This is a genomic window from Corynebacterium sp. ACRPJ, from assembly GCF_022347345.1.
Taxonomy (GTDB): domain Bacteria; phylum Actinomycetota; class Actinomycetes; order Mycobacteriales; family Mycobacteriaceae; genus Corynebacterium; species Corynebacterium tuberculostearicum_D.
Genome location: NZ_JAKRNC010000009.1, coordinates 1 through 57671, shown reverse-complemented (window position 1 = coordinate 57671; position 57671 = coordinate 1). Strand labels below are relative to the sequence as shown.

At 55.7% G+C, this 57671-nt stretch carries 49 protein-coding genes, 3 tRNA genes and 3 pseudogenes (1 of these 55 running past the window's edge); 35 read left to right on the top strand and 20 right to left on the bottom strand.

Annotated features, from left to right (window positions below; all coding sequences use genetic code 11):
- Positions 1-1435 carry the 3' portion of a DNA primase gene (dnaG, locus tag MHY08_RS07515; RefSeq protein ID WP_239236157.1) on the top strand. 488 nt of this gene lie to the left of the window's left edge, so the window shows 1435 of its 1923 coding nt (coding positions 489-1923); the start codon falls outside the window, past its left edge; the stop codon is at positions 1433-1435.
- Between the two features lie 66 nt (positions 1436-1501).
- Here the strand turns inward: dnaG and MHY08_RS07510 are convergent, their stop codons facing one another.
- A complete protein-coding gene (locus tag MHY08_RS07510) occupies positions 1502-1783 on the bottom strand; it encodes a hypothetical protein (RefSeq protein WP_005324241.1) in 282 nt (93 codons plus the stop codon).
- 156 nt (positions 1784-1939) lie between these two features.
- Here MHY08_RS07510 and MHY08_RS07505 point away from each other — a divergent pair, with 156 nt between their 5' ends.
- The 4 genes from MHY08_RS07505 (at position 1940) to MHY08_RS07490 (ending at position 5468) form a co-directional block, all read left to right on the top strand.
- Positions 1940-2089 carry a hypothetical protein gene (locus MHY08_RS07505; RefSeq protein ID WP_239236155.1) on the top strand — a complete coding sequence of 50 codons (150 nt, stop codon included), beginning with the start codon at positions 1940-1942 and terminating at the stop codon, positions 2087-2089.
- Between the two features lie 126 nt (positions 2090-2215).
- Positions 2216-3496 (top strand): phosphatase PAP2 family protein, encoded by a 1281-nt coding sequence (locus tag MHY08_RS07500; RefSeq protein WP_239236153.1) that lies wholly within the window; start codon positions 2216-2218, stop codon positions 3494-3496.
- An 86-nt stretch (positions 3497-3582) separates the two neighbouring features.
- Entirely contained in the window at positions 3583-4764 is a 1182-nt protein-coding gene (wecB, locus tag MHY08_RS07495) for a non-hydrolyzing UDP-N-acetylglucosamine 2-epimerase (protein WP_204611277.1), read from the top strand.
- A 38-nt stretch (positions 4765-4802) separates the two neighbouring features.
- Positions 4803-5468 carry a DUF1707 domain-containing protein gene (locus MHY08_RS07490; RefSeq protein ID WP_239236151.1) on the top strand — a complete coding sequence of 222 codons (666 nt, stop codon included), beginning with the start codon at positions 4803-4805 and terminating at the stop codon, positions 5466-5468.
- Positions 5469-6087: 619 nt separating this feature from the next.
- Here MHY08_RS07490 and MHY08_RS07485 read toward each other — a convergent pair.
- Positions 6088-6160 (bottom strand) — tRNA-Asn (locus tag MHY08_RS07485).
- 216 nt (positions 6161-6376) lie between these two features.
- On the opposite strand from MHY08_RS07485, the gene MHY08_RS11795 reads away from it, so the two are divergent.
- From MHY08_RS11795 to MHY08_RS07445, 8 genes are all read left to right on the top strand, one after another.
- Positions 6377-7690 carry a glycosyltransferase family 4 protein gene (locus tag MHY08_RS11795; RefSeq protein WP_204611279.1) on the top strand — a complete coding sequence of 438 codons (1314 nt, stop codon included), beginning with the start codon at positions 6377-6379 and terminating at the stop codon, positions 7688-7690.
- Positions 7683-9233, top strand: coding sequence for a glycosyltransferase family 4 protein (locus tag MHY08_RS07475; RefSeq protein WP_204611280.1), 1551 nt, complete (start codon positions 7683-7685; stop codon positions 9231-9233). Before MHY08_RS11795 ends, MHY08_RS07475 begins: the two co-directional genes overlap by 8 nt.
- A gap of 268 nt (positions 9234-9501) precedes the next feature.
- Positions 9502-10341, top strand: a complete 840-nt coding sequence (locus MHY08_RS07470) for an ABC transporter permease (protein ID WP_204611282.1) — start codon at positions 9502-9504, stop codon at positions 10339-10341.
- Positions 10331-11227: an ABC transporter ATP-binding protein gene (locus MHY08_RS07465; protein WP_204611284.1), complete on the top strand. Its 897-nt coding sequence runs from the start codon at positions 10331-10333 to the stop codon at positions 11225-11227. Before MHY08_RS07470 ends, MHY08_RS07465 begins: the two co-directional genes overlap by 11 nt.
- The gene (locus tag MHY08_RS07460; protein ID WP_204611286.1) at positions 11227-12390 is read left to right on the top strand and encodes a glycosyltransferase family 4 protein; all 1164 of its coding nucleotides are present in this window, start codon (positions 11227-11229) and stop codon (positions 12388-12390) included. Before MHY08_RS07465 ends, MHY08_RS07460 begins: the two co-directional genes overlap by 1 nt.
- The gene (locus MHY08_RS07455) at positions 12377-12736 is read left to right on the top strand and encodes a hypothetical protein (RefSeq protein WP_204611288.1); all 360 of its coding nucleotides are present in this window, start codon (positions 12377-12379) and stop codon (positions 12734-12736) included. The genes MHY08_RS07460 and MHY08_RS07455 overlap by 14 nt, the downstream gene beginning before the upstream one ends.
- Positions 12737-12794: 58 nt before the next feature.
- Complete coding sequence (locus MHY08_RS07450; RefSeq protein ID WP_239236149.1) at positions 12795-14360, top strand: hypothetical protein; 1566 nt, start codon at positions 12795-12797, stop codon at positions 14358-14360.
- 212 nt (positions 14361-14572) lie between these two features.
- On the top strand, positions 14573-14845 hold the full coding sequence (locus tag MHY08_RS07445) for a transposase (protein WP_204611292.1): 273 nt from the start codon (positions 14573-14575) through the stop codon (positions 14843-14845).
- Positions 14846-14895: 50 nt separating this feature from the next.
- Here MHY08_RS07445 and MHY08_RS07440 read toward each other — a convergent pair.
- A pseudogene (locus tag MHY08_RS07440) lies at positions 14896-16138 on the bottom strand (IS256 family transposase).
- Between the two features lie 409 nt (positions 16139-16547).
- On the opposite strand from MHY08_RS07440, the pseudogene MHY08_RS11790 reads away from it, so the two are divergent.
- Positions 16548-16676, top strand: a pseudogene (locus tag MHY08_RS11790) (IS3 family transposase); the annotation flags it as partial.
- Positions 16656-17042, top strand: a complete 387-nt coding sequence (locus tag MHY08_RS11785) for a DDE-type integrase/transposase/recombinase (protein WP_204611294.1) — start codon at positions 16656-16658, stop codon at positions 17040-17042. The pseudogene MHY08_RS11790 and the gene MHY08_RS11785, both read left to right, overlap by 21 nt.
- 782 nt (positions 17043-17824) lie before the next feature.
- Here MHY08_RS11785 and MHY08_RS07435 read toward each other — a convergent pair.
- Positions 17825-18727 carry a hypothetical protein gene (locus MHY08_RS07435; RefSeq protein ID WP_204611295.1) on the bottom strand — a complete coding sequence of 301 codons (903 nt, stop codon included), beginning with the start codon at positions 18725-18727 and terminating at the stop codon, positions 17825-17827.
- A gap of 308 nt (positions 18728-19035) precedes the next feature.
- On the opposite strand from MHY08_RS07435, the pseudogene MHY08_RS07430 reads away from it, so the two are divergent.
- The 3 genes and pseudogenes from MHY08_RS07430 (at position 19036) to MHY08_RS07420 (ending at position 23696) form a co-directional block, all read left to right on the top strand.
- Positions 19036-20182 (top strand): annotated as a pseudogene (locus MHY08_RS07430) (IS3 family transposase).
- Positions 20183-20610: 428 nt separating this feature from the next.
- The gene (locus tag MHY08_RS07425; protein WP_204611297.1) at positions 20611-21528 is read left to right on the top strand and encodes a hypothetical protein; all 918 of its coding nucleotides are present in this window, start codon (positions 20611-20613) and stop codon (positions 21526-21528) included.
- Between the two features lie 8 nt (positions 21529-21536).
- Positions 21537-23696 carry a glycosyltransferase gene (locus MHY08_RS07420; RefSeq protein WP_204611300.1) on the top strand — a complete coding sequence of 720 codons (2160 nt, stop codon included), beginning with the start codon at positions 21537-21539 and terminating at the stop codon, positions 23694-23696.
- Between the two features lie 492 nt (positions 23697-24188).
- Here the strand turns inward: MHY08_RS07420 and wecC are convergent, their stop codons facing one another.
- A complete protein-coding gene (gene wecC / locus MHY08_RS07415; RefSeq protein WP_204611301.1) occupies positions 24189-25442 on the bottom strand; it encodes a UDP-N-acetyl-D-mannosamine dehydrogenase in 1254 nt (417 codons plus the stop codon).
- Positions 25443-25694: 252 nt separating this feature from the next.
- On the opposite strand from wecC, the gene MHY08_RS07410 reads away from it, so the two are divergent.
- The 8 genes from MHY08_RS07410 (at position 25695) to MHY08_RS07375 (ending at position 31922) form a co-directional block, all read left to right on the top strand.
- Positions 25695-25768: transfer RNA gene (locus tag MHY08_RS07410), tRNA-Ile, on the top strand.
- A gap of 61 nt (positions 25769-25829) precedes the next feature.
- Complete coding sequence (locus MHY08_RS07405) at positions 25830-26783, top strand: UTP--glucose-1-phosphate uridylyltransferase (protein WP_239236147.1); 954 nt, start codon at positions 25830-25832, stop codon at positions 26781-26783.
- 988 nt (positions 26784-27771) lie between these two features.
- Positions 27772-28197, top strand: coding sequence for a hypothetical protein (locus MHY08_RS07400; RefSeq protein ID WP_204611302.1), 426 nt, complete (start codon positions 27772-27774; stop codon positions 28195-28197).
- Positions 28198-28554: 357 nt separating this feature from the next.
- Complete coding sequence (locus tag MHY08_RS07395; protein ID WP_239236144.1) at positions 28555-28899, top strand: hypothetical protein; 345 nt, start codon at positions 28555-28557, stop codon at positions 28897-28899.
- A 717-nt stretch (positions 28900-29616) separates the two neighbouring features.
- Entirely contained in the window at positions 29617-30042 is a 426-nt protein-coding gene (locus MHY08_RS07390; RefSeq protein ID WP_239236141.1) for a hypothetical protein, read from the top strand.
- Positions 30043-30408: 366 nt separating this feature from the next.
- Positions 30409-30564, top strand: a complete 156-nt coding sequence (locus tag MHY08_RS07385) for a hypothetical protein (protein ID WP_239236138.1) — start codon at positions 30409-30411, stop codon at positions 30562-30564.
- Positions 30565-30993: 429 nt separating this feature from the next.
- The gene (locus tag MHY08_RS07380) at positions 30994-31482 is read left to right on the top strand and encodes a hypothetical protein (protein WP_239236135.1); all 489 of its coding nucleotides are present in this window, start codon (positions 30994-30996) and stop codon (positions 31480-31482) included.
- Positions 31479-31922, top strand: coding sequence for a hypothetical protein (locus tag MHY08_RS07375; RefSeq protein WP_239236133.1), 444 nt, complete (start codon positions 31479-31481; stop codon positions 31920-31922). Before MHY08_RS07380 ends, MHY08_RS07375 begins: the two co-directional genes overlap by 4 nt.
- Positions 31923-32312: 390 nt before the next feature.
- On the opposite strand, the gene MHY08_RS07370 is transcribed toward MHY08_RS07375, so the two are convergent.
- The 6 genes from MHY08_RS07370 to MHY08_RS07345 all read right to left on the bottom strand — a co-directional run bounded on the left by MHY08_RS07370 (position 32313) and on the right by MHY08_RS07345 (position 40106).
- Complete coding sequence (locus MHY08_RS07370) at positions 32313-33065, bottom strand: ImmA/IrrE family metallo-endopeptidase (protein ID WP_239236130.1); 753 nt, start codon at positions 33063-33065, stop codon at positions 32313-32315.
- Positions 33058-33390 (bottom strand): helix-turn-helix domain-containing protein, encoded by a 333-nt coding sequence (locus tag MHY08_RS07365; RefSeq protein ID WP_204611306.1) that lies wholly within the window; start codon positions 33388-33390, stop codon positions 33058-33060. Before MHY08_RS07365 ends, MHY08_RS07370 begins: the two co-directional genes overlap by 8 nt.
- A gap of 106 nt (positions 33391-33496) precedes the next feature.
- Complete coding sequence (locus MHY08_RS07360; RefSeq protein ID WP_204611308.1) at positions 33497-34639, bottom strand: DUF3322 domain-containing protein; 1143 nt, start codon at positions 34637-34639, stop codon at positions 33497-33499.
- Complete coding sequence (locus MHY08_RS07355) at positions 34626-37994, bottom strand: ATP-binding protein (RefSeq protein WP_239236127.1); 3369 nt, start codon at positions 37992-37994, stop codon at positions 34626-34628. The genes MHY08_RS07360 and MHY08_RS07355 overlap by 14 nt, the downstream gene beginning before the upstream one ends.
- Positions 37987-38637, bottom strand: coding sequence for a DUF4194 domain-containing protein (locus tag MHY08_RS07350; RefSeq protein WP_239236125.1), 651 nt, complete (start codon positions 38635-38637; stop codon positions 37987-37989). Before MHY08_RS07350 ends, MHY08_RS07355 begins: the two co-directional genes overlap by 8 nt.
- Positions 38634-40106, bottom strand: a complete 1473-nt coding sequence (locus tag MHY08_RS07345) for a DUF3375 domain-containing protein (RefSeq protein WP_239236124.1) — start codon at positions 40104-40106, stop codon at positions 38634-38636. The genes MHY08_RS07350 and MHY08_RS07345 overlap by 4 nt, the downstream gene beginning before the upstream one ends.
- Before the next feature lie 270 nt (positions 40107-40376).
- Here MHY08_RS07345 and MHY08_RS11780 point away from each other — a divergent pair, with 270 nt between their 5' ends.
- Entirely contained in the window at positions 40377-40715 is a 339-nt protein-coding gene (locus tag MHY08_RS11780) for a sugar phosphate nucleotidyltransferase (RefSeq protein ID WP_370658793.1), read from the top strand.
- A gap of 643 nt (positions 40716-41358) precedes the next feature.
- On the opposite strand, the gene MHY08_RS07335 is transcribed toward MHY08_RS11780, so the two are convergent.
- Positions 41359-41778, bottom strand: coding sequence for an organic hydroperoxide resistance protein (locus MHY08_RS07335; protein ID WP_239236123.1), 420 nt, complete (start codon positions 41776-41778; stop codon positions 41359-41361).
- 220 nt (positions 41779-41998) lie between these two features.
- Between MHY08_RS07335 and MHY08_RS11700 the strand changes: the two genes are divergently transcribed.
- From MHY08_RS11700 to MHY08_RS07320, 3 genes are all read left to right on the top strand, one after another.
- Entirely contained in the window at positions 41999-42229 is a 231-nt protein-coding gene (locus MHY08_RS11700; protein WP_275431224.1) for a hypothetical protein, read from the top strand.
- A 165-nt stretch (positions 42230-42394) separates the two neighbouring features.
- Entirely contained in the window at positions 42395-42964 is a 570-nt protein-coding gene (locus tag MHY08_RS07325) for a Panacea domain-containing protein (RefSeq protein WP_239236122.1), read from the top strand.
- Between the two features lie 228 nt (positions 42965-43192).
- Complete coding sequence (locus tag MHY08_RS07320; protein ID WP_239236121.1) at positions 43193-43339, top strand: hypothetical protein; 147 nt, start codon at positions 43193-43195, stop codon at positions 43337-43339.
- Positions 43340-43368: 29 nt separating this feature from the next.
- On the opposite strand, the gene MHY08_RS07315 is transcribed toward MHY08_RS07320, so the two are convergent.
- The 4 genes from MHY08_RS07315 to MHY08_RS07300 all read right to left on the bottom strand — a co-directional run bounded on the left by MHY08_RS07315 (position 43369) and on the right by MHY08_RS07300 (position 47784).
- Positions 43369-43980 carry a hypothetical protein gene (locus MHY08_RS07315; protein WP_239236120.1) on the bottom strand — a complete coding sequence of 204 codons (612 nt, stop codon included), beginning with the start codon at positions 43978-43980 and terminating at the stop codon, positions 43369-43371.
- A gap of 38 nt (positions 43981-44018) precedes the next feature.
- Positions 44019-45593 (bottom strand): PTS ascorbate transporter subunit IIC, encoded by a 1575-nt coding sequence (locus MHY08_RS07310; RefSeq protein ID WP_239236119.1) that lies wholly within the window; start codon positions 45591-45593, stop codon positions 44019-44021.
- An 11-nt stretch (positions 45594-45604) separates the two neighbouring features.
- Positions 45605-46420, bottom strand: a complete 816-nt coding sequence (locus MHY08_RS07305; protein WP_239236117.1) for a PTS sugar transporter subunit IIA — start codon at positions 46418-46420, stop codon at positions 45605-45607.
- A gap of 458 nt (positions 46421-46878) precedes the next feature.
- Positions 46879-47784, bottom strand: a complete 906-nt coding sequence (locus tag MHY08_RS07300; RefSeq protein WP_239236114.1) for a DUF5067 domain-containing protein — start codon at positions 47782-47784, stop codon at positions 46879-46881.
- A 132-nt stretch (positions 47785-47916) separates the two neighbouring features.
- Here MHY08_RS07300 and MHY08_RS07295 point away from each other — a divergent pair.
- Positions 47917-47990: transfer RNA gene (locus MHY08_RS07295), tRNA-Ile, on the top strand.
- A gap of 209 nt (positions 47991-48199) precedes the next feature.
- Here MHY08_RS07295 and MHY08_RS07290 read toward each other — a convergent pair.
- Positions 48200-48520 (bottom strand): hypothetical protein, encoded by a 321-nt coding sequence (locus MHY08_RS07290; protein WP_239236112.1) that lies wholly within the window; start codon positions 48518-48520, stop codon positions 48200-48202.
- Between the two features lie 99 nt (positions 48521-48619).
- Between MHY08_RS07290 and MHY08_RS07285 the strand changes: the two genes are divergently transcribed.
- Both MHY08_RS07285 and MHY08_RS07280 read left to right on the top strand, forming a co-directional pair.
- Positions 48620-49675, top strand: coding sequence for a trimeric intracellular cation channel family protein (locus MHY08_RS07285; protein WP_204611325.1), 1056 nt, complete (start codon positions 48620-48622; stop codon positions 49673-49675).
- Between the two features lie 96 nt (positions 49676-49771).
- Positions 49772-51376, top strand: coding sequence for a mechanosensitive ion channel family protein (locus tag MHY08_RS07280; RefSeq protein ID WP_204611326.1), 1605 nt, complete (start codon positions 49772-49774; stop codon positions 51374-51376).
- Here the strand turns inward: MHY08_RS07280 and MHY08_RS07275 are convergent.
- On the bottom strand, positions 51373-51978 hold the full coding sequence (locus tag MHY08_RS07275) for a hypothetical protein (RefSeq protein WP_204611327.1): 606 nt from the start codon (positions 51976-51978) through the stop codon (positions 51373-51375). The two genes, MHY08_RS07280 and MHY08_RS07275, sit on opposite strands and share 4 nt — an antisense overlap.
- 131 nt (positions 51979-52109) lie before the next feature.
- Between MHY08_RS07275 and MHY08_RS07270 the strand changes: the two genes are divergently transcribed.
- Entirely contained in the window at positions 52110-53198 is a 1089-nt protein-coding gene (locus tag MHY08_RS07270; protein WP_239236110.1) for an alkene reductase, read from the top strand.
- 149 nt (positions 53199-53347) lie between these two features.
- Here the strand turns inward: MHY08_RS07270 and MHY08_RS07265 are convergent, their stop codons facing one another.
- Complete coding sequence (locus MHY08_RS07265) at positions 53348-55018, bottom strand: alkaline phosphatase (protein WP_239236109.1); 1671 nt, start codon at positions 55016-55018, stop codon at positions 53348-53350.
- Positions 55019-55419: 401 nt separating this feature from the next.
- On the opposite strand from MHY08_RS07265, the gene MHY08_RS07260 reads away from it, so the two are divergent.
- Entirely contained in the window at positions 55420-56214 is a 795-nt protein-coding gene (locus tag MHY08_RS07260; RefSeq protein WP_239236107.1) for a serine hydrolase, read from the top strand.
- Between the two features lie 181 nt (positions 56215-56395).
- On the opposite strand, the gene MHY08_RS07255 is transcribed toward MHY08_RS07260, so the two are convergent.
- The gene (locus MHY08_RS07255) at positions 56396-57631 is read right to left on the bottom strand and encodes an IS110 family transposase (RefSeq protein ID WP_239236175.1); all 1236 of its coding nucleotides are present in this window, start codon (positions 57629-57631) and stop codon (positions 56396-56398) included.
- Positions 57632-57671: the final 40 nt, after the last annotated feature.

The following is a 57671-nucleotide window of genomic DNA, read 5'->3' as shown; positions in this document are numbered from 1 at the left end:
TGCGCCGGAGGGGTGGGATACCGCCACCAAGCACCTGTTGCGCTTGGGCTTTTCCTTCGAGGAACTGGAGGCGGCCGGCATTTCCAAGATGGGCAAGCGTGGTCCCATTGACCGCTTCCACCGCCGCCTGCTGTGGCCCATCAAGGACCTATCCGGCAACGTGATTGGCTTTGGTGCCCGCAAGCTTTTCGACGACGACAAGCTCGGCAAGTACATGAACACCTCCGAGACCATGCTCTATCACAAGTCTAAGGTGCTCTTCGGCCTCGATCTGGCCAAGCGCAATATTGCCGATAACCACCAGGCCGTGGTGGTGGAGGGCTATACGGACGTCATGGCCATGTACGCCGCCGGCGTGAAAACCGCAGTGGCATCGTGTGGCACCGCCTTTGGTGGCGAGCACCTCCAGGTGCTGCGCCGGCTGATGCTGGATGATTCCTACTTCAACGGCGAGCTCATCTATACCTTCGACGGTGATGAGGCAGGGCAGAAGGCCGCCATGCGCGCCTTCGATGGGGAGCAGAAATTCACCGGCCAGTCCTTTGTCTCCGTGGCGCCAGACGGCATGGACCCGTGCGATCTGCGCCTGCAGAAAGGCGATGCCGCCGTGCGCGAGCTCATCGCGGACCGCATCCCCATGTTCGAGTTCGTCATCCAATCCGTCATCGCGGAGTACCGCATCGATACCGCGGAGGGGCGTCTGCAAGCATTGCGCCGCGCGGTCCCCGTGGTAGCGCAGATCCGTGACCAGCCCCTGCAGCGCGAGTATGCCCGCCGCCTTGCCGGTTGGGTGGGCTGGGCCAACCCAGAGGAGGTCCTCCAGCAGGTCCGCGCGGAGGCGCGCAAGCCCAAGAAGGCCGAAAAACCCACCATTCGCCGCTTCGACAACGCGAAGCAGCAACCGGCGCAGCAGGACGTGCCGATGATCCATCCGCCGAGCCCCAAGGAAACCCACCTGTGGCCACAGCGCGAGGCCCTCAAATTGGCCTTGCAGATGCCGCAGGTAGCAGGCTCGTACTTCGATGGCATTACTGCCGACGCCTATACTAACGACGCCTACCGCCTCGTCCGCCAGGCAATTTCTACCGCCGGCGGCGCCGCCCAAGGCGCGTCCATGCCCGCCGTGGAATGGATTGCCGCGGTAGCCGGCGAGATGCAGGATCTCACCGGCCGCAATTTCGTCTCCGAGCTCGCCGTAGAAGCAATCTTGCCTACCGACGTCGGCCCCGAAAAATACGCCGATTCCGTTCTTTCCCGCCTGCAAGAAACCGTGGTGGGCGATCAAATCGCCCAACTGAAGGCCCGCCTGGGCCGCATGCGTCCCTCCGATGATGAGGCTAGCTATAACTCGCTTTTTGCTGACCTCGTCGCTTTAGAGCAAGCTCGCCGCGAGCTCAATGACCGCGCCTTCCGCGGCACGCCTCCCCAAGGCTAAAAATATCCCCTTGCGATGCCACCGATGCAGGTGCGCAGCAAGGGGAGGGAAGAGGCTTAAACTAAGCTAGTCCTCATCAGGCTCATAAATGCGGTCCGCATTGTCTACCTGGGAACCACGTAACCGGCCTTTGCCTTTGCGCTTGGAAGATAGATCGCGAACCTCGCGCATGCGCGGTTCCGGGTCCAAGCGATTGGCTACTGCCTTGCGTGCAGAAGTGACGGCGGACTTGGTCACGGGGGAGTTGACGGCCTTCTCGTAGGCGCCCTTGATCTGGTGGTAGCGCTTGCGGCCTGCTTTGGTGCCAAAAACGTATCCTGCTGCGGCGCCGAAGACGAATTGGATCATTATCTAGCGTGTCCCCTTATTCCAGTACGAGTAAAAGTTCCCCACTAGCTTACCGCGAAGGCCTGTCGTTCGCTGCTAGCTACCGTTAAGGGGTACAGCTCGTCTTGCTGTAGAACAGCTCTTTTCATTACCGGGAATACGCGCTAGTTTAAAGAGGTGGCAATAAATACGCGTAGGGACTCGGCCGCGACCTCAGCAGTAGCGCTGGCCGCGCTATTTACCGCGAGCATTTCCGCGGAATCGAGTAGCCAGCATGTGGAGGCCGCAACTGCGCATGACGCCTCGGCCTGGTTCGAGGATTGCTAGATGAACCGGGAAAGGTTTACTCACTGCCCCGGCTTTATGCACGCGGGTTTAGCGTGACGTTCACCTAGTTGTAACTTTAGCTAGATATTATGCGTGGGAATTTGTCACTAGTTAAAGGTTTCCACGTTGAACTATCGGAATAATCTCCGCCCGGCGGTTCGCGCCTTCGCTTTGTGTGCGGCCACCGGACTGACCATAACGCTGGCACCGGCTGCCAGCGCCGCCCTCCCCGTCGCTGTGCCGCAGCTCCGCGAGCCTGTTACCCAGCAGACCACCGGCGCCTTACCGGTACAGCATCCCGGAGCACCAGTTCCGGAGCCATTTAGCACGGATCATATTGCGGGGTTTGAATCCGATGTTTCCTCTTATCAATTCGGCAACTACTGGCAGGTAGTCCAGCTCTTTGACCACATTAAGGCCCAGCCGGAAATCCGCCAGGAAAATATGGATAAGGCCGTGGCCATAAATAACGCTGCGGCAGGGGACCAAGCCCTTATTCAGCGAGCGCAGTCCGACGCCAAGGCCAGCTCCACCAGCGTGCTCAACGCGGTGTCTGATGCCATGGGCAAAAATCTTGGCGACGCTTTCCGTGCTTCTCTAGCCGAGCACCGCTTGCCCAAAACCGAGTACCTCCTAGGCAATGGGTACGCCGCTCGTGCAGGTGGGCTAGCTAATTCCACCATGTCAGAGAAGTACTACTTCAACTATCAGCGCCCGTACCAGTGCGCGCCGCAAGCGATTAAGCGCTTTGACGATGGCTCCAAGGATCTTTATCCCACCTCGCCAGCCTTCCCTTCGGGCCATACCAATCAGGCAACCTGGATTACCACGCTGATGTCCTTCATGCTGCCGGAGGTAGGCCCACAGCTCATGCTGCGCGGCGCTGAAGCCGGCAACCACCGGGTGGTCCTCGGTGTGCATTACCCGCTGGATGTCATCGGTGGGCGTATGACCGGCCAGGCTGCTGCGGCAGACCGCCTCAACGATAAGCGCATGCGCCATGCCCTATGGGAAGCCTCGATGGAAGTGCGCCAAGAAATCAAGTGGCGCACCGGCAAGACGGTGGAAGAACTGGTGGCCCAAGATAGGGAAGAGGGTACCCACTATCGGTCCACGGAGGATGCAGTAGAACAGTATTCCAAGTTCATGGACTATGACTTTGCCCCGCGCTACCGCACCGACGCCCCGATGGTCGTCCCGCAGGCCGCTCCAGTGCTGCTAGCAGCGTCCCACCCAGAACTGACCTGGGAGCAGCGCGCCGAGGTGCTCCGCCAGACCGCCCGCCCAGCCGGCAATCCATTGGATTGGCAAGCAGAGGGAGGCTCGTGGCAACGCCTCGATCTAGCCCGCGCCATGGCGGCCAAGGCGACCATAGCCCCAGACGGCGGCGTGAGCGTTAGCGGATAGCAGGTTCTCAAACCTGAGCGGGGGTACAGGTCTCCCGCACATGGTTCAATGAAGAAGTATCTCCATCACTCTAAAGGAAGAGAATAATGACTAAGCCCAAGATCATGACCATTTACGGCACCCGACCGGAAGCTATCAAGGTGGCACCGGTCATCAAGGCGCTGGATAAAGATGAGCGCTTTGAATCCATCCCGGTCTCTACCGGTCAGCACAAAGAGATGCTGGAGCAGGTCAACACCATGTTTGGCATTCAGCCGAAGCACGATCTGGGGCTTATGAAACAGGGACAGGGGCTTAACGAACTTGTCTCCCGCGCCATTGCTGGTTTGGACTCCATCATTGAAGAAGAAAAGCCGGACGTCATCATCTCCCAAGGCGATACCTCTACCGCTATGGCTGCAGCGCTTGCCGGTTTCCATCGCGGGGTAAAAATCGTTCACCTCGAAGCCGGTTTGCGTACCGGCGATATTCATTCGCCGTTCCCTGAAGAGGCGAACCGTAAACTCATTGGCCAGGTTGCCGAGCTGCACCTGGCTCCAACCGAAGGCTCGATGGAGAACCTGCGCCGCGAGAACGTGCGCTCCAAGGACATAGTGGTCACCGGTAATACCGTCATCGACGCTCTTCTGGAAGCGGCATCCTGGGACACCAAGTTTGAGGACCCTGCTCTGCAGGAGGCCGCAGAGTCTGATAAGCGGCTTGTCGTAGTCACCACCCACCGCCGCGAGAACCTTGAGGCTATGAAGGAAATTGGTGGTGCAGTTAAGGACTTGGCAGAAGCCTATCCGGAGATTAACTTCGCGCTGCCGCTGCACCTCAACCCCAAGGTGCGTGAGGCAGTTCTCCCAGAGGTTGAGCACCTACCGAATATCATCATTACCGATCCACTGCCTTATGACCAGTTCACCCAGCTGCAAAACCGCGCGACCATCATCCTTACTGATTCCGGCGGAGTCCAGGAAGAGGCTCCCGCTCTGGGCAAGCCGGTTCTGGTTATGCGCCAAAACACCGAGCGCCCCGAGGCCGTTGTCGCCGGCACCGTGAAGCTGGTGGGTACCAACCGTGAGCTCATCGTGGCCGAGGCTAAGCTTTTGCTTTCCGACGACGCCGCTTTCCAAGCCATGGCCAACGCCGTTAACCCTTATGGCGATGGCAAGGGCGCGCAGCGCGCCGTTGCCGCCATCGCGGAGCTGACTGGAGTAGGCGAGCGCGTAGACGACTTCCTGCCCGAGGTTGATTCCTCCAAGGCCGCCCGGAATAAGAAATAACCTGCGCATGGGGTAGATATAGCGGATATAATAGTGGTATGAAACCGCTGGATATCCGCTGTAACCACCAAGACCGCATGAAGGCCGCCGACATCCTAGGAGATGCGCTGTCGGCCGGTCAGATTGACCTCGACGAGTTTGAAAAGCGTTCGGCAGCATGCGTGGACGCAACCACCCGTGCCGAGCTCATCGAGCCACTGGCTGACCTTGTAGAAGACCCAGAGGTTCTCCTTTTTGGACAGGAACGAAAAATCGCGAAGGCCTATGCGGGCCAGCAAGAATCCAAAGCCATCGCCAAGGTGGAGCAGGCCATTCGCCAGGTGCAGCCGAGCGTGCAGGAGACCCGCTCCCTTGCGGTGGGGATCTTCGGCGGGTCTACTGTCAGCGGTGGGGCAGTAGCTCGTTCCCTGACAGCCCTGGGCTTTTTCGGCGGAGTGGACATCGATCTTACGGGCGCCGCCCTGCACAGTCGTACTACCACCATCAACGCGGCGGGCGTCTTTGGTGGCGTCGATGTTTATATTCCCGAAGGCTTCCGCGTCCACGTCAGCGGCGTAGGCCTTTTTGGCGGGCATGACCTCAAGGTAGAAAACGGCGCCATCCATCCGAATGACCTGCCAGTGGACGCGCCAGAAATCAACGTCAATTGCTACAGTCTCTTCGGCGGCGTAGACGTTCACGTGGGGCGCCGATACAGCGATTGAGGAGGCTGAGGAGTTAGAGGGCGTATCTGGAATTAGGGCTTGGTCTCAGACACGCTCACAGCACTCTTCCAGCCCCCTCGAGCTGGCTTTGGAAGACCCACGTCAGTCTTCGGCCTACAAGGAGCATTTAAATTGCTCAGGGCGCACTGCACATCTAGAAGCCGGTCTAGCGCGGTGGGCAATGGTACAACCACTCGGGCCGGTGTTTGCCGCACGGGACCGCTGCCTCCTGCAGGGCGGCAGGGCGTATCTAGGCACATGGGCTTCCGGCTTCAACTGGGAAAGGCGTGAAGCCGAGATCTACAGGGCATTCTGTAAGCCTGGTTAACAACTCATGAACTTGGCAGGGCAGTATCGTCAGACAATATCGCGCAGACCATCGAAGTTGCCGGCCAGGTGGAGACACGAAAATCCACGACAAACCAATCCAGGATTCTCCTCAACACTGCCGTCCGGTGGCTTCAAGGATTCCAGTTTGGTTCTCTTACTTAGCTGTCTTCGGGCTTAATACGCCTGTGAATAAGCAGTACTTCCACCGCAGCGCTTAAAGATTGAATCCCTGAAGAAATATAGACAAAACGCAAATAATCCCGCTTAGCAAGACTAAGCGGGAGCTTTGCTCCTCCAACTGGGCTCGAACCAGTGACCCTTCGATTAACAGTCGAATGCTCTGCCAACTGAGCTATGGAGGAATATGTCGTTTGGGGTGTTTCCCTTTCGACGTAGAGTAACTCTATATTAGACCGGCTATAATTTACAAATTGCCAGCTCATCAGGCGTTTCTGCGGTAAGGTTAGCTTGTGCGTTGTGAACAATGATCGATGGTGTCGCTGGGCTGTAAACTTTGGGAGCCTATAGAGAATTCGATAACATTTAAGCGTGATTGTTGTCGGTGAAGGGGTCGTTGCGTGCAAATATTAGTTGTTTCACAGTACTGGGAGCCTGAGAATGGCGTACCTCAGCGGCGATGGGCTTGGCTTAGCCAGCTCCTTCAGGAGTCAGGGCATTCTGTTACTGTGATTGCTCCGCCTCCTCACTACGACAGAAAATTGAGTCTTAAGGAATGGTGGGTAACAAGAAAATATCGTTCAGCTATTGAGTCTTCAGCTCTACAACCGAATATACGCGTAGTTCGCTCTGGGTTTATTCCGTCAGGAAATTCGATATCTGGAAAGGTTGTCAATCAACTTGCTGTTGCATTCGGGGCAATTTGGCTTATATTGCGATTGCCTGGCCGTCTAAAAGGATATAGGCCCGACTTGGTAGTGGGAACAGTTCCAGCGCTGCCGACAGCATTAGTAGCAAGAATCGCTTCATTTCGATTCCGTAGGCCTTATATGATCGACTTGCGCGACGCGTGGCCAGACTTGTTGAGTGAGTCCAGAAAGTGGAATGCCGGGCTTGGCTCGAAGTCATGGAGAGAAAAAGTCTTTGGAACGTGGGTACTTGATTTTTCTTTAAAGATAGTCGAGAGGGTCTTAAATTCGATCTTGCAAAAGGCCTCGGCGCTCACCGTGACTTCCGCTAGGTTACAAGAGTCGCTCTTACGACGCACAGACGTCTTGGGCAGCAAAAATGAGGATACTATCTTGGTAGTTCGCAACGTATTTGAACCGAAAACTATTGCAGATTTTTTGGGGAATCGATGCAGGGATCGTCCGTTTCTAAACGTCTTATATGCGGGTACACTTGGGCGCGCTCAGAACCTCTCAAATGCGGTCAAAGCGATTAAAGTTGCGCAAGACCGAGGATACGAGATTCAGCTTCGTTTCATCGGTGCAGGGGCAGCCAAGAAAGAACTTATTCACTTGGCTCGTGAACTTGATGTCGACGTCTCATTCGAAGCCAAAGTCCAAGCAACACAGCTTGCAGATGCCTATCACTGGGCGGATACGGCATTGGTTCATTTAACTGATTGGCCGGCACTTGAGCGCACGGTGCCGAGCAAATTGTATGAACTGATGTCGGTGGGGATGCATGTAACAGGGGTGGTTTCGGGAGAAACGGCCGAGCTTATTAAAAGATTAAACGCAGGTGTTGTAGTGCAAACCGAAAGTCCTGAGGCATTAGCGGAGACCTGGATCGAATTAATTAAGCATCCTGAAAAGCGCTTCGTAACGGATCAAGGCTTTCGCTGGGTTGAGCTTAATCGTCAAGTGGAATCGCCGACAAACTTCTTGAGAGCGATCAACAATGCACTGGGGAGCAGTACACGTGGATAAATTTAAAAGGGGCTTGAAGGTGTTCGTGACACTTTGTACGTCCTTGACGCCTATGATGCTGGTCGCGCCTCAAAGCACTCTGCTCAAAATATTTCAACGACTTGGGATCAGCAATAAACTTCCAAATGCTAGTCGCTTCTTAGAGAATCACTTTGGTTCGACTCATGGGAAGAATAGGGTCTCCCATGAGTTTATTGGTTGTGGTAAGTCAATTGGGATTGCGCAGTCGTCGTCGTTCGCTGGTGTGCCGGGGGAAGGGCCCTTTACAGTTGACCGGCCACGTCTTAGCAATGAATTGCATGATTGGGTGCCGGACGAGAAGGAAGGGGCAAGTCATCGTTCATCAACTGTTTTGTATTATTTAACGAATGCGAAGCCGTTTACCAACTCTGGTTATACGGAACGTACTCAACATATGCTGGAAGCGCTTCACACGGCAGGGGAGTCAGTCAAAGCAGTAACTCGGCTCGGCTACCCTGCAATCGTTGGTATTCTTCGTTTCCCTGTCAAATATAATGTGAAGAGTGTTGAGTACTCTACGTTGGTTCCTTCATATATGCCTATAATGCGCAAGAAGCGTGAGCAGAAAGCCGTTGAGTTGCTTTCTCGAACGGTCGTGAAGGAAAATCCCCGGATTTTACATACAACGACTGATTATATTAATGCAGTGGTAGTTTCCAATGTGGCGCGACAATTCGGGCTTCCCTGGATTTACGAAGTCAGAGGTGAACCTCATAACACTTGGTTGTCAAAACAACCACCTGATTTTGTTGAGGCTGCGAAACGATCCAACTTTTATCGAAACAGTGCGCAGCAGGAGATAAACGCCGCTATGTCGGCTGATCGGGTGATATGCCTTAGCGAGGTATCAAAAGCTAGGCTTCGAAACTCCGGAGTACCAGCCGCTAAGCTCGTCGTTATTCCGAACGCTGTCGATGAAAATCTGATAGGTAGGCAATACTCGAAGTTAGCGTTACGGGAAAAGCATAAAATCGCCAATCGAATTACCGTTGGTACAGTTTCGTCTTTGGTGAATTACGAGGGAATCGACGACTTACTAAGAGCGCTGACTCACTTGGAAGACGTTAATTGCCTAATCGTGGGTGATGGCGAAAGCCGAGAAAAGCTACAAACGCTCGCGGTCGAATTAGGGGTGTCGGAGCGAGTTACTTTCGTGGGCAAGAAGCCTTCACCAAATATTTGGGAATGGTATGCCGTAATGGATGTTTTTGTTATGCCTCGAAATGATGCGGAAGTTAGCCGATCAGTAACGCCAATCAAAGGGATGATTGCACAGGCGCTAGGGATCCCTACTGTCGCTTCTGATCTTCCTGCGTTGCGCGAGGTTACTGGCGGCAATGCTGAATATTGTGAGGCTGGGAATCCAATCTCTATTGCATCCTCAATCCGTACGTTGATAGCGGAGCCAGAATCTAGCCGGCAGCGTCGGCAAGTTAGCTCGATTCAATTTGCCGCATCACGAACTTGGCGAAGTAATGCTGAGCAACTGCGCAAAGTGTATGACGAACTTGCAGCGCGATAGTGCTGGCGCGATGACATTAGCTGTGGCTAGCGATGACTGTGACTAGTGAGGAATGAGAAACGACGCGATCCGGTTCGAAGCGTCAGCAGAGCCTAGGACAGAGAGTCAGAACGTGGAGTTAGGTAACTACGCGTTGCATAATTATTCCAAATAAAGCCTAAATACAGTCGGGCTTCGGACGGCTAAGGCACAGGAAAGTTAGAATGGAACAATGGCGGATCAAAGTAGATCACAGAAACCCCAGAGACGAGGGACTTCAAGCCTCAGAATGGTTGATCGTTCTGGTTTATTTAGTCTAAGAGCTCGACCATCCTTTATTGACTATTGCCAGCAAACTTGGGCCAAACGGCATTTCATCTTTGCAAACGCGAGGGGAAAATCGTTGAGAGCGGGAGACGGCACTTATCTCGGCCGTGCATGGATTTTCTTGAATCCACTTTTGCAGGTCACAATTTATGTGGTCGTTTTCGGTTTCATCTTGCACGTGAGCCGAGGGATGGATAACTATATCGGCTTTATCATGATTGGTGTCATTTTCTTCGGAATGATGGGCCGCGGATTAACCCAAGGAAACGGTGTTATTCAAGGAAGTAGGAGCTTAATCGGTGCGTTTTCGTTTCCGCGTGTATGTCTCGTGTTTTCGGTTGCCGTGAAGCAAGTTATTGACGATGTTGCTCCTGCCCTCGTTGCTATTTTGGGGGCGCTAGTCTTTCAGCCGCATATCTCGATTGGGGCATCATATCTTCTTTTGATTCCCATTTTTGTATTGCTGCACGTCTTTGCTTGCGGGTTAACTTTGTTCACTGCACGTGCCACTGCTTTTGTTCCAGACCTTAGGCAAATAATTTCTACATTGCAAAGAGGTCTCTTTTTTCTATCGGGTGTATTTTATGACGTCGACCGATTTGCAAAGGTTCCAGTCTTGCGTGAGGTCATGCTCGCTAACCCTTTCTACCAATTTCTTCACGTAATTCGAACGATTGTTCTTGATGGGGCATGGCCGGAGATGCAGTCCTTGCTTTACCTCGTAGCCGTTTCTTTTATCGTCTTTGCATTGGGGCTGGTCTATTTTTGGAGTGCTGAGGAAAGGTATGCAAATGCAAAATAAAACTACTGTTGTTGCTCGGCATGTCTCAAAAACTTATCCGCTTACGTCGCGGGGCTCTCAGCATCTCCTTTTTAAGAAAAAATCGGATCGGGGCGTTGAGGCATTGAAAGATATTTCATTCGTTTCCGAAGCCGGCGAGTCGATTGGCGTTGTTGGTCGAAATGGAGCGGGTAAATCAACCTTGTTCAAGCTTATATCTGGTGCAGAGTCACCATCACAAGGCGAGATATTTGTTTCATCAACTCCAACGCTCCTTGGTGTCTCATCTGCCTTGCAGGGGAAGCTAACAGGACGCGACAACATCCGCTTGGGACTTTTTGCGATGGGACTTTCTCCAGGCGAGGTGGAACAAATTGAGGGGGAGGTTGCAGAGTTTGCGGAAATAACTGATGCGGTAGATCGGCCACTAAAGACGTACTCGTCAGGCATGCGAGCACGCCTGGTGTTTGCTGTCTCCACTGCCGTGCGACGAGAGATACTCCTAGTTGATGAGGCTCTATCAACAGGAGATTCTGCTTTCGCGGATCGGGCGCAAGAGAGGATGAATAGCTTCTTAGATGAGGCAGGAACGGTGTTTATCGTGTCCCATGGTGCAGGAACAATTAAGAAATACTGCAGTCGTGCGCTTTGGATACATGAGGGCCAAGTCATCATGGATTCATCAGCGGAGGAGACGTCAGATCTTTATGTCAAATGGAGCAAAATGCGGTCACGAGGTGAGAACGAACGAGCCGAAGAATTAATGGCGCGTTGCAGGCGTGACTACAAACCACCAAAGATACTTTTTGATGACGAAGTCGCAAGGTTTCTGGACGCATCACCTTCAAGCTCACGGAAGAGGAGACACTTGAGGAGAAACAATCGCCAGTCTCGGGAGGATTCCTAATGCGGATTTTGGTTATTTGCAACGCTTACCCAAGCGAAGGAAACCTGTATCGAAACGGCTTTATTCATCGACGTGTCAAGGGGTATCAGTCGATGGGCATAAGCGTCTCCGTATTCTATAATCATCAACCGATAACACATCCATATACGTACTATTTTGATGGAGTGCAGGTAAGAGTTGGCAATGATGAAGCACTAGAACAGTTCGTGCGAAACTCAAGATTTGATGCGTGTTTGGTCCACTTTGCGGAACCATCACGAGTGCTTCCTCTCGAGCGGGCCAACGTGGATTGCCCCGTGATTATTTGGATCCACGGTTTCGAAGCCGAAGCTTGGCATCGGAGGTGGTTCAATTTTGTTGATGGACCTGAATCAGCAGCGGCGCTGTTGGCTAAACGCGATAGTTATTATAAAGAACAGAATTCTTTTATGCATCGTCTAGGTGCTGAATCTAATTTAGACATAACTATGGTAAATGTTTCTCGTTGGTTCCGGGACATGGTCGTTGAGCCCGACAACGACTTGGACCTAGCTGGTAGCCCAGTAATTCCTAATTTTGTAGATGGAGATATATTTCGGTTCAATGCAAAGAAGCCTGAGCATCGCTTTCGTATCCTCTCGATACGCCCGTTTGCATCACGTAAATATGCAAACGACGTAACGGTGGGAGCCATATTAGAGCTTTCGAAGCGACCGTTTTTCGAACGTCTTACGTTCACTTTGTGCGGTGACGGTGATTTGTTCGCGGAAACTGTTAAGCCAATAAAAAATATGAAAAATGTTAAATTGATTCGGAAATTCCAAACGCAGCAGGCGATAAGCAAATTGCATCAAGAACATGGTGTGTTTCTGGCGCCGACAAGGTTCGATTCGCAAGGTGTGTCAATGTGCGAGGCGATGAGTTCCGGAATGGTTCCAGTTTCAACGGAAATCGCAGCGATCCCAGAATTTGTTGAGCAGCGTGCCAGCGGCCTATTGGCATCGCCAGAGTCTTCGTTGGAAATAGCAGATCTGATTGAAGAGCTATATTTCGATCCTGAGCTATTTTTGAAGCTGTCGGAGAGTGCGTCCACCTCGATTCAACGCAAGTGCGGATGGAATGCGACCATTGGTGAAGAAATCGCTTTAATTAAGAATCTGGTGAGGCATCATGAAGCAGGATAGTGGTCAGTGGGAGCTTCGATACCGTGAGCTTGAAGCAACTTTAGGTTACCTTTATGCAGGAATGGCGTCATCCGCAAAAGGGCCGTGCAAACCGGTTGTTTCTGCTCGGATAAAAGAGATACGCAAAATCTCGGATCCCGAGCCGGCACTTGTCTGTCTTTTTGTGGGGGACAGCCCATTAGTAGAATTTCTACAGCTTTCTGGGGGGAAGCTAATTGAGAAACAGTATTCTTATTCCAACACTGTTCAACTAAGAGCGGAAGCGGATTGCGTGGTCGTCAACTTGTTTTCGCCTGCCGGCGACGTTCTTGATGCAAGTGAGGTGGAAATTGATGCAAAAATATAGTCGATCCTCAAGCTTTAGCAGGCAGAGGTACGTTATTTCCGGATTCATTAACTTGAACGTGACCGACGGCTCGGCGTTTTTCCTCGCAGGATTGACGGCGATGTGCGCGCACCAGCCGTGGATCGAGGTTTTCCTGCTTTCTGCTAAGCCGATTACCCGTTCGTTTGTTACCGATGAACTTTGTCATTTTGATAATGTTAAAGTGATTTCTCCGGGTGATGGCTCGCCGCTAGCACGGTTCGCGGAATGCGATACTGGAGAATCGCTCTCGAGGGTCAAATACGCGGATTTTGTCGCGAAGGTTTCGGATGAAGTAGACGCAAACATGATTTTCGTGCGAGATACGGAAGTTGGCTACTGGATAGCGGAACGACATCAAGAACTTCGCCGGAAACTTAATGTTTATCTGACTGGGGTTGCCAGTTTGACTGAGTCACCGTCTATAGATGTTATTCGATTTATTGGAAGATTGGCTAAAGAGAATGTGACATTACTTTTGCAAACAGAGGAGATGCGAAAGCGGTTGTTTGAGCTTGTGCCTAACGTATCGAGTACTGCTGTAGGCCTTTTGCCACCCCATATTCCTGATTCTCCAAGGTCCTTCGAAGAGCTATATCAGCCGAGTACTACCTCTTTAAAGTTAGCTTATGCAGGAAAATTCTTTTATCAGTGGAATACCGACCGAATGTTTGCGGCGGTTAAAGCGCTAGTCGTTGGCGAGAAACTCCCCATTCAAATGAGAGTCGCAGGGGATCAATTTCGGGCTGCTGGCGAAGATCCGTATTTTGTTGAAAACACGAAATACCTGATGAAGTCCTTACCCGGGCTGAAGTGGTACGGAGCCCTACCCCGAGAATGGTCTCGGAAGCTGATTATGAACTGCGATGTCGGCTTGAGTTGGCGACGTCCTAGCTTGAATGATAGTACAGAGCTTTCATCAAAAGTGCTTGAATATGGCTCGCTGGGTAAACCGGTAATTCTCAATCCTACAGCAGCTCATAAACGGATATTTGGTAGCGATTATCCGCTGTTCGCTGAGTCAATGACGGAATTTAAGTGTTTACTTCGCGATATTGTAGGCGGTAAAATTGCACTAAAAGACCCTGCTCAGAGATGTTTTTCGGTCGCGAAATCGCATTGGTATTCTAGTGTTTTTCCTGTATTCGTCAAGAGTATATCCACTTCCCAAGCTCCGAACCCGAACTATCGTTCAATTGTGATTGGTCCCCGGATGGTTCCTCCGGAGGATGTTCAAATCACAGACAAGGTCGTATGGTATGTCGAAGGACCGCGACTTCATTTTGTCGTTGATCCTGAAGCGAAAGAAAGATTAAGCGATGCGATAGAGATTTGCGTGGCCGAGTATTTGCGTCGTTCCTCTCGTGTTTCTAGTGATGACACGCTCGGCAGCAGTGATGGGGAACTTGAAGCTTACAACAAGTTGGACAATTGCAACTTAACGACAGGCGTAACACCTGTGGGCAGTGGCGGTAATCCAAGCAATGCTAAAGGGAGAGCAAAGGCCTTTGCAAGGCGAACGCTAAAGCAGATGGAACGTCATCGATGGGGTGGATATTTCGCGCGGTGCCTCCGCCGTTTTTATAAGGCGACTCTGGGTAAATAGCAGCAGAAAAATCCCTGACGAATCTCGAATCTGAGCTGTGAGTGCAGTCGTAAGAAAACTGGGCCTGACAATACAAAGCATTTGTTTATGCAACTGATTGTGGCAAATGACCAGCGCGGGATAAGAGCCTCAAGTCGCTTGGTCGATGATCCTCTATCTGGAGGGTACTGGGTTTGTGACGGGCATGGACTTACATAGGAGATACTTGGCCCATGACTGTTGCGAGGTACGATCAGGAGACCCGTGAGCGCGCGCTGCGCTTGTACTACGAGGCTGTGGCCGAAGATGGTGCCACGAAGTCCGGTGCACGCCGAAAGATCGGCGGGATGCTGGATATCAACCCAGTCACACTGCACAATTGGATCCGCAAAGCTGAGGCCACAAATGCGCAGGCAATGGCGGAATCCGAGCAGGAAAAAGACGCGGAGGTTGCCCAAGGTCAAGTCCTGGGAAGTGGTGTATCTGGCTTTCGAGTATGTGGTTAATTTCGGGGGTGGGTGCTTGGGGCCATCTCGAGAGCGGGGTTGGTTAAGCATTAGGCGGCGATCTCCTTGCTGTCGGTGGGAGTGTCGTCGACGAGGTTGGCATCGATGATTTCCTTGGTCTGAGTCAGGCTGGTCAGCGACATGTAGCGTTTGCTGGATCCACTCATCGTGTTGTTCCGCAAGGACGGCCCCGACCAGCCGGATGACGGCCTCACGGTTTGGAAAGATCCCGACGACGTCGGGGCGACGTCGGATTTCTCGGCTGAGCCGTTCCGGTGAGGTTATTGGACCACATCTTGGTCCATACCGGTTTCGGTGCAGTAGTAAAAGCTAACAGCTCATCGAGTGATTCCTCCAGGTAGTCGGCCACATGAGGACACTTCTGCCCACAGAACTCTACAACCTCACGGGCCTGAGCCCAGACACTGTCAGCGTCGGGCTGATGGAAGCTAGTGTGAAACATCGCCGATAGCGTCGGCCATTGTGTTTTCGGCACCTGCGAGGAAAGGTTCTTCGCGAAGTGGGACCGGCACCGCTGCCAACTCGCCTGCGCTAAGCAGTCACCAACGGCTGCTTGGAAACCACGATGTGCATCACTGGTGACGAGGAAAACCCCGGTCAGGCCACGGGCGATTAAGCCGCGGAAGAATTCAGTCCAAAAGGCAGTGGGCTCAGCCGTGGCGACCTGCATGCCCAACAACTCCCGGTAGCCATCAGCGTTGACGCCGGTTGCTAGCAGCACGCTGGTTTTAGCAACGCGCCCGCCCTCGCGGACTTTGATAGTTAGCGCCTCGCACGAGATGTAGTAGTAGGGGCCTGGTCCAAGGGCCGGGTACAAAAGTCTGCAATTATTTCGTCCAGGTCGGTGGTCATCTTACTGTCTTATGACTTCAACAGGTTATTAATCCCGACAGTAGCCACCAGATCATTCATTCTGCGGGTGGACACCCCCTTCAGATAACAGGTGGCGATGACTGTGGTCAAGGCGCGTTCTGTCCGGCTCCGACGCTCGAGTAACCAGTCTGGGAAGAACGCCCCAGTACGAAGTTTTGAAACGGCTACGTCAATGGAGCCAACACGGGTATCAAGCCTGCGGTGGCGATACCCATTGCGCTTGTTAATCCGATCTGGCGAGACCGTGGCGTACTCGGCACCACACACCGAATCTGCTTGAGCGGACAGTACCTGATTGATGAAATCCGTCAACATCTAGCGCATCAAGTCTGGAAAGGCCTGCGCCAGAAGTTCTTCGATAGAGCCAGTCGGGTCGATGTGATTGAAATCAGCGGCCATCGTGGGTTTCTTCCTTTCGAGGAGATGTAGGAATTGATTCGAAAGGTGCCCGCGATGGTCGCCTGTATGCGCACCGGCACAAGGCTCACCGCGGGTTACAGATACACCACACAAAAGGACACAACCCTTCCGAACTGTGCAAGGAGAATCGCCAGCTCAAAGAAGCAAACGAGATCCTTCAAGTTGGCCTCAGCTTTTTCGCCCAGGCGGAGCTCGACCGCACACTAAAATAGTCGTCGCATTTATCGACAGGTACCGGCACCACTATTCCGTCGAGCGGATGTGCCGGATCGTGCGCGGCGACCAAACCAATACGGGCATTTTGGAGTCGACGGATCGCCGCTATCGCAGCCGGGCTTGTGGTCCGACTGACCCCGAATGAGAAGACGCATATGCAGCACAAAGGCTCTACGATATCCGGGCTCGCCATAGGGGGGACGTCTACGGGCGCAGGAAGCTGTGGAAGGCTGCCCTGCGGGAAAGCTGGGCCATAGGCCGCGACCTGGTAGGAAGGTTGATGAAAATCCTTGGCATCCAGAAAGTACTGCGGTGCACGGCGATCCGAACGACGCAGTCCCATCCCAGTGGCCCGCGCTGTGCTGACTGCTGCAAAGCCGCTTGGAATAGCGTTACTCATCCGAATCAGTGGTGGGTGGCGGATTTTACCTACGTATATACCCACCAGGGCTTGTGCTACGTTACAGTCATCACCGACGTCCATTCCAGGAGGATCCTTGGATGCACAGTGTCACGGACCAAACAGTCTGATTTCGTCCTGAATGCGCTGCGGCAGGCCTTGAGCGTTCAAAACCGCTACGACGCGAAGTTTAGTGCTGTGGGGCATCATCCACCACTCGGATGCCGGCTTTCAGTACACCAGCTTTCAACTGCGTACATTGATTGAGCGCGAAGGCATTACCGGGTCTCTATTGGCACCGTCGGTGATGCCTACGATAACGGGCTCATGGAGTCCACTATCGGGCTGTTTAAGAGCGGGGAGATCGACCATTCCAGGATGCGAACGTTCGCCACCTGGAAAGAGGTTGAACGGGCCCCGCTGAGTGGGTCAACTGGTACAACATCCGAACGCCTCCACGGCTCCATCGACTACGTCCCACCGATCGAATACGAGGCCTGCTACTATCACAATCATCCTAAAATGGACACGACCGAAGCCCAAGCGGCTTAAACACCGCCCGCCACAAACCTAGGCCGATTCAGTAGGTTGCGTGCACTTCGGGAAAGTGACATCCAAGTGATGGTTATTTTCCGAGATTTTCGGTGTTCGTCAATGAAGTCGTCTCGAGTACCGAGCTCAGACTCTCCGCGTGGGCAGGTGTTTGTGCGTGGAAGAGAAGTGAAATGTTCCTGTTCCCGAAACGGATGTTGGTTGATGATAGCCTTTCGACAATTTAGTAATTGGTTTCAGAATTGACTCTCATGCGATATTCCGCGAGTGAATCCCTTGAAAAGAAAATAGCCGAGTGGGGATGCTGAGTATTCAGGTTAAAGGCCTCGGCCTAATGTATTGGCTTGTTAAGCCTCTTTAGGCAGCATGACTTGTTGGGACTGTTGATTAGCACAGTCGACACAGCGCTGGTGCTTAGTCAGGAAAATCGGGACCTGAGCGAACGCTTGAGTTCTGCACAAGCATGGCTAGTTACTCCGCAGGGGAGCGGCTAACAATCAATCCCATTGCTTAGCAACTTCAGATGCGGGAGCAAAGCCGGCTTTTTTGTATTTTTGTTCCTCCGCAGATCCAATGGTCGAGGACTTAACATTTTCTATTATTGCTGCGATTTCTTCTTTGGGGCTTGGTGCATGTCCAGCCGGTCCATCAAATAGTGATATCCATACCCTAGATGTGTCGTCGAGTTCTTCAATGAATGGCTTTAGTTGATGGTTGAGGAAGCTCTGGTCGTTCCCGTTTTGAAGAACCAAGAGATCGAAGTTCTGTCCTGCGTTGACAACATCTGACAGATTGGTATTTACGAAACTGGACTTAACGCGCATTGCCGGTGTTCTACCTTGAACCCTATGGCAAATTCGGAGGTATCGATCCAATGTCGACTTTGGAGACGCATCAAAGTTCAGGCGAGGGTTCATCGCGAGAACGATGGAGTCAGGGAAAAGCGAGCCGAAATTCGTGGCTGCATATCCGCCGCCGGAGCCTCCGAAAAGAATCGTGTGGGAGCTTGAAAGTTGGCTTAGACAGTGGTGGAGAATCGGGGCGAGGAGATTTGGTAGGGGGCCAAAGTCCTTGTCTCCGAGGAACCAAGCACACGAAATTGCTCCTTGGTCGAGGGATGGATCTGCGCAAGCAATTAAGTTTACTCCTGCAGCCTCTGAGAGAGCGTTGCCTTGCAAACAAGGGATTGTCCGTTGGCGCGGTGATAGGGCTCCATGAAAGACGATGAGCGTGGTATCGGACTTCCGATCCTTAATCAAGAGGTCAAGTTGGCGTCCTTTGTGCTCAATTGTATGTAGTCCATCAGAGAGGGGGAGCTCAACGAAGTCTTGAATGGATGCGTAGTACTTGGAAACGCGCCAACGCTTAATGTCTCTTGGACGCTGGAATGGTTCAGCCATAGCGGTCGTTCCTTCCGGGAAGGCAGATTGGAGTTGTTGTTTTCATCATAGATTGGCTCCACTCGACTTAAAAATCTCTTACTTTCGTTGACTCCACCAGGCATTCGCCGAACCCGCGTGACCCACGATATATGTTTATCGCCCAAGACATCTGTCGTTTCCGCTGGATCTATTTCCGGTGAAAAACGGACCTGACCCCGTTAGGTAGACACCTCGGATTCCAGCCAGTGTGGTTGGGAAAGAAGGTAATCTACCACCATGCCCGCGTCAAGGTTTACACGGAACAGTTCCAGCGCGACGCCGTCGCGATGTTCGAGGCGAGCCCAGATGCTTCGATGGGCAAAGTCGCAGAAGAGCTCGGGATCAATCGCTCGACCCTGGGATATTGGTACAAGCAGATTGGTACCAACGTTGCCACTAATGATGCAGACTCGTCACCGGCAGCTAAGCTTGCTGATGCGGAGCGAATTCGCCAGCTAGAGCGCGAATACAAGCGGCTTAGTGAAGAGCGTGAAATTCTGCGCACGGCCGCGAAGTATTTTGCGGAAGAGCCGACTTGGTGATCCGCTTCCAGTTCGCCTGTGACCATATCCCCGACTACTCGGTTAAGCGGATGTGCGAAGTTCTAAACCTTAACCGGTCTTCGTACTACAAGTGGAAGCATTCGGCTCCACGTCGTCGCCAGCGCCTTTTAGATGATGCTCTGGTGGCAGCTGAGATCCAGGCCACTTTCGACGCTGAAAACGGCGCCTGGGGCGCTCGTCGCATCACTGCCGAACTCAACGACCCCACACGTCGCGACGGTGCTACAACCCCAGCCAAGCGGATCAATCGCAAAAGGTGGCCCGCATGATGCGGGCCTAGAACCGGTTCGAATTTTAGAAGAAGCGCAGGATCAAGACCACTGCGCGCGACAAAGGCCGGCGCGTGTTCGCAGTCTTGGTGAACCGTGACTTCACCGCCTGCGCTCCGAATCGTGTACTTGTCGGCGACATTACGTATCTGCTGATCGCCGACGGAACGAACATGTACTTGGCAAGAGCTATTGATTGTTTCTCCCGCAAACTCATTGGGTTTGCTATCGCAGCTCACATGCATACCGAACTGGTAGAAGAAGCCCTCGAAAACGCTTCCCACCTGCGAGGAGTTTTTGACGGTGCGATTTTCCACTCAGATCACGGAAGCGTCTACACCTCATCGCAGATCCAAGCAACATACAGGCGCTTAGGCGTTACCTAGTTGATGGGCGCGGTGGGAACCAGCGCGGGTAATTCGCTCGCTGAATCGTTTAACACAGCGTTGAAGTGAGAGATCCTCAATGATACGAAGACGTTTGCCAACCAGCTGATCTGCCGTAGGAATGTCTTTCGCTGGTGCGTGCGCTACAACGCTTACCGCCGACACACTTGGTGCGGATATCAAACTCCCGATGAGTTTGAATCGCAAACCGCATAAAGAGTGATAGGCTTACGCCTACATTTTGTTCACCCCAAGGTGTCTACTTTCTGGCGGTCGGGCCCCACTTATCTTTGCGAGGCGTATATCCGTTTGAAGAGAGTACTAACAGCAAGGCATAAACTTTATATGGGTCGTATGCCCCTGGAAAATCTGTCTAGCAGCTAGAACGCTCGATCAGTAGAAGGCCAGTTGTTTTGGATTCTCCTTTACTGTAATTAATCCATGGAATGGCTAAAAGCTTGTAAAGTGCGATATTTTGCGAGGTGGGCGTCTCAAGTGATGCCGTGAATTCAGTCAACTGATAGACTCTTACGGGCAGAATTTAACCGGAGCAGCACGCTGTTTGACGGCTATCACAGTGCAAAACCGGTATTTTACGGGACTGAAAGTTGGGTAACCCTTGTTGTGGTCGGAAATGGAGAAAAATGAATAGACGTCAGTTAAAACGCTTTACGAGTGGCAAGGCTCAGATCTGCCTTTTGATGGCGGCCTGTTTACTGGGGATTCTTTCGATAATTGCGCCAGTAGACGTTCTCAAGAAGTTGTTTGGAGTTTTGGCTCTCGTGCTTTGTTTCTTTTGGGGTGCGGTCTTCGTAACGTGGGCGAAAATGTTGGCAGGAGAGTTTCGCGGCCTGGCTCGGGATATAAGCTCTTCCGGGTGGCGACAATACCAGCAAGATCCATTTTCTGAACAACTTCGATCCGCGCCCCCGCACACTGAGCAAAACAAGGGAAACTCGGAGTCGGACAAAAGTGCGGCATCGTCAGCTGAGCTGAAAACCCCAAGAACAATATCAGCCTTTGCACCTAGCGGAATCCCAGCGATCGATATCCAAGGTCGGCCATTAGCGGGGGCTGCAGGGCGATTCGCTGCAGATCAAGTGATGGGCGATGATCCAGGCCGTGCTTTCCGTTATTTGATGAGGGAACCTCTTGAAAACGAGGACCGACAGGTCCGAATGCTCACGTCTGGACAACTTTTTGAGGCTGTTCGACCTTTGGCCGATGTTTCTCTGATTATGCCTGGCTATGGAACTTTGGAACCAGATCCTGAGGTAGCTTACATCCTCATTGACGAGAGAGAGCTTAAGACCGGAGCATGGGCAGGTGTGCTTACTTCTGCCGGCACCGCAAACTTCTTGTTATTGATGGATCTTTTAAAAGCCCAGAAACAGTTGGGTACCGTCGTAATAGTTATCGAAGACGATGTTCCCGGTCATTTCAATGGAACATTGCGTGAAATGGCGGACGTCGTTGTTTCGAATGGGACAAGTGATCTTCGTTGGGAGAATGACGTTTATTCTCCGATACTGACCGCATGCATCAAACGAAGTGAGGTTTAAGAACTAACATGTCCAAAGTAGCGATTTATGGCGATATCAGCCCGAACGTGATCGATGGCTCATCTATTTGGCTAATGTCGATTTCAACCGTTTTGAGTCGGATTTTTGACGAGGTGCACTTGCAGCTGAAAATGCCGCTTGAAAACCGGCGGTTGATTACCTCGCTCGATGACCTTGAAAATGTGGTGGTGCACGAGCCCAACGCGGAGCTTTCTACGAAAGAAGCAGCGTCGGCAGTCGAAAAACTAAACAACAGTGTTGGGCTGAATGCGGTTGTCGTACGAGGCTTCGCAGCTTGCAATGATTTTGCGATGAAATCCCGCATAGCGGGATTGACCTGGGCGTACATTACAGATGTTCCTTTCCCGCCAACACGCCTTTCAGATAACAACCGGAATCGCCTTGAGCGTATCGCGGCTCGTTGCCGAAGGCTTTTTGCACAAACAGATGCTGCGCGTTCATATCTGGAGGCCATTACGCCTCAAGCCGCTGGCAAGGTTGAGATTATGTCTCCTATGATTCCGGATTCTGCTTTCATCGAACTTGATGTTAATTCAACTGTTGCACCTTCCGAGCTGGGACTTATCTATTCGGGTAAATTCGCTGAGGGGTGGAAGACTCTTGAGATGCTAGGAATTCCGCAGAGTTTAGAGGCGCTCGGCGTGGAGTCGAAGCTTACCGTTATTGGTGATAAATATAATCGGTCGAAAACAGACCCCTCGTGGCTTCCACGTATGCAGGAAGCGATTCGCCAGGCAGATGCCGACCCAGCATCGCGAGTAAATTGGCTAGGAGCACTTTCACGGGACGAATCGATTGAGAAAATGAAATTTTCCACCCTTGGGTTAGGATGGCGTAGCTCGGAGTTGGATTCGAGCTTGGAGCTCTCAACGAAGGCGCTAGAGTACGGAGCGGTTGGGGTAGTGCCCGTGATAAACAAAACCCAGGACCACTTAGCGCTGTTCGGAGAAGATTATCCGTTCTTTGTCTCGGGAACGGATTCAGTTTGCGAAGTTGCCAAGGTTATTGCCTCAAATCTCGATCGAGTGCATGAAGCACGCTTAGTTGCGCACCGCGTTGCAAAAGAGTATTCGATGGCAAGTGCAGCAGAAAGACTCGAGGGCGTGTTTCAACGCGCTGGGGTCCTTCAAGATGAAAAACCGGGTGATGGCTCGGTGAACCGAGTCCTTATTGCCTCTCATGATATGAAGTTCATGGGTGAGCTGATGGACCATCTTTCTAGAAGTCCATCTTTTGAGGTTAATTTAGATCACTGGGAAACCCTCCACAAGCATGATGCCAACGAAAGCAAGCGCTTGGCTCGGCGCGCCGACACGATTTTTTGCGAATGGGCGGGGCCATCACTCGCCTGGTATTCGCACAACAAACCTAAGGGCAAGAAGCTCGTGTCCAGGTTGCACCGTTTTGAGCTCGATGGCCCCTGGATGTCGGACATCGATTGGGACAATGTGGATGCGATGATTTTTGTTTCAGAGTTGTACCGGCGTATGGCTCTTGAGCAGTTACCGCTTAAGCCTGAACAATGCTTCGTTATTCCAAACGCGGTGGATTCTTCAGACTTTAATCGTCCGAAATTGCCCAACGCGCGGTTTACCTTGGGCTTTGTCGGGATGGTCCCTTGGCACAAACGTCCGGATCGAGCGCTTGACTTATTGGAACGTCTGCTTGAAGAAGATGACCGATACACGCTGCGTTTCAAAGGCAGAATGCCATGGGAATATCCTTATGAATGGAACAAAGCAGTGCAGAAGCAGCTGTACTTGGAATTCTTTAAGCGGATTGCCGGTTCTACAAAGCTGAGACAGCACGTTGTATTCGATCCGTTTGGAGCAGATATAGCATCGTGGCAGCGTTCAATCGGCTTCATCTTGTCTCCAAGTGAAGTCGAGAGCTTCCACATGGCACCCGCCGAGGGCATGTCAGCAAGGTCAGTTCCTATCTTCTGGTCAAGGCCTGGCGTAGAAGAAATTTTTGGCTCTCAATTCTTATCGCCTGATTTGGATGCCGCTGTAGAGAAAATTCTGAAGTGTCGAGACCTAAAGGTCTTTGAAAGCTTAGGCGAAGAAGCTCGCGAGTCAGTTCTTCGCTGGGACCCAACGGTTTTGATGCCGATGTGGGAAGAGATTCTCTCATTAGAAGTCTCCTAGCCGTTCTTATTTCTTAACCAAGTCCGGGGTAACTATTCGGGTTGCCCCGGACTTGGAATTGTTTTCTTTCGTAGACCCGCCGTGTGAGCGCTACCCAGACGCCTTTGCATTGGTCACCCTAGTATTACGCGCGGAGCGCAGGGTTTCTCTGAGCGCAGGTGCAACGATCGGTAGCCAGCATGCCCGTAGGCTGCGCTGCATCATTGCTTTATTAATTCGAGTTTAACATCGCTGTTGTTATCTGCGATGTGCAGCTGATTCGGGGAGCCCTACCACCTATCCGGAAAACCCCTACCAACTACGCGGATTGCCCCTACCAACTACGCCGAAACGGCAACAATATCTACTAACGCAGAAAACGCTCGCTAAGCGTTATTACCGAGGGGCTACATTAAATATACGGATTGTGTGCTAAGGCAACGACAAAACTGTCGCTGCCTGTTTGCGAAACTAATCGTCAGTCGAAATGTTCCAGTTTCTTCCTTTCGGGTGCTACTTCCACAATCCCTTGGTGTCGACGAGAACCTTGTTTTCTAGACCTGAGGCGTCAAACTCACGGAATTCCTTGTGATCGACCAGAAGGACGACAACCTCGGAGGTCGCGATTGCCTCTTTGTATTCTTTGAGCTCGACGTTATCGAAGCCTTTCAGTCGCTTGGGGAGTTCAGAAACATTTGGCTCAACGGCGAAGATGGTTTTGTTTTCGAGTTCCTCTGCGAGATCAACCGCAATGTTGAGCGCAGGGGACTCGCGGAGATCATCGATGTCGGCCTTGAAAGCGAGGCCGAGTACTGCAACCTTCTTGGCATCCGTCTTGGAGACTGCATCCTTGACCTTGTTGATGACCCAACCTGGCTTGCCGTCGTTAACCTTGCGTGCGGTGTGGATGAGCTCGGAGTTTTCAGGATCGGCCGCCACGATGAACCACGGATCGACCGCGATGCAGTGGCCACCGACACCCGGGCCAGGCTGCAAGATGTCCACGCGTGGGTGGTGGTTGGCGAGGTTGATGAGCTCCCATACGTCGATGCCAAGCTTGTCGCAGATGAGCGAAAGCTCGTTCGCAAAAGCGATATTGACATCGCGGAAAGAGTTCTCGGTGAGCTTTGCCATTTCTGCAGTTACGTCGTTGGTAGCAAGCAATTCGCCCTTGCAGAAGGTGGCGTAGATTTCGATTGCGCGACGAGTAGCCTCAGCGGTTTGGCCGCCGATGATTCGGTCATTGGTACGCAGCTCTTCCATTGCATAGCCCGGAAGAATGCGCTCAGGGCAGTGCGCGAAATAGATAACCGGCTTGTTGTCTGGGTTCTCAACACCATCTGCAACGAGGTCAGGTCGGCACTCCAAGATGCGCTGTGCCATCTTTGCAGTGGTTTGCGGAGGAGAGGTGGACTCGAGGACGATAAGTTCATCACCGACCAGCTGAGGAGCGATCGCTTCTGCGGCCGAATAAATGTACTTCATATCGACGTCATAGTTTTCGGTGAAGGGGGTAGGGACCGCAATGATGTAGGCGTCAGAGTGAACCTGTTCCGTGGTGGCGCGGAAGCGGCCAGACTCGAGCGCTGCAGTGAGTTCTTCCTGCAGACCTGGCTCGACGATTGTGACTTCACCGCGATTGATCTTTTCAACATTCACCGTATTGACATCAACGCCGACCACATTCACCCCAGAGTTGGCCATGACTACTGCGGTGGGCAATCCGATATAGCCAAGGCCGACGAACGCCACATTAAGACTGGACATCAATATTCTCCTAAGGGGGACTGGTTGGGTTGAAACTAATTATGATTGTACGAGGTTTGGAGGATTCGGGATCTAGTTTGCAAAGAAAGTGGCGGGAACAAATTATTCTTACTAATTGTCCAGTGGGTCACACCGCCGAGCATGTACTTTCGGGAGGGGATGCTTGGAGAAAAGGCAACGTCGAGGCAATGGAGTTAGCCACGAATGGCCTGATGTAGTATGTCTTTAAAGCGTCGGCTTGCTCGGCGTTTGGGGGCTATAGCTCAGTCGGTTAGAGCCGCGGACTCATAATCCGCTGGTCCCGGGGTCGAGCCCCGGTGGCCCCACAACATCTTTCATTGACCTCGTTTGCCTATTGTTCGAGGTCTAAACGTGTAGGTTTAGCGTATGGAAAACTTGGAGCACACTGACATCGCTGTTCAATCAATGACGAAAACAGCGGGAATTCGAACCGTTGTCGTCCCCGCTGCAGGTATGGGAACGCGGTTCCTTCCGGCTACGAAGACTGTTCCCAAAGAGCTCCTACCCGTGGTGGATACCCCGGGTATTGAGATCATCGCGGAAGAAGCGGCGTCGGTTGGCGCAACGAAGCTCGCGATAATTACTTCGCCGAAAAAACAAGAAGTGATGCGCCACTTTGAGCAGTTTCCTGAGCTGGTGAAAACCTTGCGTGAGCGCGGCAAGGAAGAACAGGCGCTGAAGGTTGAGCGAGCTGCTCAAATCGTTCAGCCGATCTCCGTGCCTCAGGAAAAGCCTTTAGGCCTTGGCCACGCGGTCGGGCTAGCTGAATCTGTTTTGGACGATGATGAGGACTTCTTTGCAGTAATGCTTCCTGACGACGTCATCGAACCGAATACTGCAGTTGCAGAAATGATGGCGGTCCGCGAGCAATGTGGCGGATCCGTCCTCCTTGCCGTTGAAGTGGAACCGGAGGATGTCTCCAACTACGGAGTATTCGATGTCGCCGGCACAGACGACGGTGCTGTGAAGCGCGTTGTCGGCATGGTCGAAAAACCTGAGGTCGAAGAAGCACCCTCCAACTTGGTGGCCACCGGCCGCTATTTGTTGGACCGGAAGATTTTTGATGCCCTCCGCCGAATCAAGCCAGGCAAAGGTGGGGAGCTGCAGCTTACCGATGCTATCGAGCTACTCATCGAAGATGGCGAACCCGTTCACGTCGTAGTGCACGACGGCATACGTCATGATTTGGGGAACCCTGCCGGTTTCATCCCGGCTAGCGTTGAGTTTGGCCTGCGCCACGAGAAGTACGGTGCGGGACTGTTCGAAGATTTGAAGGCGATTATGGCGAAGTATGAGGAGAAGTTTTCTAATCACTCATAGCATAGAGACAGACAATTTTAATCTGAGAACACATTCATTTCTCTCTCGGAAGTTCTCTCTATGACTCGTTCATTTCGGTTTGGCCATATCGGTTTTGAGTGCTGCAGTAATGCTTGCCGCATGTGATGGGGAAGGAAATCAATGGCGCCTTCGCTGGCATCCATCAGCTTGCCGTAAAGCTCATCTTTTCATTTTAAGTTGCGCGAATGGGATTTCTTTAGGGATTCGAATAACGGCGCGGAAATGTGGGCAATCTCGATGTCAGGATCGCTGATTTCACCTCCGTTCGTCTGTGCAACAAGGGTATCTCGTCACGTTACTCAAAGTAATGCAGGCACCATTAAAATGAGCAGTCGTTTTGCTACAGGACTAGGGGAGAGGGGCCCGGGGAAGGCGCCGCTAAGCGCCCGCTCCTTCTATAACCCAGTTCAAACGAGCCCGGTAGTGCGGTCAACGCTTCGCTGAGGCTGCGGAATTCCGAGTCGCAAGTGTTTGTCCTCTCTACGGACCAGAAATTCTCCGGGCGCAGGTAGGCAGCCCCATGAAGGTGCAGTGCGCCGGTGCGTATGCGGGTGGTGATGAGGGAGGCTGTGCTGAGCGGGGTGCCCATCGCACGGAACAACTAGGCGTTCGCAACGGTCCTCACCGCGGGTGCGTACGAAGCCGGGGCTCTACCGCGTAAGGGGCCCGAGGCTGAGTCATGCTGAATGAACGCCGGTGACACTCCACTGTAGACCGTAGAGGTATCGCAACACCATCGAGCGTAAATCTCAGCCCAAAGTGCTGGGTAGGCGCTGTTTGCGGGGGTTGAAGTTGAGGTTGGTCCGGGCGTCGGCAAGCTAGGCGGCGGCGGGAACCGATGGTGAGCAGGGGGAAGTCGGGTGATTGCCCGCAGCCATATTTTTGTTTTCGTCCTACGTCGCACCCCTGCAGGCGCTGGTAGCGTCTTATTACAAACCGCACCAAGCAGCCACGGGAGGCCTATTCTATGGACGGCGATGTTACTGAGTTGCTTGTATATGCCGGGTTAGTGCTTGTCATGGTGCTCTACTGGGCCTACTACATTAGGTGCGTGCGGAGGCAACCTAGATCGGAAAAATGGTACGACGATGTCGACTTTGTAGGCGCAGAAAGTGATGGCGTCCTTTTTATTTATCCTTACTGCTCGCTCATTAGGGGCGCTGGCGGCGCCATGGGGTTGGTCGCAAGTGCCAACCCTCCCGAGTTTGTCTACACGGTGCTGAAGGTTCCGCTCGTGGCAGCTTTCGTTATTGGAGTCATTGGATTTACGGACGCGGTCGGGGTTCCGCTTCCGTGGCCTTTTGTGCCGCGTTGGGTCGTCGATATCCGCACTGCAAAGCGTGCTCGAAGGCGTGAGCGCAGACAGGCCAGAAAGAGGGACAGGGAAGAATAGGCCTGGCTATTTTCGTGTGTGCGAAGTTCGTTGGAAATCTCCGCTATCTGGTTGCAGGTTCTCCAGCCCAGTAGCAAAGCAGCTGAAGATGGTATGAGGCGTTTGGGGTCAAACTCTGGTTTGGTGATGTACAGCAGCACGGAGATGGATCCGTAGATTAGGGCCGCTAGAGCAGTAGTCGTGGTAGACAACGGGTTTGAGTATTTCAGATGTTGGAGAGCCTAATTCTCCTTTCGATGGGGCTTTAATGGCGCACCGTGATGTAAAACGAGGCCTTGCGTGACATGGGTACGGGGCTAAGGAATAGAAGGGGATGCGGACGAAATCTTAGACGCCGATGGGCACTATTTCACGGTCGTGTTTCCCGATTGGGTCATTGAGCCCACCGACGCCATGGGTGAGATGATTCGGGTGCGCCAAGAGCACGGTGGTTCGGCGTTGTTGGCGGTAGATGTGGAGCCGTCGCAGGTGTCGAATTATAGCGTCTTTGATGTTGAGGCTACCGACGTCATCGCTCTCCTTATCTCCGAGGGTCACCCCGGCCACGTCGTGGTACATGATGGTATCCGCCACGATCTTGGCAATCCCCCCGGCTTCATTCCCGGCAGCGTCGAATTCGGTCTCCGTCACCCGAAGTACGGACCGGCATTGTTCCATGACTTGGAAGTGATTATGGAAAACTACCGGCTGGAGCGAAACTAGACGTCGGAGAAGGCAGCGCTGGCCGCGACCTAAACCTTGCCCATGAAGTAGCGAGGATGGGACTCCATTAGGGGCTCGAGTGAAGACGCGGAAATGTGGGCAATCTTGGTTTAAGGATTGGGATAGAGGGGTTGGGGGAGGCGTCGTTAAGCGCCCGCTCCTTTTATGCCCCGGCTCTAACGAGCTCCCGCAGTGCGGCCAATGCTTGGCTGCGGCTGCGGAGTTTCGATTCGCCGGCGTTGGTCTTCTCTACGGACCAGAATCTCTCCGGGCGCAGGGCGGCAGCCTCATGGAGGTGCGGTCCGCCGGTGCTGATGAAGGGGGTTATGCGGGAGGCTGTGCTAAGCGACGTGCGGCAGCCAGGCTACATCGTGCACCACTGCGCGGGCGATCGGGGCGCGGACTGCGGCTCAAAGGTACTGGGTTGTTGTGGGCGGGGTGGAAAGGGGCGTCGGCAAGCGAGGCTATGGCAGAGAACTCGATGGTGAGCAGAACGAAGGCGGGGGCGTCTGCGCGGCGCGGATGCTGCGGAAGTCGCGCACGCTAAAGGCCTTAAGGGCGCAGGACTACAGGCGCGACAAATGTTTGGGCCTATAAGTTTCTCCGTGGCCGGTGTGCTTTCTGCATACGTATTTTGTTTAGTCTCATGCCTTACTCAGCGGGCGCTGGTAGCGTCTTATTCCATACCGCCACCAGCAGCCACAGGAGGCCATATCCATGGACGCGGATACTTCCGATTTGCTCTTTTGCATCGGGTCGGTGCTTGTCATGGTGCTCTTCTGGGCCTACTACTTGTTGGAGGTGCGCAGGAATCCCAGATCGGAAGAGTGGTACGACGAACCCGCCTGGGAAGGGGCAGCAAGTGATGGCGTGCTCTTCTATTATCCTTACGGCTCGCTAATGCTGGGTGCTGGCGGTGTCCTAGGGTTGGTCGCAAGTGTGAACCCTCCTGAGTTTGTCGGCTCAGTGGTGCGGGTTGTGTTCTTGACAGCTGTCTTTATCGGAGCTGTCGGGATGACGGGTGGTTTCGGGATCCCGCTTCCGTGGCCTTTTGTTCCGCGTTGGGTCGTCGACATTCGCAAAGCAAAACGTGCTCGAAGGCGTGAGCGTAGAGAAGCTAGGAAGAGGGAAGGGGGAGAGTAGGGCTGGTGACTTTTCTAGGGGCTGGGGTTCGGGGGAATCTCGGGCATTAGGGTGGAGATTCTTCGGTCTGAGAGCAAGGTATCGGGAGATGGATTGAGGCCTTTGAGGCCACTCGTAAAGTAGACAACCAACTTTCATGGGTCTTGCGTCCGTGGAAGTAGAAGTCCATTGTGGGTCAGCAGTGCCAGAATTACACGCCGGTCTAGTGAGGTGAAGCTGCGAACTTCAAGGGGCTTTGGAAGGGGCTGAGGGGCTGATCTTCGGGCTGAGAATACTCGCCTGCATCGTGAGCTGGCAGAAGTAAAGAGGGATATCGAAATTTGTTAAAAGCGGCAGCCTCGAGGACCGCTTATAATTCACCCTAGCGTGGTGAAAGCAATGGCCAACTTCCATGCTGATGAAACAAACGTCGGTGATGCTAGACCTCTTAGCGAGTTGAACGAGTATCAGGCCTATTTGATCGCTGGTGTTCGGGCATGCTTCCTGCTGGCATCCGAAATGATTGAAGACCTCTACGGGTAGGTTCCTATTAGCAGTCAGGAGCATGTCATTGCCTTCGACGGCATCACCCCGGAACATTTTCAGGCAGGGATAAAAGCGAGCCCTACCGAAACCAACGACTAGTTCCACTGCTACAAGGCAGAAGGGAACGCTGACAAACATAGCCTGCCCCATCATGGGGCTAGGAGTACGAATCCTGAGTTCCTCCGAGCGGAACTGCTAACAACGAATTGGGAAGCACCCGCCATGCCTGGCTCTTCGTCGAGGGACGCAAACATTCACGTGGGAGACGCGATTTAAGGTGTTGAACAGCCGCAGACGCTAGGTCAAGTAGCGGCCAAGCCTTTTACGGGTCACACTTTTGATCGTATTCCAATTCCTAAGGTTCGGTGGGTGTAAATGAAATTCTAGTTTTAGTAAGAAGGGGTGGACGGGCTAAACTCTCCAGACGTGCCGCCCAACATCAACAAGAAGAACTACCGTCTGGCCGACATGAGCATGTCACCGGACAAGGCGGAGCCATATCCGGACCCTGATGAAAGCGCCGAAATCATCGAGGACAGCATTGACATGGCTGAACTCGGAACTATCGTGCATGTCCGAGAGTGGCGAGGAGCCGACAACGCGACAGAGCAGTTTGCCCTAATGCTTAACATCACCCCCGCACACGCCGCATATGAACGGTGTAAGCAACTTAAGGGCGAACAAGCTACTTTTCGGCAGGTCAGACGCACTGACACATGGCATAGTAGCGTGCACAGTCACCAATATTTCATCGACTGCAATGATTGTGACCGGCAAGTTCACGAGGAGCTTGTCGGGGGTAGCGAAACAGAAAAATCGCGCCGTGTCGTCAACGGGAAGTTCCAAACATACTACTATCAAATGTTGTACAACCCATTTGACTATCTAAACCGTTGGGAGGCAGGTAAACCATGAACGAGCACCAGAAGCGACAGTATCGTGCACGTATGGCAGTCGCAGAGCTATTCCGCTCTTTCCTCAACGAGGATGGTCAGCGTGCTCGACTAATGGAACGCCTGGGGGTTGAATCCATGCCAGTTATAATTCCTGCATTGGGTGATACCTTGGCGTCTAATGTTCGAGAAACAGCTAGTCGCCACTTCGAAGCTGGTGCGGAGCACGTAGTTGTTCCGGTTTGCTTGCCCGTTCATGACCCTGATGGTATTAAGCTCTGTGTGCTTATCGTCTCAACTAATGATGCTAAAACCTTCTGGCAACTGGATATGAATGAACTTCACGACAGTGTTGAGATGGCACAAGTCGTTGAAGCGCTGGACTCTAGCAAGAAGTGGGAAGTTGAGGAACTTGACTCCCAGCAGCAGCAAGAGTTGAAGAACTTGGCAGCCTCGCTCTAGTCGGCGGCGAATGAACATAGGACACCGCTCGAGCACTCAGCTGTAATCACCGAGGCAGTGAGGCTTTCTCCATGTAACTAGCCAACCAATTACACCACCATTATGCCCTTAACAGTCGTAGGGATAGGGGCCAGCTACTCCGCCTATTCGTTTCGTTTATCGATGGATTCCATGACTTTTGTCCCACCGCGACCGTTGGTGATACAGGCGCCGATGACGTCAAGGTCGGCTTCCCGCCCAGCCCCGTCAAGGCACGGGCCGGGGTGCACCCTGTCCAGTCGCTACGGCCGAGACTCGCCTGCCTGGTCAGCCGAGTCAAGACCTTGGTGGTAGCTCGTCACGAGGCCGTGGGCGGGTTGGGCTTGACCACCGACATGTTTACTAACCGGGCTAGGATCCGTTGTTGGATGGGCGCTGCGAATCACCCGTTGAATCGAGTACTTCCTCGATGTTGACTTGTTCGGCGAAGGCAACCGAAGGGAGAGCAACGAGTCCCTGGTCGTAGGCCTTGTAAGCATCAGCAACGAGCCTTTCAGAGGCACGAGGCAACTTTGAAATCCTGGCAGCGTGATCGTAGTTGGCTTTCCAACCAAATTGAGAGGCGAGCTGCTTAGTGGAGTAGCTTCTGAGTTCCTCCTTTGTCTCCTCCGAAATGAGCCCGGCCTGGCAGAGTTGGATTGCTGCCACAGTGGGGGAGACCTGGAAGCGCTGAACGACGTCCGATAAGAGCTCCTCCTGGGACGAAGTCTGGGACAGAGTACGGAGTGCCTCCACAGGGCAGAGCACGCACCGTGCGAAAGTGTTCGCGCGCGTTTCGGAAGGATGAGTTGGATCGCAGAGCAGGGCAGCTCCGTCTTCTGTGATGTCACCGGCCATGATGTGGCCAATTTCGTGTGCCACGGTGAACCGTTGGCGATACGGATTACTGCTCGTTCCTATCCCCACTGTTAATGCACTCGAGGTGGGATCGCGAAGAGTTAAGGCATCCAAGCCGCTCGGCAATTCGAGGATAATGAAGTCCGCCTCGACCAGCTTCATGAGGCCATTGATGTCATCAATCGGTTCGGTACCTAGCAGGTGGTCTTCTCGAAAGCGGGCAGCTAGGTCAATGCCTTGCTGTGATGGGCTTTTCGATTTAGGCATTGAGGCCGTCCAAATTCACACGCAGTTGAAGGAAAGGCAACAGCTGCTGTGCCGCAGTATCCACGCCAACGCCGTCCCCGCGGGCGGCAACGCGTACGCGCTGGGAGAGCGGGGTGGCATCCACAAGCTCGGCGGCATCGATGCCCAAAGCCCATGCGAGGGCCATGATGTGGTGAAGAGTTGGCGTGGCTGTGCCCGTCTCCAGGCGGGCAAGAGTCGGCTGGGACAGAATGCCATCGGTCATGGCAGCAAGATCTCGCTGGTTAAGATCGCGCAGCTGGCGCTGCGTACGAACGCGCTCTCCAAAATCAGTAGGTATGTTCATGTTTGCACTCCTCGTTAGGTTCGATTAAACGCGTGAATCAAGATTTAGTCAATGTGATTCAGGATCTCGGGGTGCCTGGGAGAGGGGCTTGCTATGCGGGGGTTCGCTAAAGCTGAGTTCGTCCGTAAATCTCCACAATCGCCGCACTCGCATGAGAAAACGGAATCCGCTCCTGCTCAATGCGCAGCCTGCCGGCGGTGAAGAGTTGGCGGTAGGCGCGGTCCTCCTCGGTGGTGAGGTGGGTGAGTGTGGCGGAGCCGTCGCCGGGGTCGGGGACGGCGAGGTGCTGGAATGTGGTGACGGTGGCGGTGTCCATGAGCAGGGATGTGGTGTGGGGGAAGTGGGCGCGCACGGCGTTGAGGATGGCAAAGCCGGCAGCATCGAGATCGCCCCAGTAAGTGATGTCGGTGTGGTTGAGCCAGTCCAGTGCGTGAAGTTGGTGGGCGGCGGTGCCGGAGCCGAGGAGGGCGATGGTGGGAGGGGTGGCGTCGGAAAGCGTGGGCAAGGCCAGAAAGGTCTGTTTGTTCTCCACGATGAGGACGCGGGGAGGGCTGTCCGTGAAAAGGTTGGCTGCCTGGGCGAGGGGGATTTCGATATCGCTGAGCGCAGGGGCGTGGTTGAGGTAGCGCAGGCGCAGGCGGGTATCGCTGCGACGCAGGCCCAAGTCCGTGATGCCAAACGGCGCGAGGAGCGAAAGGAGCAGGCGGCGGTGGGCACCAATCCACTTGCCGTCCACGCCCTCCACCGGGACGGCGCGCTCCCATTCGCCGGAGTTGGGGTTGGCGCGCAGCCAGGTCAGGCACGGTGCGAGGCAGCGTAGATCGTAGGTGCTTAAGTCCTTCCACTGGGTATAAGACCGGCGGACGGTGTGGGCGAAGTCGGGGGAGTCGGGAAAGATGGCAGCGATGCTGTGCGCACGCTTACGGGCGCGGGCGTACTCGGCGGTGAGACCGGCAGCAGCGGCGATGCGTTCGGCGCCGTTGATGGTGATGCGGGTAGGGACGTTATTCGTGCCGAGGCCCGCGCGCGACCAATTGCGGGACGCGTAGACGAGCTCATCCTGGTGCGGCCAGCGCTGCCAGGCGCGGATGAAGTCTTGGGTGGTGCCGATATCGCGGGCGGCGGCAGTGGCTGTCGGTGGGTGCAGTGGCCACGCCAAGTGCAGCGAATCCGGTTCGGCGAGCGCTTCGGCGAAGTGGTTGTGCAGGTATTTTGCGGTGTGGTACTGCAGATCTTTAGGGCTGCGCATGGTCGGGATCCTGGTAGGTGGAGGCGTCGATAAGCGAATAGCCCGTGCGGGCCTGCGGGCGGCCATTGATAGTGGGCTCGTCGTACTTGACCACAATCGTGCCATCCACGTAGGGCGAGAGTGTCTGGATGAGCTTGAAAGGCGTGGCCAGAATCATGTGGAAGCCAAAGGACGTGAAGACAGACATGGCCGTGCGCGTAAACGTGGGATCGGCGCGGTCAAAAGCCTCATCCAGGATGATGGAGCCATAGGTAGGCACGTCTTGGTCGGGCTCCGCCAGACGGAAGCGCAGTGCCGCCGCCAGGCAGAAGAAAACGAGCTTTTGCGCCTGGCCGCCAGACAGCGAAGCGGAATCCTGGTAGGTATTGGCCGTGGTGCCATCGGGGTAGCACTCGCGGCCGATGAAGCTGACGTGCCGGCGGGTGTCTAGCACCACGTTGCGCCAGCGGATATCCTCCGGCTGGCTGGAGCCCAAGCGGCTTAAGATCTTGTCCAATGCGTGATAGCGCGCGAGGGCCGCCTCTGTATCATCGGCGCTGATTTCGCCCAAGCTGTGGGAGGTAGCGGCATCGAGATCCCGCTGGAAATCCTGGACTACCTGGCCGCGGGCATCCTTGACGTCGATGCGCAGCGTGCGCTCCCCATTGAAGGGCGAACGCTCTAGCGACTTGTTGATAAACTCCATGCGCATTTCAATATCGCTGCGGGCGCGCCGCAGGTCCGTGGTGAGGTGCGAGAGGTTACGCACCGTCGCGCCGTTGAGCAGCTCGAGGAATTGGGCGCGGAAATCCGCCAGACGGTCAGCGCGCAGGAACTTGAGCTTTTCGATGCCCTCGCCCGCGTAGCTCGCCAGCGGCTCAATATCCGCGGCTTCCGCCGGCCACTGGGCTAAATACGAGTGGAGGACGGAGACGATCTTCGCGTTGGCGTCTTCGATGCGCCGCGTAGCAGTGCGGGCGGTGTTCTGGAGGCTAGCTTGCACCTCATCGCGCCGGGTATCGATGTCATCAATGGTGAGCTTGCGCTTGCCTTTGTGCAGTGCTTCTTCGACAGCTTTCGCGATGTCCCGGTCATGGATTTCCGGTACGGTGCCGATGGCGCGGCGGCGCGCAGTGGAGCGCTCAAGCTCGCCTTCGATGTTGCCCAGGTGCTTTTGGGCGGCGTTAAGCCGGTCGCGTGCAGCCGTAAGCTTCTGCTTGGCCTGCTCGTGGGCTGCAGCTAAGGCTTGGGCCTCCGGGGAGGAGGCCAGCGAGTCATACTGCTCCTGCAGGTCCTTCCGGCGGGCCTTAGCGGAGGCGGTGTCGATGTCCTGGAAGGAGGTTTCCAGCACCTGCTGGGCCTTATCGCGCTGGGAGCGCAAGATGTCCATCTTCCGGTTCAGGTCTTGGACCTGCTTGGCCGTGGCACGAGCGGTGGCCTTGGCCTCCGTGAGCTGGGCGCGAAGCAGCTCAATCTTGGCGGTGTTGGTGGAGCCCACGCGGTACCAGGCGGTGCCGGTAAAACGCTTGCGGTCATCTTTGATGAAGCGGGTGGAGCCGTCCTTATCCTTGGGGCGGCTTTCCAGGCCGTCGCGCGTTACCGCCGGGGCGGTGGTGACCTTATTCAGCTCCGCAACCGAGTCCACGCACTCGTAGTTAAAGCGGCGCGAAATATGCTGGCGTACCCAATTCGCCATGGCGTGGTCTGGGAATTCCAGCTTGTGGATGAGTTGCCGCGGGCTGCGCGCGGAGGCCGGAACGGGGGCGAACTCCGGGATGGTGCGGTACTCCAGGCGGGTGCCCACGTTGCGGGAATTGACCCATCGGTTGATGGTGTCGCGGGCAGCTTCGGGCACGAGCAGGGTGGCGGCAAAACCGTGGAGGAGTTTTTGAATCACCGGCTCCCAGTCCGCCTGCTGCGGGCTGATATCGATGAGTTCACCAGCGAAGGGGAGCTCGGATTCGGTATAGCCGGTATCCCGAGCTAGCTGCGCGCGCAGTTCTACCAGAGTCTTGTCGATGTTGGTGCGCCGCGAGCTAAAGGAGCGCAGTTCGCTCTCGAGTGTCGCGCAGGCGGTGGCCGCATCGCGGGCGCCCACGCCGGCTTCCTGCTGCTGGTTGGTGAGGTCGGCGGAGTCAGTTTCAAAATCCGCGATGCGCAGTTTTGCGTTGGCCTGCAGCTCAGCAAAGCCGTGGGGGCTAAACTCGTAATCTTTAGTCCACGCGCCAGCCGCCGTGCTCAGACGCTGGAATTCCTTCGTGCGGTGCTCAATCTCCCTATCTGCAGTCTCCATCTTGGCACTTAAAGCATCGAGCTCGCCTGCACTGAGCTGGGTAACGGCTACCGCGGCGCGGCGTTCGGCATCATCCAGGTGCGCGACCTCAGCGTTGAGGGTCTCCGACTGGGACTGGGCCTCCTCCAGCTGTGCTGTGAGCGCACGGATGCGGTAGTCCAGTTCCTCTGCCACTAGGCGTGCGCGTACCGCCGGCAGCGCCTCACTCATGGCCTCTGCCTTCTCTTTCTCCGCCTCGGCGCTTGACCGTTGAGAGTGGAACTGGGGCAGGGGAGCTAGCGTATCAATCTGGGCCTTGACGTCCTCAACCCGCAGGTAGGCTTGGCGCAAGTCCTCAAACTGTTCCACAGCTTCATCCGCCCTGGTAAAGGTATTCGGCACATCCAGCATGTAGTCCCTAAAGAGCTGGTCCAGGCTGGATAGTGACTTCGCGGACTGTGTGCGGTGCAATAGAAGCTGGCCCTCCACATTCTTAATACCCAGACGTTTGCGAAAGCGGTCCGCAAACGTGGCATAGGTTGGAGTGAAGGATGCACCGGGCCCCTTATACAAGGCCTTTATCTTGCGAGTATCCAGGCTGCGAGTGAGCAAGGGGCTGAGCTTATCGACGTCCTCATCGCCCGGCACCAGCCCGTACAATTTCTTGATCTGGCCAACGGAGTTCTCGCCGCCGTTGAGGCGGAAAATGGCGAGGAGGGTGTGCTGTTTGCCCTCGCCATTGTCGTAGGTCAGCGCCACCACCGAGTTTGTGGCACCCTCGCGCAGGTACTCTGGGGTAATCTCACCGGTCTGAGTATTCTCCTGCTGCCGCCACGCACCACGCACGTAGGAGACCAAATTGCGGCCGTTGTGCCGACCGAGATCTTGCTGCGAGGCCGCGTTGAATTTCACGTGGTTCTGCGGAACGAGGACGGCCGACATGGCATCCAGCAGCGTGGATTTACCTGACCCCGAGCCACCGGTGATGAGGAAACCTTTGCGCGCTACCGGAATGGAAAAGTAGCCGTGGAAGGTTCCCCAGTTGATGAGCTGGATGCGGCTGATGCGGAACTGGCCTGGGTAAAGGGTTGTGTGCTTAGTCATCGGAAGAGTCCTCCTCAGTGTCCTCCGTCCGGGCCAAGCGGGCGTATTCATCCCGGATGGCGGTGACCGTTGAGGCATCGAAAAGCTGGCGCAGCACCGGGGAGACCTCCAGCCGGCCTTCGGTCTCCGTGGCGCTGAGCAGCGAATAGTCATTCTGTATGCGCTTAATGGCCGCGTTGAAGCGCTTGGTGAACCCGGCCTCGTCGCGGTTATCCACCGCGCGGACATAGCCGATGCTTTCCCGGAGATCCTCCACGTCCACGATGACGCGCTCACCCGGCAGTGCGAGGCCAAGCTCCTGGCGCAGGTTCAATAAGATGGCGGTATCGATGTGCTTGAGCTTGTCCGTGCGCAACACCTGCGGGATGCTCAAACTGTCTTCCTCCACCATGCGGGTAAAGGCAAAGCCGTCGGTCTCATCGATGACGAGCTCGAGGAACACCTCGTGCAGTCGGGCACGGAGATTTTCCTCGTCGGAGATAATCGCTGACCACAGCACCGGCTCCTTTTGCGCACGGATGAGTGGGCCTTGAAGCAGCTGTACCAAGGCGCGGCGCGAGTGGTAGGTCAGCGTTCCCTTATCGTGCTCCCACAGCGGTGGCTCATGCGCGGAATCAACGCGGGGACTGTTAGCGGCGGTCACTGGAGCTCCTCAACGGTTGTGTGATCGAAATACATAGTAGGAATCTGCGCGGCACGTATGGTGCCGTCCTCCTCAGTCCACGTGACTTTCTCATAAGACTCTCTCACAGCAGGCAGCGGATGTTGGTCAGCAATGTGGACCAATCCGACCACGCTGGCTAGGCCTTGCGTTGGGGGATGGGCCTGCAAGACTTGAGCGATGGTGCACGGTCCAGAATCACTCACGGTCTTCCGAATTGCTTCGTGCAATTCCTCAAAGTCGATCTCGGACTCGCGCACCAGCTCATACAAGGCTTGTGCATCTTCCTCGCCCGGTTGGAAGGCCACGGGCGCTTCCTCCACCACCTCCCGCCCAGGGTTGGCCAGACGAATGCGGGAGACAGAGTGAATGGACATGCCGATGCGCTGCAAGGGTGTCTCCATCCGGTGGAAGGCCTTGAGTTCACTAGTTTGCGCGGCATCAATGGCCATGCCGCGGGCTTCTCGCAGTAACTCAATCATCCGGCGATCCTCCGCGAATTGTTCCGAGGATACGTAGTGTCGCAGGCTGCGCGCCAAACCCGTCATGGTCTGGTTTACCTCAAAGCTGGTTTCTTCCATATCGCGAAAGAGGCTGCGCAGCTGCCTGCGCCTAACCGGCGCAATGTCTCGCCCGGCATCGCTATCGAGTACCTGCTCAATCCACTGGTCTAGCCAGGCGCTGCGCTCCCTATCCATAAGGAGAGAATAAAAGCCCTGGAAGCTGCGGCCAGCGTCTGATTCCGCGATGTGGTCCACGCCGTTGAAGATCTCTTCCAGCACGTCACCGCGGTATCCCTCCGGATCCAAAAGCTGCCGACGAAGCTGGTGGTTGAGCGCCTCGAGCTCGTGGCGCACTCGAGCGAAATCGCTCGGTACTGCCATAGCCATATTGAGAACGTCTTGGACTCTTTCCTCCGTCTCCGCAGCGGTAAAGCTTTCAAACTGGCCTAGCTGTGCTTTCTCGATCTCGCGGTCAATCCGCGCGCGTTCTGCCTCCAAGCTGGCCACGCGGCTGGCGATGTCCTCATTGGTATCCCGCGCCAACCTCTGCAGGGCCGAGCTTATCGATTCCACACGGGAGGCCGTCACCGTGGTCACTGGTGCTTCCCAGCGCTCGATAGCTTCCAGCGCAGACAATGCCTCTTCGCTGGGTTCGAGGGTTTCACCCAGTGAGCTTCTCCCAGATTTGCGCACCAACCAACCAGCCTTGACCCAATCATTGCAATAGCTTTGTGGCGTGCGGGGCATGGGAAACTCGCTGGCGATGACTTCAAAATCAGTGACCATGAGTTCATAGACTTCCGCCGCCGGACGCGCACGAGTACCGCGCGGAAAGTACTCCGCAATGACAGCCAGGATCACCGGCGCATTATCCGCAGCAAGAAGCCGGATCGCGGCAGAATCATGCATCAAACGCCGGAGTGACAGCGCGCGAGCTTCAACAGACATGATTCGATTCTGACAGGTGTGATGGACATGCGCAGGAAAGTGAGAACAGTATTAAACTCAAGGAGGGGCTTTTGCGTTTAGGTGGTGAGTATGACGAGCTGGTTACCGGAACGTTGACGCCTAGAGCCGGGTGGGTTCCAGAGCTTTTCTAAGGAATCCGCTTCGGATGTTGATGAAGACTATTTTGCGGTCATGTTCCCTGATGACGTTATTGAGCCGACCGTCGCCATGAGTGAGATGATTCGGGTGCACTAGGAGCATGGCGGTTCGGTGTTGTTGGCGGTGGAAGTGGAGCCGCCGCAGGTGTCGAATTATGGCGTCTTTGATGTGGAGGCTACCGACGATGATCGGGTGAAGAAGGTTGTGGGCATGGTGGAAAAACCTGCGGTTGAAAGTGCGCCTTCGGATGTGGTGGCCACGGGGCGCTACCTTTTGGGCTGCGCGATTTTTGGCGCTCTTCGCCATATCACTCCCGGCAAAAGCGGAGAACTGCAGCTTACCGGCGCCATCGCTCTCCTCATTTCCGAGGGACACCCCGTTCGCGTCGTGGTGCATGATGGCATGCGCCATGACCTCAGCAATCCCGCCGGCTTCTTTCCCCGAGCGTAGAGCGCGGGCTCCACCACTCGAAGTACGGCCCAGCTCTCTTCGCTGAGTTGGAGGTCCTGCTGGAGAAGTATCGGGGTAAGGTGGGGTAGGCAAGGCGGTTAGGGGGTTCAAGGGCCTGATCCCCGACCTGTCCAATTTCCGGGGGCCAGGCCCGACGCCTCGTTTGCGGTCAACCACGACGTGAGCGAAACAGTTAAATCACATTCTGCTTACTACGAGAATGTGGAGCTATCTAGAGTATTAGAAAGTTAAGCGGAAAGCTCGTCCTAATACACCCTGTCATCGCCGCAAGATAACTTCACTTTGATGGTTTACACTAATTGGAGCGTGGTGAGGGGGATAAGAAGTTCAGCTCGCCTGACCTCGTCTGGCACTTTTCTTAGCGAGGTCCATTTCGATCAATTAGCGCAGTTAAGGGAAGCCCGAGGGGAACCCTAATTGTTAAAAATCGACGATTTTATAAAATAGGCGCTCCAGCTGGCGGGCCAATTGATAAAAACCTGCGTTTTTAAAAAAATAGGGTTTGAGCCTTGCTGGTGCGCCGAGTGGTCTTCTGGGCGCCGACAAAAGAGGTTGCGCAAAGCATAAAAATACCCACGCGGCGCGCCTGATGGCGCGGCGTGGGCGGGGAGAGGACTAGAAATTAGTCCTGCGCAACACCAACGTTGACTTCGATGTTGCCGCGGGTGGCCTTGGAGTAAGGGCACATCTGGTGGGCGGCGTCGGCAAGCTCTTGTGCCTTGTCGTCCTCAACGCCTGGGATGGTGACCTCGAGGTCTACGCCGAGGTAGAAGCCCTCGTCGTTCTTGCCCAGGGAAACGCGGGCACCGACGGTGGAGTTCTCCGCGTCTACGCCCTTGTCCTTGGCCACTGCCTTGAGTGCGGAGTGGTAGCAGGCGGCGTAACCGGCAGCGAAGAGCTGCTCCGGGTTAGCGCCCTCACCGCTGCCGCCCATCTCCTTCGGGGCGGTCATGGTGAAGTCCAGATCGGAATCCTTGACTACAGCGCGGCCGTCGCGGCCTGCTCCGGTGGAGAGTGCTTCGGTGGTGTATACGGCGTCCATGATGACTCCTTTTCTATTGGGTCTTTGTACGTCCGCCGATTGTACGCAAGAACGCTAGTCTTCGACGACGCTGACGGTGACCTCGATATTGCCGCGGGTGGCGTTGGAGTAAGGGCAGGCTTGGAGCGTTGGCAGGGTGCTGTGCAGCGGCGCGTCCCTACCGCCCGCTGTTGGCAGAGCTCGGGATCACCTATCCGCAGTACTTGGTCATACTGGTGCTGTGGGAAGCGGATTGACCGGTGCCGTTGAAATTCATCGCTCCCGCCTGGGTCAAGATAGCGGCACGCTCACGCCGCTGCTCAAGCGCCTGGAAAAGCAGGCCTATGTGGAGCACTGGTGCGACCCTGACGATGACCGCTGCACCCTCGCTGCCCTGACTGCCGACGGTGCCTTCCTCCGCACCCGTGCCGAATGCATCCCCGAAGCCATGGCAGAGGCTATAAGGAGGTAGGCATCGACCTTGCCGAGTTCAAGAAAACACTGGACACCCTCGCCGGCGTGCCTGTGGACGTGGAGCTGCCGTGGCCTTCATATAGCAGATGAGGAAGGCTATACTGGCTTAAGAATTTTGGCTTTATACACGTAAAAATTGTTTCGCACTAGGAGAGGAGGGGCCATGGCTACAGCAGTAGGCGTCGCGCAGGTTATCTACAACAAACTGGGGTGGGTTGATGCTTGGAAGCTGGAGAAGCTTACGTATTACTGCCAAGCATGGAGCCTGGGCTGGTACGGGCGACCTCTTGTCTCGAATGAGTTTCAGGCGTGGAAAGACGGTCCGGTTGAACCCAACCTCTATCGCGAGAATAAATTTCAACGCTCCGAGAAAACCTCTACGGTGTTACCGGGAGCTGATGTAGAGGCTATAGGGGACGAAGCCGAAAAGATCATCGATGCCGTGATTGCCTTTTATGGTGATAAGACATCCGATGAATTGATTGAACTTACGCACTCGGAACGTCCATGGATCGTCGCTCGTGGTCAGATGGGCCCCGAGGCGAATGCTAACGAGCCGATTTCGCAGCTGGAAATGAAAAAATACTATGCCTTGCAGGAAGCTCGTGGTGCTGAAGGGCCGACGCGGCCTATGCTTTCTGTGCAGAATCTTTCCGGTGCCGATCTGCAGCAGCGCTTGCAAGCTTCAGCAGAACGCTGGAAGGGCGCTCTTGAGATCCTTGCAACCCGATGAATGAGTATTGTCTTCCGGTGGAAGACGTAGTTCGACTGAACCGTCAACTCATCGGTCGGGATGGCAACCTCCTCGACCGCTCGAAACTTGAGTCAGCATTGGCCACCCCTTTACAGACCTTCGGCGGAGAGTACTTGCACCCATCTGCACTGGATAGGGCTGCAGCGTTGTTGCACTATCTGGCAAAGCGCATGCATTCGTCGACGGCAATAAGCGAATCGCCTGGGTATGTGCCTCCACCTATTTGAAAACGAAGGCTTTGGGCTGGGGCCAATCGCCGATGAAGAGATTGTGGAGCTCGTTGAAACCGTGGCCGCTGCGCGCGATAAGAAGGAAGGCTTCATTGCAGAATGGTTTGCTGAACGGTTGTTCTAGTTCGGTCTGGTTAGTTCCTGGAGTAGCGGTTAGTTGGTAGTGGCCACGCGCTTGGTCCACACGCTTCGGTCCGCGGTTTCAAAAGAGACGCGCACCGTTTTATCGCCGGGCTTTTCGCAGGTGAGCACCCGCTGATCGCTGCCCATGCGGCAATCCAGGTTATAGGACTGTTTGGTCACTGGGCTGCTGGCGGTGATATCTGCGTGGTATACCGCCGTTACTGTGGGATCTTTCGAACGCATGGTGTAGCTAGCCTGCATCGCGGCGTCAAAGACCGCGGCGGCGAATTCGCAGGAGGTTGCATCGCCGGCGTCGATGGAATCGCCAGACGAGGATGTGCCGCAGTAGCCGCCAATCTGGCCCACATTGATGTTGTGGTTGCCGCCGGCTGGCGGAGCGGGCTGATCCGGTTCGGTCTGTTTAGTGACCGTCTCGGTGCGGGGTTGCTTCGTGTCCTTCTCCGGGCTGGATTCTGCTTCGGCTTCGCCCGCGGCAGAGCTATTGTCCTGTGCGGTGGAGAAGGCTGGCTCGTTTTCCGGCGCGGAGTTGTTATCGGAATCGGAGCCGGAGCCGCAGGCGCTCACGGTGAGGCCAGCGGCGAGAAGGATGGACGCTACGGGGAATAAGGAAGGGCGCTGCATAGGGGATACTGTAGCGCCCTTTGGGGTGTGGTGCGGGGTTACTGCTCGATGCGGGCGGGTGGAACCGGCGCGCCCTCAGGCGGTAGCACCTTGGGATACTTCTTGGCGGTGCCAGAAGAAGTGGCGGCCGCGGTCGCGCCCGCGGAGGCGGTGTCGGCAGCGCTGGTGGGGGCAGGGCGGTGAGGGGAGGGGTCCCAGTGGGCGTCGACAAGCGTGCGCTGGCATACCCAACCCAAGGCCAAGATGGCCAGCGCGATAAGGGCAATGAAGAAAAGCCCCAGAGCGCCATCGGCGTGGATGGACCAGCCCAGCAGCAGGCCGAGCCAGCCAAAGTCGGCATCGCCGAAAGTGGTATTTGCGGAGCCGAAGGAACCCAGGACGCTGAGGAGGAATGCCGGCAGGAAGGTAATGATGAGGCCGTTGACAAAGGCGCCGAGTGCCGCGCCGCGGCGACCACCGGTGGCATTGCCGTAAACGCCGGCCGCGCCACCGGTAAAGAAGTGCGGCACGAGGCCCGGCAGAATCAGGGCCACGCCAAAGGCTGGGTTGAGCCAGGTGGAAAGCACGGCGAGGCCCACCAGGCCGCCCACGAAGGAAGAAATGAATCCGATGAGGACTGCATTCTGGGCATAAGGGAACACGATGGGCGCATCCAGCGCGGGAATCGCGCCGGGCACGACCTTGGCCGCAATGCCCTGGAACGCGGGCACGAGCTCGCCCAAAATGGTGCGTACGCCAAAGAGGATAACGGCCACGGCTACGCCGAACTGGAGGCCCTGGGTGACGGACTGCATCAAGAAATTGCCCACGTTGGTGGCGCCGTCAGGGAAGGCGGTAAAGGCTTCTTCCGAACCGGCGCGGGCGATGAATAGCACGGCGAGCACCACGTACATCAGCGCCATGGAGAGCGCGGTTGCCACCATAGAATCGCGCAAGAAGCGCAGGCCTTCCGGCAGCTTCAGGTCTTCAGTAGAGGGCGACATTTTCTTTCCCTTGCCGCCCACCAGCTTGCCGACGCCGCCCGCAGCCAAGTACCCCACAGTGCCGAAGTGTCCGATGGCAACGGAGTCATCGCGGGTGATTCGGCGGGTAAATGGGTGCGCGATAGCCGGCAGCGAGACCATGAGAATGCCGAGCAGGGCCGCGCCAAAGGCGATGACGACCCAAGACGAGTACCCGGCAGGGGCGAGCACCATAGTGAGAAGCGTGGCCATGAAGAGGACGTGGTGGCCGGTGAGGAATACATAGCTCATGGGCGTGAAGCGGGCGAGGAGCAGGGAGACCACAAAGCCGAGGATCATAATCCAGGCGACCTGGCTGCCGAACTGGTCTTGGGCAATGCCTACGATTGCCTCATTCGTCGGGACCACGCCTTGCGCGCCGGTGGCACCCGTAATCATGGCGCCGAGAGGCTCCAGCGAATCGGTGACGAGGCCCGCGCCGGCACCAATGAGCAAGAAGCCAAGCGTGGCCTTGATGGCGCCGCCAATGGTTTTACCGGTGCCGCGTCCCATCGCGGCCAAGCCGACCGCGGTGATGATGCCGATGAGGAATGCCGGTACGGAGAGAATCTCATTAACGAGGAAGTTTGCGATAGCAAGAAGAAAATCCATGAGGATGCTCCTTAGATGTCATAGAGCTCGCGCAGAGCCCCATCGATTTCAGACATAGAGGTGAAGTCTTGGATGACGTAGACGGGAACTCCGACGTCGCCCAGCGTTGCCGCGATTTCGCCTGAGGTGAGGAGGAAATCTGCCTCGCTCGCACGGCCCTTGGCGGAGATGGTGTCCGTGGCTTCTACGTTCAGGTATGGTCCCCAGCCCCATTCATCGAGAACCTGCTCGAGCGTGTTCTTAAGGAATAGCGAGGTTCCCAGGCCGTTGCCGCATACCGTGAGGATTTTTCCTTTAGAAGCAACAGAATCGGCGGCCTTTTGCTTCGCTGGGTGGGCCTTTGGCTCCGTCGGTGCTGCGGAAGTTGTGCGCTTCTTACTCGAAGTCGATGCCGTGAGAACTGCGCGGAGCTCCTCTTCAGATTCTGCGCGATCGAGCTCATCGCGCTTGGTGGCTAGCAGCTTTGCTAGCTGCTTCATCGCTTGCAGATGCTCGGAATCACTCCGTGCGGCAAACGCTACGACGAGGTCTACAGGGTCATTGGATTCGTGCCCGAATTCCACCGGCTTATCCAGGCGCACCCACGACAGTGAGGTTTCTTTTACTGCCTTCGAAGGGCGTGCGTGCGCAAAAGCGAAACCTGGGGCCACCACGATATATGGGCCCGTTTCTTCCACGGAGCGCACCATAGCCTCGGTGTATTCCGCGGTAATTGTGCCGGCTTCTTTCAGTAGTGATCCCGCCAACCGGATAGCTTCTCGCCAGTCCTTGGCAGTGCCGTGCAGCTCTACCGCGCCGGGCGCTAAGAGGGAATCTAGTGTGGCCATATGTATCTCCCATCACAGAAATAGTGACATCAGGGTGAATGTCACTCATGATTCTAAGCCGTAGTGAAACGGGAGGTAAAAGCAGGGGTAACGTTTGCACTGGGGCGGTTGGTGCTGCAGTAGAGACGGCCGAATTGGTTCTATAGGCCTTTAGCGTGGTCGCAATGCAAGGGGGAGAGCGTGTGTTCTCGGAAAAGACCGGAACTCGAAATGGACTCGTGCTAATGGGCGGAAATGAGAAATCCCTGTTGGTGCGGGGAGAAACACAGCTAAAGTGCTGTTTTGAGCACTACAACAGGCCCCTCCCGTTGGATACAGGAGGGAGCTGGATTCGCCTGTCAAGTACTGCCTACCTCAGTGAGAAATAGGCCCGATTTCACTTCAGACTTTGTATCTCGGCGGGCTTAGGTTTCTGTAGTAGCTAGAACGGGAGATTTACGTGCGTTGTATACGGGCAGTTAATCGAGCTCGAAAGTTTGGCGGCCGATTTCGTCTTGGCTGAAGGACTTAGTCGCGACAAGCTCCACAGGTGTAGTTAAATCATCGAGCTCGTAGGCTATTGTGCCGGCAATAGTGCCTCCCTTTTTAATCTGCTCCAGCTGAGTATCGGAAGTTTCAGGATCAAAATAGGAACCGAGGTCGAGCTCGTTTACCTTATTCGGATCATTGTCTTGGATGGCGGTGAAGTACACGACAAAGTCGGTGGTAGTTAGGGTTTCATCCGTCTTATTCGTTACGTCATAGTTAAAGACGAGAAGTGGCTTTTCACCTATTTCGTTGCCGGGCTCACCAGGTTTAACAACACGGTGATCGGTAATTTCGAACTTGGCGGCTGGAACATCCAGAACTCCGTCTTTAAAGGATTGGCTAAAATCTGTGCTCTTTAGCTCATTAACGGTTGTCGGATCATCCTTCACCTTCTTCATATGTGTGGTGAATTCCTTATCTTCAATCGCGACCTTGAAAGTTAAGGTGTCGTCTTCGATAGAGAAGTCTTTCTTATCGGACGAAGCGGTCATCCACTCAGAGGCGGTGGCAACGGTATCGCGGTTTGAGGAAACGGTTTCACCGGAGGCAGCGGCTTGAGCGTCAAAGGTGCCGATCCAGTAGATCATGCGATTTTCGCCGTTGTCCATGACCCATTCGATGGTGATGACGTCATCGGTGATGCTGGCTTCCATCCAGCCATCTTCAGAAGCGCTGTCCTCTTGCTTCCACGTTCCAATGGCGGACTTCGCATCGGCCTGTGCATTGGACGTGGAATTGTTGGAGCCGTCTTCCTTTGGTTTGTCGCTGCTGCTATCTGAGCAGGAAGTAAGCGTGAGTGCAGAGACGAGGATGAGAGAAGAGAGTAGTTTGCGCATAATTAACTTCTACCCTCAGGGGGTAGGAAGCGTACAAATACTCAATAGCGAAGGGGGCAAATTGGTCTTTGGCCACTCTTTGACTAATCTTTTGAGGGCAGAGAATCGCCCTAGTGGGCGGGAAATCTGCGTGGGGCTATAGCTCAGTCGGTTAGAGCTACGGACTCATAATCCGTTGGTCGCGGGTTCGAGCCCCGCTGGCCCCACGGTTAAAGGGAGGCGTCGGCAAGCAGTGCCGGCGCCTTTAATCTTTGGTGTGCACGCGGTCTGCAAAACCCAGCTGGACGGTGATTTCGAGCCGAGCACCAATCGCGGAATCGTCTGCAGGGCAGGAGAGATTCTTGTGGTTAGTGGAGATGATGCAATGCAGAACGTGCTTGTCGCCAGAAACTGGGTCCTTCGCGGTAATATCGCTTTACCGCGCTGGGGTAACGGAGGGATCGGGGGCCTCTAACTGGTAGGTCGCCTTCATTGCACGCTTATAAGTTTCCATGGCAAAGGCGCAGTTGGTGTCATCCTGGGCGGTGATAAGCGCGTAGTCGCGGACGCCGCAGTCGCCGCCGATTTGTTGGGCAAGGTCGGGGTCGGGGTCGCTTTCTGGGGCGTCGGCAAGCGAGGCTTGCTCATCCTCGCTGCTGTGCGCGGCAGGGTCGGCAAAGCTAGGCTCGTCTGCCTCGGGCTGGGAGGAACAAGCGCTAAGCACAGCAATGTAGAGCAAGGGGAGATACTTTTTCATAATGCGTAGAGATAGGGAGACAAAAACATTTAGTATAGCCGAGCTGCGCATTTGGGTGTGCTAATTGCGCATGGGCGGGCGGTGAAGTCTAATAACCATATGGTTGAAGTGGATCCGCTCATTGAATCTCTCTACCGCTGGTCCGATATCAGCGGCGTGCTGCTGATGGGAATCATCGGCGGCACCATGGCGCGCAAGCGCGGTTACGATATCATCGGCTTTTTCTTCATTGCGATGTTCTCCTCCTTAGGTGGTGGCATGGTGCGTGACGTGCTCATCAACCGCGGCACGGTGGCGGCCATGAGCCAGCCCGAGTACCTGTACTTGGCTTTTACCGGTGCGTTGATTGCCCGCTTTGTCTATTTCAAGGGCAAGACCTGGGATTATCTGCAGGCGCATGGCGACGCCGTCGTTTCCGGCCTCTGGGCCGCCACCGGCGCGGTGAAGGCCATTACCTACGGCCTGCCATTGATCCCATGCATCATGATGGGCGTGTTTACGGCCACGGGTGGATCGATGATTCGTGACATCGTGATGGGGCGCGAGCCGAGCGTCTTTGGTGATAACCAGCCGACGGTTATCCCGGCTGTTGCTTGCGCTGTCATCGTCTTGGTGGGCCACCACTTCGACATGATGGCGGTGGGCATGATTATTGGGCCGTTGGTCTCTATCTTCTTGGCGCTGTTGGGCATTTGGGCTGGGTGGCGTGTGCCGGCCTACCAGGATTGGGCGCCGATTAATCACACTGCTGCTCAGGTTAAAGTGTTGGCCAAGAAAGCCGAAAATAAAAGCCGTGCAGTGGGCCGCCGCCTAGAACCGCACCGCCTACGTTCTTGGCGCCACCGCCAGATGGAGGCCGCGCTGCAACGCCGCATTGAAAAGGAAGTGCGCTCCGGCAAGCGCCGTAAGGAGGCCGCTGCGGAGGCCAGCGAGTTTATGGAGTCTTTCGAGTCTGATGTGGATCAGCTCAGCGCAGTGGTAGCAGAAGGCGATGATACGGACTTCGGCGTGGACCTCACCGGTGACTCCTACGAAGCGGAGGAACAGGCCTCTAACGAAGAATCGCAGCGCCTGCTCGATACCATCTTGGAAGATGACAAGCTTACTGATGAGCTCATCGATCGGCTCATGAAGCGCTATAACTCCCGCGATTAGACGCCGGGCAATCCGTGCAAGGGCCTTTGGGATCTTGCCTGGTGGCTGGCAGTGAACTGGCATCCAGTTTTCAGCTCTGCGGCCTACGGTAGAGGCATGAACCTGAAGTATTACTTCTACGAGCTGTGGGGCCTTTTCGTTGACCACGGCTTGCCGCTTATTGCGCTGCTGCTGATCGGTATTTTGATACCGCGCGTTGGCAGGCTGGCAATCCGCATCATAGAGCGCCGCCTCGATGAAGATGAAGAATCCACCAAGGCGCGCCTGGCGCTGACCGGCGCGCTGGTCTACATCGTGCAGGCCATCGCGTACTTCCTTATCATTTGGGCCGCGCTGACCAATCTCGGCGTGCCTGCAGTAGGCGCGGCAGTGCCGGCGACGATAGTCTCGGCCGCCGTAGGCTTTGGTGCCCAATCCATCATCGCGGACTTTCTTTCTGGCTTTTTCATCCTTTCGGAAAAGCAATTCGGCGTAGGCGATTACGTCAGCTTTGATGGTGTGACCGGCGTAGAAGGCACCGTGGTGATGCTGACCCTGCGCACCACCAAGGTGCGCACGCCTACCGGCGAGCTGGTCACCGTGCCCAATAGCTCGGCCGGCGCGGTAACAAACTATTCCCAAGAATGGTCGCGCGCTGTGGTCAACTTCGACGTGCCCGTGCAAGAGGGCGAGACCTTACCGGAGATCACGCGCCGGGTGCGCACCATCTCCGAGCAGGCAATTCGCGAGCCATCCATCGCCGTAGACGTCAATGGCGAGCTGGAGGTGCTGCCAGCCACCCAGTTGGTTGCCCCGCAGGCCGCCGGCCAATCGTGGCACGTGACCTACCGCGTGCTGGTCACCGTTAACCCCGCCCGCCAATGGGCGGTGGAGCGTGCCATCCGTTCGGCGCTGCTCGCGGAATTCTGGGATCACTACAACGTGGCTGACTTGGACGAAATTCAGCGCCCGTTGACCCCACCGCAAGGAAATACCGCGGCTCAAGAATCCGTCAAGGATGCTTCCACAGCCGGCAAGGATTCCCACCCGGAAACCAACGTGGAGCCTCGCCCGGCCGAAAAACCGGAAGAGGAAGCCGGCCGAGAAAGCGATGGCCCCGGAAGGCCCGCCCTGTCTGATGACGACCAAGAACCTGAACCTACCCAGGGAATCTGGCGTTCTTTAGAGACCAATACCAGGTTCCAAAAGATCGCCACCTTTGGCGGCCGAGTGCGCGGCTCCACCACGGGGCTTATCCTCGTCTTGTTCGTCGTCGGTGCTTTGACCCTGGCTTCGAGCAACCCGGACGGTGCCGACGCTGGCTGGCTCTCGCCCGAGCATTGGCGCAATAGTGGCAAGGAAACCTCCTCCTCGCAGCCTGCCGAAGCCCCCAGCTCTACCGCACCTACCGAAGAAACCACCGAAACCGGCACACAGAGCGAGCCAAGCGAGGAAGGCGCGGCTCCTTCTGCGGCCACCAACCCGCAGGGCACTGAAGGTGCTGGGGTGGCGGATGCTCCTTCCGACGCCGGGCGGGGAACAGACGCTACCGGCAATGCCTCACCAGCCCCGAGCGCTGCCACCGGCGCAGACAACGCAGGGACCGACTCTGATAATGGTTCTGGCAAGGCACCGAATGTACGCAGCGATGCCGGTGACGGTACCCAAGCTTCCGGAACGGCCGGCAGCACGGGCATAGAGATCCCGGCAGAGCCGCGCTAGTAGGGGTGGCCTTCTACAGTAAGCCGGTCTGTCCAGCGCTCATTATTAGGCGAGGTGAAGCTGGCATAAACGCCGGTGTCGTTATCCTTTTGGCAATAGAATGCGCGTACGTCTGAGCCGATGGCGCAGAACAGATTATAAGTCTGTTTGGTCTGCGGGCTTACCGCAGAAATGCGGGTGTTATAGGAGCCATTGACCATCTTATTGCGGTGCGTATAGGTAAACGTGTGGGTGATGGCTTCATCAAAAATCGCACCGGTGAACTCGCACGAGGTGTGCTCACCCGCATGGATGCTATCGCCCTGGTTGGTGTAGCCGCACTTGCCACCTATTTGTCCAGCGTTGATGTTGTGATTCCCCTTCTCTGGTGCGGGTGAGTGTGCGCCGTTCCCGGCTTCGGGCGCGCTTTCCTCATCATCTTGATTGCCTGCGCTTTCGTCATTGTCAACGGTCTTGGTGACCGTAGTGGGCGCGTCGGATTCTTGCTGCTGGCTAAATATTGGTTCCGCATCATTAGAAGCTTGTTCATCATTGGAGCCGCAGGCGCTAAGGCCGGTAATGGACAAGGCGGCGAGAATGAAGGCAGAGGCGCGTTTGAGCATGGGAAATATCAGAGGGGGTCGGCGAAGTGTACGGGGAAGACTTTAACATTTTCGCGGTGCTTCTAACGTGCATAAATGATCTGTATTGGCGGAGATGAAATAGTGCGCTTCGGCTGCGCGTTGCACTGGGCATGACTTCACTTTTCGAACCACTGGAACTTGGCCGATTCAAGCTAGATAACCGCGTCACCATGGCGGCACTGACCCGCCAGCGTGCAGGCGAAAGCGGTGTACCTACCGAGCTGCACCAGAAGTACTACTCGCAGCGTGCCACGGCTGGTCTGGTGGTTACGGAGGGAACCTTCCCGGCGTGGACCAACCGCGCATTCCCGGGCCAGGCAGGCATTGCGACCGACGAGCAGGCAGAAGGCTGGCGCGCCGTCGCAGACCGCGTGCACGAGGAAGGCGGCACCCTGTTCATGCAGATCATGCACGGCGGCCGCACGAGCCACCCGGACCTGATTGACGGTGCGAACCCGGAGGCGCCGAGCGCCTTTGATTGGGGCGGAACCGTGCGTGGCTTCGCTGGCAAGATGGACGCGCCGGTGCCGCGCGAGCTGAAGAAGGAAGAGCTGCCGCGCATCGTGGACGAATTCCGCCAGGGCGCGCGCCGGGCTATTGATGCTGGTGTCGACGGCGTGGAGATCCACGGCGCCAACGGCTACCTGCTGCACGAGTTCATGGCGCCATCTGCCAATAAGCGCGAGGATGAATTCGGCGGCAGCCCGGAAAATCGCTGGCGCCTGCCAGAGATGGTCATCCGCGCCGTGGTGGAGGAGATCGGTGCCGACCGCGTTGGCGTGCGTTTCTCCCCGGCACACAACGTGCAGGGTGTCATCGAAGACGATCAGGAAGACATGCTGGCTACCTACGGCGGGCTTCTCGACGCCCTGGCGCCGCTGAACCTGGCCTATGTGTCCTTGCTGCATGGCGAGCCGGACAGCGAGCTCATCGCCACGCTGGCGCAGAAGGCACGCGCAAACGGCGTGACCAAGGTGCTCATGAATGATGGCTTCCCCACGATTACCTCCAAGGAGGATGCCCAGCGCGAAATCGAGCTGGACTACGTGGATGCCGCAGTGGTCGGCCGCCGGCTCATCGCGAACCCGGACCTGGTGCGCCGCTGGCGCGAAGGCCTCGAGCTCAACGAGCCGGACCAGGATACGTTCTACCTGGGCGGCGAGCGTGGCTACATCGACTATGAGTATGCCGCGGACTAGGGAAGAATCCGCGGCACCAAAGGGGGCCCGAAAGGCGGGCGAGTGATAGGTAGTGAAATTCCCCAGAGAGAGGGCATTTCACTATTACTATCGAAGGTGTACTACTCGTTCGTTAACATCGAGTACCTGTCATGTGACAGAACTTACAACTACGTGGTGTAGCCCTCACCCGGGCGCCAGGTCATGGTCACGGCCTCGCGCACCGGGGACTTGGCGGTGAGCAGGTTATCCACGCGCAACCAGTGCATTTCCGCCGAATCCGGGCGCACGGTGACATAGCTGTAGCCGTGGTGGTCCAGATCCACGTGGCGGGTGTGCGGGTTGGCGCCCATCAAGTAGCGCTCGGCCAACTTGGAAAGCTCATTGCCCTCCGGCAGCTTCAGCTGCTCGTTCACGTTCGGCGCAGACACGGAGGCGCAGACCATCTCGGCGCCGAAAATGCGGCCATCCTTGCTGATATTGTGCGCCCACTCGGAGTGGATATCGCCGGTGACAAAGAGGGTGTGGGAGTCGTGCTTAGAGAGGGCGTCGATAAGCAAGCGGCGCTCCGCCGAGTAACCATCCCACTGGTCGCCGTTGACCGGAATGCCGGTGATATTGGAAGACAGCGAGGAAGAGACCGGCTTGGTCTTGTCATCTTGTTGCAGGGTAGCCAGGTTCATGGGGGAGAACATGACGGAATTGCCCAGCATATTCCACTTGGCAGAAGAGGTCTCAATCTTATTGAGCAGCCAGTTGTACTGCTCAGAGCCGAGCATCGTGCGGCCTTCAGCGGCCATCTTGCGCGGGCCAAAGCGCACCTGCTCATCGCGGTAGGTGCGCAGATCCATCATGGTTAGCTCCACCAGATCGCCGAAGGTCAGGCTGCGGTAGAGGTGGCCCTGCTCGGATGGGTTGGTCGCACGCACCGGCATCCACTCAAAGTAGGCCTGCATCGCGGCCTTGCGGCGGTCCAGGAAGGCTCCTTCCTTGCCCTCGGTGTGGTTCTCGGCGCCCTCGCGCCAGTTATCGTTGGCCACCTCGTGGTCATCCCACACCACGACCCACGGCAGCGCACCGTGTGCGGCCTGCAGGTTCTCATCGGTGCGGTAGCGGCCAAAGCGGATGCGGTAATCCTCCAGCGAGATAATCTCGTGCGCCGGGTGGTGCAGGCGCACCGGGCCATAGCCGGCGTATTCGCGCTGCGGATACTCGTAGATATAGTCGCCCAAGAAAATCATGTAATCCAGCTGGTCCGCGCGGCCGCGCTGGGCAATATCGCCATAGGCATTGAAGAAGCCGGACTCCCAGTTAGCGCAGCTAGCCACCCCAAAGGTGAGCTCCTCCGGGGAGGCGCTCAGCGCCGGGGCGGTCTTGGTGCGGCCGACGGGCGAGTACTTATCCTGCGCCTTAAAGCGGAAGAAGTATACGGTCTCCGGCTCCAGGCCATGCGGGTCCACGTGCACGGTGTGGTCCTGGCTGGCGTCGGTGGTCACCTCGCCCTGCTTAACGACGTCCCTAAAGTCCTCATCCTTGGCAATTTCCCACTCCACCCGGGTGGCCTCGCCCAGCCCGGATCCCGGCATGGCATCGGCATCCGGTGTCACGCGGGTCCACAGGATGACCGAATCCGGAATCGGGTCACCCGAGGCCACACCGTGGAGGAAGGGCCGCTCGCCTAGCTTCGGCTCCACCATGTGCTGCTCCACGCGCGGCGAGAGGCTGCTTTGTGCGTTGGCGGCTGCACCGGACAAAGCGATGGCGGCACCGGCGGTACCGGTGGATTGCAGGAAGCGGCGGCGGTTAACTGCGCTGCCCGTGTTCTTAGAATTATTAGACATGGTTGAAAGTTTTCTCATGTCTAATGGGTGTGCAACCGTTTCCTGCCCGATTCCATAAAATGTTCTTGTTGTTTTAACCGGTGGTTTACTTGAGTGGCCTCCTGTGGTCCTGACGCGTCTGGCGGGTGGGTGGTTTCGAGGGGCTTTCGCCGGCTTTTGTGGCTTAGGTCCATTCTGATCGGGCTGATTTGAGGCCTTTAGGGCTGAATTGAGGGGTCCATTCGCTCAGATCGGCCCGATCACCTTGGACCTAAGGTGTGCGGGGCCCTGTAGACCTAAGGTATGTGGGATTCGTGGGCCCAAGGCGTGCGGGGCCCAGTAGGCCAAAGGAGTGACCGGCTCGAAAAGGTGCGCCCACAGCGGTCCAGTGCTTCCGAATGAGGCTCAGTAGGCTAGAGAGTATGAGTGAATTTAGCCAAATTAGCCAGTGGCCCGCGGATACGGTGGCCGGAGCCTTGCTGCACCGGGGCGAAGTGAAGGAAACGGTGGGGGATACCGCCTGCGAGTTTCCGGTGGCATCGGTAACCAAGCTGGTCGCGGCCTACGGCGTGATGCTGGCCGTGGAAGAAGGAGCCGTGGAGCTTGAGCAGCCGGCCGGCCCGGAAGGCTCCACGCTCGAGCACCTGCTTGCACACGCCTCTGGCATTTCCTTTGATTCCCGGGAGCCGCAAAAGCCGGTGGGCGAGCGCCGCATCTACTCCTCGGCCGGTTATGAGTGGGCCGCCGATACCGTGGCTGAAGCTACGGGCATGGACTTTGCCGAGTACCTGCGCGAAGGCATACTGGTCCCGCTGGGCATGGAGTCCACCCGGCTTGAAGGCTCGGCCGGGCACGGTTTGATCTCCACGGTGGAGGACCTCTCAGCCTTTGCCGCGGAAGTCCAGAATCCACAACTCCTGCACCCCTCCACCGTGGCCGATATGCGCCGCGTCCACTTCGGCGGCCTGCGCGGCATCGTTCCGGGCTACGGCAGCTTCAAAGACTGCACCTGGGGTCTAGGCTTTGAAATCCACGGCGATAAGGATCACTGGATGGGCGCCCTGCCTGCCGACGCCGTCGGTCACTTCGGCATGTCCGGCACCTACCTCTGGGTCGCCGGCGACTATGCCATGGTCGCGCTTACAAACCGCGACTTTGGCGAATGGTGCAAGCCGCTCTGGAACGATACGAATACCGCCATCTGGAACTCTTTATAATCTGCCGGCTGTGGCGAAGCGAGCGCCTTCCACTGGGGGGGGTGTTCCTATATAGGTTGTCAACCTCGCGGGTGGAGAAATCGGGGGCGGATTCTCTCTACGGGGTTGTTTGGTCGTGTGGTTTTCGGGCATGCCTGCTAGCCGACTGGGTTTTCCCAGTCGGCTGTTTCGTTCTTGGTGTTTAGGCTGCGATTCCTTCCTGTTGTAAGGCGGGATCGCGGTAGCGCTCGTGGTTGCGCATCATGGCGTAGAGGACGTTGAGCCGTCTGCGGGCTAGTGCCACTACTGCGGCGTTGTGTCTCTTGCCATCACGGCGCTTTCGTTCATAGAATTGCCGGGAACGCTCGTGGAATCTGATGGATGCAAAAGATGATTGCCATAGGGCGTTCTTTAATTTTTTATTGCCGGCGCGGTTCAGTGAGTTCGACATGATCGAGGTTCCGGACTGATTCGTTCGGGGCGACAAACCAGCGTAAGAGGCCAAGTGCCCAGCTGACGGAAAGTCGGACATGTCGCCCGCGGTCATGAGAATTTGTGCTGCCGTCTTTGGTCCGATTCCTGGCATGGATAGCAGGATTTGAGTGTGGGGGATGTCGTTGATGAGCTCGATGACTTCCTGCTCGATTTGTTTGCGATGTTCGAGTTTTAAGAGTGCGTCTTTCGCCGACATTGCTATGCCCATTTCGGCATAGTGCGCACCTGCAATGGTGACTGTTTGCTCAGAGATAGCAGCGAATATGGCATCGAGGACAGGTTCGGGATTGCGTGCCTTATAGCGTCGAGCAAAGGCAGCTGCCTTGGCTTTTCCGAGGCGTTTTATCTTGGTCGGTCCGCCGTAGCGTGCAAGTAGGTGCAGAACCCACTTGCGGTGGATTATCTGACCGCGAAGGGCCTGTTCGAATTGCGGGTAGCAGCCTACTAGTGCACTTCGAATCTGATTGATGAGCCTGGTGTAGGACCGCGCTAAGTCTTCGTCGATGCCGTTGAGGACTTTCAATTGGAGGAAGGCTTCTTCGACACGGTCGACGCTGCGGAGGGACTCCGGAAGGTTCTTTGCAGCGTGGGCAATGATATAGGCGTCCCGGATATCAGTTTTGGCATTGCCAGCGTGGATGCGTGAGAGTTGACGCATAGCCAAACCGGGAAGGTAGCGCACGTCGATTCCGATATCTTGAGCAACTGCGACAGTTAGTCGACCAATGTTATTTGGCTGGTCCACGACGACAAGGACTTTGTGGTCGTGTGCGCTGAACGTTGAAAACAGTGTGCGCAGGGATTTTTCGTTTTGGTTGATGCGCTTAGATAGCACCTGGGTGCCGTCGATATCTAAGACGCAGAGAGTGTCTGATGGTTTGTGTGTGGGAACCGATCCCGCATAAGGAGATAAGCCAGAATGACTACTGTGGCGAGACGAGATCCGGCCGATAAGGCCAAGATTGATGCGATTGAAAAGAAGC

Bases quoted from the DNA above. Each gene is read 5' to 3' on its own strand.
- MHY08_RS07320 (WP_239236121.1), top strand. From the start codon at position 43,193: ATGTGCCTCCACCTATTTGAAAACGAAGGCTTTGGGCTGGGGCCAATC.
- wecB (WP_204611277.1), top strand. From the start codon at position 3,583: ATGACTAAGCCCAAGATCATGACCATTTACGGCACCCGACCGGAAGCT.
- MHY08_RS07370 (WP_239236130.1), bottom strand. From the start codon at position 33,065: ATGCCTAAATCGAAAAGCCCATCACAGCAAGGCATTGACCTAGCTGCC.
- MHY08_RS07325 (WP_239236122.1), top strand. From the start codon at position 42,395: ATGGCTACAGCAGTAGGCGTCGCGCAGGTTATCTACAACAAACTGGGG.
- MHY08_RS07270 (WP_239236110.1), top strand. From the start codon at position 52,110: ATGACTTCACTTTTCGAACCACTGGAACTTGGCCGATTCAAGCTAGAT.
- MHY08_RS07355 (WP_239236127.1), bottom strand. From the start codon at position 37,994: ATGACTAAGCACACAACCCTTTACCCAGGCCAGTTCCGCATCAGCCGC.
- MHY08_RS07315 (WP_239236120.1), bottom strand. From the start codon at position 43,980: ATGCAGCGCCCTTCCTTATTCCCCGTAGCGTCCATCCTTCTCGCCGCT.
- MHY08_RS07260 (WP_239236107.1), top strand. From the start codon at position 55,420: ATGAGTGAATTTAGCCAAATTAGCCAGTGGCCCGCGGATACGGTGGCC.
- MHY08_RS07400 (WP_204611302.1), top strand. From the start codon at position 27,772: ATGGACGGCGATGTTACTGAGTTGCTTGTATATGCCGGGTTAGTGCTT.
- MHY08_RS07305 (WP_239236117.1), bottom strand. From the start codon at position 46,420: ATGGCCACACTAGATTCCCTCTTAGCGCCCGGCGCGGTAGAGCTGCAC.
- MHY08_RS07420 (WP_204611300.1), top strand. From the start codon at position 21,537: ATGTCCAAAGTAGCGATTTATGGCGATATCAGCCCGAACGTGATCGAT.
- MHY08_RS07445 (WP_204611292.1), top strand. From the start codon at position 14,573: ATGACTGTTGCGAGGTACGATCAGGAGACCCGTGAGCGCGCGCTGCGC.
- MHY08_RS07335 (WP_239236123.1), bottom strand. From the start codon at position 41,778: ATGGACGCCGTATACACCACCGAAGCACTCTCCACCGGAGCAGGCCGC.
- MHY08_RS07290 (WP_239236112.1), bottom strand. From the start codon at position 48,520: ATGAAAAAGTATCTCCCCTTGCTCTACATTGCTGTGCTTAGCGCTTGT.
- MHY08_RS07405 (WP_239236147.1), top strand. From the start codon at position 25,830: ATGGAAAACTTGGAGCACACTGACATCGCTGTTCAATCAATGACGAAA.
- MHY08_RS07265 (WP_239236109.1), bottom strand. From the start codon at position 55,018: ATGTCTAATAATTCTAAGAACACGGGCAGCGCAGTTAACCGCCGCCGC.
- MHY08_RS07490 (WP_239236151.1), top strand. From the start codon at position 4,803: ATGAAACCGCTGGATATCCGCTGTAACCACCAAGACCGCATGAAGGCC.
- MHY08_RS07435 (WP_204611295.1), bottom strand. From the start codon at position 18,727: ATGGCTGAACCATTCCAGCGTCCAAGAGACATTAAGCGTTGGCGCGTT.
- MHY08_RS07390 (WP_239236141.1), top strand. From the start codon at position 29,617: ATGGACGCGGATACTTCCGATTTGCTCTTTTGCATCGGGTCGGTGCTT.
- MHY08_RS07375 (WP_239236133.1), top strand. From the start codon at position 31,479: ATGAACGAGCACCAGAAGCGACAGTATCGTGCACGTATGGCAGTCGCA.
- MHY08_RS07280 (WP_204611326.1), top strand. From the start codon at position 49,772: ATGAACCTGAAGTATTACTTCTACGAGCTGTGGGGCCTTTTCGTTGAC.
- MHY08_RS07470 (WP_204611282.1), top strand. From the start codon at position 9,502: ATGGTTGATCGTTCTGGTTTATTTAGTCTAAGAGCTCGACCATCCTTT.
- MHY08_RS07360 (WP_204611308.1), bottom strand. From the start codon at position 34,639: ATGCGCAGCCCTAAAGATCTGCAGTACCACACCGCAAAATACCTGCAC.
- MHY08_RS07460 (WP_204611286.1), top strand. From the start codon at position 11,227: ATGCGGATTTTGGTTATTTGCAACGCTTACCCAAGCGAAGGAAACCTG.
- MHY08_RS07345 (WP_239236124.1), bottom strand. From the start codon at position 40,106: ATGTCTGTTGAAGCTCGCGCGCTGTCACTCCGGCGTTTGATGCATGAT.
- MHY08_RS11785 (WP_204611294.1), top strand. From the start codon at position 16,656: ATGAAAATCCTTGGCATCCAGAAAGTACTGCGGTGCACGGCGATCCGA.
- MHY08_RS07300 (WP_239236114.1), bottom strand. From the start codon at position 47,784: ATGCGCAAACTACTCTCTTCTCTCATCCTCGTCTCTGCACTCACGCTT.
- wecC (WP_204611301.1), bottom strand. From the start codon at position 25,442: ATGTCCAGTCTTAATGTGGCGTTCGTCGGCCTTGGCTATATCGGATTG.
- MHY08_RS07275 (WP_204611327.1), bottom strand. From the start codon at position 51,978: ATGCTCAAACGCGCCTCTGCCTTCATTCTCGCCGCCTTGTCCATTACC.
- MHY08_RS07310 (WP_239236119.1), bottom strand. From the start codon at position 45,593: ATGGATTTTCTTCTTGCTATCGCAAACTTCCTCGTTAATGAGATTCTC.
- MHY08_RS07510 (WP_005324241.1), bottom strand. From the start codon at position 1,783: ATGATCCAATTCGTCTTCGGCGCCGCAGCAGGATACGTTTTTGGCACC.
- MHY08_RS07465 (WP_204611284.1), top strand. From the start codon at position 10,331: ATGCAAAATAAAACTACTGTTGTTGCTCGGCATGTCTCAAAAACTTAT.
- MHY08_RS07425 (WP_204611297.1), top strand. From the start codon at position 20,611: ATGAATAGACGTCAGTTAAAACGCTTTACGAGTGGCAAGGCTCAGATC.
- MHY08_RS07455 (WP_204611288.1), top strand. From the start codon at position 12,377: ATGAAGCAGGATAGTGGTCAGTGGGAGCTTCGATACCGTGAGCTTGAA.
- MHY08_RS07365 (WP_204611306.1), bottom strand. From the start codon at position 33,390: ATGAACATACCTACTGATTTTGGAGAGCGCGTTCGTACGCAGCGCCAG.
- MHY08_RS07285 (WP_204611325.1), top strand. From the start codon at position 48,620: ATGGTTGAAGTGGATCCGCTCATTGAATCTCTCTACCGCTGGTCCGAT.